Genomic DNA, 54,265 nt, shown 5'->3' with positions numbered 1-54,265 from the left:
TCGCTTCTCGCTGGTGCTGGACACCCAGGCGCTGCCCTGGCGGACGCTGTTGGCGCGGCGGCTGAAGCACGACCTGTTCGTCTCGGCCTGCGCCGGCTACCGCCTGTCGGACCGCCGTCCACCCCCCGGCTACAAGGAGCCGCGGCACGTGCTGGACCGCTTGTTCGACCTGCTGGAGGTGGCCGGCGGACGCCGCCCCCCGCTGGACATGGCCGTGCCCATCCCGGCCGAGGCTGAGGCCGAGGCGCGCGCCGTCCTGCCCGACGGGCCGGGCTATGTCGCCATCGCGCCGGGGGCGGGCAAGCGCGTGAAGTGCTGGCCGCTGGACCGCTTCGTGGAGTTGGCCCGCGCCCAGGTCGCCGATGGGCGGGTGCCGGTCTTCATCCTCGGCCCGGCGGAGCTGGACTGGCTGCCCGAGCTGCGCGCCGCGGTGCCGCAGGCGCTGTTCCCGCTCCAGGACGCCGAACTGGCGGAGCCGCGCTATTCCCCGGTCCGGACCATCGCGCTGACCCGGCGCTGCGCCGCGGCGGTCGCCAACGACAGCGGGACCAGCCACCTGTTCGGCCTCGCCGATGTGCCGCTGCTGACCCTCTACGGCCCGACCATCGCGGAGAAGCTGCGCCCCAAGGTGACGCGGGGCGCGGTGCTGACCGCCGCCGCCTTCGGCGGCCGCGAGATGGAGCGCATTCCCGCCGATGCGGCGATCCGGGAGGTCGAGGCGCTGATCCGTTCGTGAGCCGCCCTCGGCTTTCGTTCAGCCGGCCGTCCCCACTCCGCAAACCCGCCGACGGAGAATTCCAGGGCCAAAGCCCCCGCTCGCCTGTTATGGTTGCGGGAAGCCTCTCGCACCACGGGGTCCGGGCATGGAAGAAAAGCTGATTGCCTACATCGGCCGGTTGAAGGAGCAGATCGCCACCCTGCGCTCCGCCGACTTCACCACCCCGGAGGAGCGGGTGTCGTGCGAGGCCGTGGCCGACAGCCTGGAACTGGTCGTGCGCGAGTTGACGGACCTCATCGAGATCCGCTGACCCGCGCCACGCCGCGAAAAACGTCCGTGACGGCGACTCACGCCGGCTCGTAGAAGCGTGCCAGCTCGCACGCCGGAACCGGGCGCCCGATCAGATAGCCCTGGAGCTGGTTGCAGGACTCGTTCTTCAACAGGGTCCGCTGCTCCTCCGTCTCCACACCCTCCGCCGTGACCGCAATGTCCAGGCTCTTCGCGAGGGCCAGGATGGTGCGGATGATCGACAGGGACTCGCGGTTCTCCGCCATCAGCTGGACGAAGGATCGGTCGATCTTCAGCTTGTCGAAGGTGAATTTCTGAAGGTAGCTGAGGCTGGAATAGCCTGTGCCGAAATCGTCCAGGGCGATGCGCACCCCCGCGGCCTTCAGGGCGGTCAGCGCCGCCAGGGCGCGTTCGGTGTCGTCGATCATCACCCCCTCGGTCACCTCGATCTCCAGCCGGTGCGGCGGCAGCCCCTCCTCCTCCAGGATGCCGAGAATCGTGGCCGGGAGGTCGGAGTGGCGGAACTGGATCGGCGACAGGTTCACCGCCACCTTGACCGGGTCCGGCCAGTTCCGGGCGTCCCGGCAGGCGGTGCGCAGCACGAACTCGCCGAGCTGCATGACCAGCCCGCTCTCCTCGGCCAGCGGCACGAACTCCGACGGGGGGATCATGCCGCGCTCCGGATGATTCCAGCGCACCAGCGCCTCGAAGCCCAGGATGCGGTGCGTCCGGCAATCCTCCAGCGGCTGGTAATGGACGCTGAGCGCGCCGTCGCTCAGCGCCTGACGCAGGTCGCGCTCCAGGCCGCGGCGGGCCTGCAGCCGCTCGTCCATCGCCGCCTCGAAGAAGCGGAAGGTGCCCCGCCCCTCCGACTTGGCGCGGTAGAGGGCGGTGTCGGCGTGCTGGAGCAGCGCTTCCGCGCTGCTGCCGTCCTGCGGGAACAGGGCGATGCCGACGCTCGTCCCGACCACCATCCGCTGGCCGTCCAGCTCGGCCGGGGCGCCCAGCGCCTTCACCAGCCGGTCGGCCAGGGCCAGCGCCTCGCCGGGCTGGGCGATGCGGTGCAGCACGGCGAACTCGTCGCCGCTCAGCCGCGCCACGGTGTCGTGGCTGGGCACCGCCTCCAGCATGCGGCGCGCCATCTCCTGCAGCAGCCGGTCGCCCGCCGGGTGGCCCAGCAGGTCGTTCACCGCCTTGAAGCGGTCGAGATCCAGATAAAGCACCGCCACCCCGGTGCGCGCCCGCCCCGCGCTGGCCAGCGCGCCGTTCAGCCGGTCGAGGAACAGGGAGCGGTTCGGCAGGCCGGTCAGCAGGTCGTGATGGGCCATATGGCGGATGCGCTCCTCCGCCCGCTTGCGCTCGCGGATGTCGCGCACGGCGACCACGCGGGCGGGACGGCCCTCGTGCGTGATGTCCTGTCCGTGCGCCTCGACCATCACCAAGGTGCCGTCGTCGTGCAGCAGGTCCAGCTCCACCCGCTCGGAGGTCGGTTGGGCCAGCTTGCGCTCAATGTCGGAGCGGCGGTTCTGCACCACGAAGCGCAGCATGGACTGGCCGATGAACTGCGCCTGCGGCTTGCCCAGCAGCTCCGCCATGGCACGGTTGACGTCGAGAACCACGCCGTCGCGGTGGATCACGATGCCTTCCGTGGTGGCGTCAGCGAGCTGGCGGAACCGCTCCTCGCTGGCCCGCAGCCGCGCCGCCTCGTGCGCCGTCCTGGCGGCCAGCCGCTGGTCGACGATGGCCCCGGCGAGGCCCAGAGCCATCACCACCGTGGCCGTCACCGCGATGGCGACCGCCAGCAGGCCCGGCTCCATGATCTGGTCGGACATGTCGTGCAGCGGATCGGGGATCAGCGTGACGCCGGCCATGCCGGTGAAATGCAGCCCGCAGATGCCCAGCGCCAGCAGGGCCGCCCCCGCCGCCAGCCCCTTCAGCGATCCGATCCGCAGGGCGGCGGTGAAGCCCGCCCCGGCGAGCAGGACGCCCAGGCCCAGCGCCACAGCAACGTAAATCGGATCATAATGCAGGTTGGCCGGCACCTGGAGCGCCGCCATGCCGGTGAAGTGCATCGCCGTCGCCGCGGCCCCGGCGATGGCGCCGCCCAGCGGGGCGGCCAGCCGCCCGCCGCCGATGGCGTGGCGGATGCCCACCGCGGCGCCGCCGATGGCGATCAGGCTCGACAGGACCGTCAGGCCGACGTCGTAGCCCGTGGGCAGGCTCGTCTGGAACGCCAGCATGGCGATGAAATGGGTCGCCCACACGCCGCCGCCGGTCGCCGTCGCGGCACCGGCCAGCCAGCCCCGGCGCGCCCGTCCCACCGCCGCCGCGGCGCGGCGGGCAAGGTTCAGGGACACCCAGGCACCGAATCCACAGACCGCCCCCGCCAGCAGCACGAGCCACAGATCGTGCTGCTGGGTTATGCAGGCATACACACGCATCATCCGGCGTTCATCCCGTTCCGGCGGCTCGACGCCGCTTGATCCGATTACCTTAATCTTTTGGTACGTTAATAATCCTTTTTCGGATCCATCCGGAGCGCGGAATCGGCATGCGTAAGTTGCACGGTTGCTACAGTCGATAGCGCAGCGCGTCGACCAGGGCGGCCAGGGCCGGGGGGATCTGCCGGCGGCTGGGGTAGTAGAGGTAATAGCCGGGAAACGGTGTGCACCAGTCGTCCAGCACGCGGACCAGCCGTCCGGCGGCGACGTGCTCCGCCACCTCGTCCTCGAAGATGTAGGCCAGCCCCCTCCCGTCCAGAACGGCGGCCATGATGACGTCCATGTCGTTGGACACCAGCGATCCCGACACCCGGACGTTCACCGGATGGCCGTCCTCCTCGAACTCCCAGACATAGACGGCGCCGGACGTGGTGAAGCGGTAGTTGATGCAATCGTGCCCGGCCAGATCCTGCGGGGCGCAAGGCACCGGACGCTGCGCGAAGTAGGAGGGCGCCCCGACGATGGCCGCCCGGATGTCCGGGCCGATGCGCACCGCGATCATGTCCTTTTCGAGTTGCTCGCCCAGCCGGACCCCGGCGTCGAAGCGGCTGGCCACGATGTCGGTCAAGCTGCTGTCGATGGACAACTCCACCTGCACCTCCGGATAGTCGGCGAGGAAGCGCGACAGCACGGGCCACAGCACCCGGACGGCGGCGTGCTTGCCAGTGGTGATGCGCAGCGTGCCGGCGGGCTTCTCGCGCAGTTCCCCCACCGCCGCCAGCCCGGCGGCGATGTCGTCCAGCGCTGGCCGCAGCGTGCGGAGCAGCCGCAGTCCGGCTTCCGTCGTGGACACGCTGCGGGTCGTGCGGGCCAGCAGGCGCAGGCCCAGCCGGTCCTCCAGCGCCTTCATGGCGTGGCTGAGCGCGGATTGGGACATGCCCAGCCGGGCCGCCGCCCGCGTGAAGCTCCCCTCCTCCGCCACGACGGCGAAGGCCGCCAAATCGCTGAGGTCGTTCCGGTTCATTCATGCACCAAATTCATAAGCTCAAGCGGATTGTACCGGCTATTCGGCTCGCAGCGAAGCGGTTAGGATGATCGTGGTCACGTTTGCGGGCCGAACAAACGGACAGGTCGTGCGCTTCAACGGAAGACCGACTCCCACGCTGGGTTGTTTGCCGAACCCGCCGGACGCGACCACACTGCACACGGTCTTTTCGTGGCTGGGATTCACGCAGGAATTGCCCGCCGAAGGCCCGCACCATAATACCCGACAGGCAGAGTCGAGAGACAGGGATCATCCGATGATTCGTTTGAACATCAACGGGCAGGACCGGGACGTCGACGTGCCCGGCGACATGCCGCTTCTGTGGGTCCTGCGGGACGAGCTGAACCTGACCGGCACCAAGTTCGGCTGCGGCATCGCCCAGTGCGGCGCCTGCACCGTCCATATGGACGGCACGCCGATCCGCGCCTGCCAGACCCCGGCGGAATCCGCAGCCGGCACCAAGATCACCACCATCGAGGGTGTGTCCGGCACGGTCGCCCAGGCCGTCCAGGCCGCCTGGCAGAAGCTGGACGTCGTGCAGTGCGGCTACTGCCAGTCCGGCCAGATCATGAGCGCCGTGGCGCTGCTGACCGACAACCGCAACCCCACGGACGACGACATCGACGCGGCGATGGACGGCAACGTCTGCCGCTGTGCCACCTACCCGCGCATCCGCGCGGCCATCAAGGACGCCGCCAAGGCGATGGGGGCCTGAGCCATGCTGAACCAGCTCATCAAGCAGGCGGCGGCGGACGTCGCAGCACCCTCGCGCCGCGGCTTCCTGAAAGGGGCCGGCGGCGCCCTGGTTCTCGGCGCCATGCTGCCCCGGACGGGGTTCGCCAGCGAGGCCGCCGCCCCCAAGGTCGTCGGCCCGGCGGACCCGCGCCCGCAGGCCTTCATCCGCATCGCCGCCGACGACACGGTCACCGTGCTGGTCAAGCATCTGGACAAGGGCCAGGGCATCATGACCGGCCTGACCACTATCGTCGCGGAGGAGCTTGACGCCGACTGGGCGCAGATGCGCGGCGCCTTCGCCCCGGCGGACGGCGCGCTCTACGCCAACCACTTCTTCGGCATCCAGGGCACCGGCGGCTCCACCGCCGTCGCCAACAGCTGGGACGAGCTGCGCATGGCCGGCGCCGCCGCCCGCGCCATGCTGGTCGCCACCGCCGCGGCGCGCTGGTCGGTCCCGGCCTCGTCCGTCACGGTGGAACAGGGCGTCGTCCGCCACGCCGCCTCCAACCGCAGCGCCCGCTTCGGCGAGCTGGCGGAGGACGCGGCGAAGCTGCCCGTCCCGCAGAACGTCGCGCTTAAGGACGCCAAGGACTACAAACTCATCGGCAACCCGTCGCTGCACCGGCTGGACCATGTGTCCAAGACCGATGGCACGGCGATCTTCGCCATGGACATCCGCCGCCCCGGCCAGGTGACGGCGGTTCTCGCCCGCTCCCCCCGCTTCGGCGGCACGGTGAAGTCGGTGGACGCCGCCGCAGCCAAGCAGGTGCCGGGTGTCCTGGAGGTGCTGACCCTGCCGATGGGCGTCGCGGTCGTCGCCAGGAACACCTGGGCCGCCATGAAGGGCCGCGAGGCGCTGACGGTGGAGTGGGACGACGCCAAGGCGGAGATGCGCGGCACCGAGGAGATGCTCGCCGACTACCGCAAGCTGGCCGACCAGCCGGGCAACGTCGCCACCGACACCGGCGACGCGGCGAAGGCCCTGGCCGGTGCCGCCAAGGTGGTGGAGGCGGAGTTCGTCTTCCCCTACCTCGCCCACGCCCCGATGGAGCCGCTGAACGCGACCGTGGAGCTGACTCCGGACGGCGGCTGCACCATCTGGGCCGGCTCCCAGTTCCAGGGGGTGGAGCAGAAGGTCGCCGCCGGCATCCTCGGCTGCAAGCCGGAGCAGGTGGTCATCAACACCGTCTGGGCGGGCGGCAGCTTCGGCCGCCGCGCCACGCCGGACGCCGACTACATCGCGGAGGCGGTGACCATCGCCAAGGCCTATGGCGGCAAAGCGCCGGTCCATCTGGTGTGGACGCGCGAGGACGACATCCGCGGCGGCCGCTACCGCCCGCTGTTCCTGCACAAGGTGAAGGCCGGCCTGGACGCCTCCGGCACGCTGGTGGCGTGGCGGCAGAGCATCGTCGGGCAGAGCTTCATGATCGGCACCCTGTTCGAAGGCTTCATGGTCAAGAACGGCGTGGACGCGACCTCGGTCGAGGGGTCCTCGGACATGGCCTACACCGTGCCGAACCTGCACGTCGACCTGCATTCCCCGCCGTCGCCGGTGACCACCCTGTGGTGGCGCTCGGTCGGCCACACCCACACCGCCTACGCCAAGGAGGTGATGATCGACGAGCTGGCCGCGGCGGCGGGCAAGGACCCGGTGGCCTTCCGGCTGGAGATGCTGAAGGACCACCCGCGCCTCCAGGGCGTGCTGAAGCTGGCGGCCGAGAAGGCCGGCTGGGGCCAGCCGCTGCCCAAGGGCAAGGGCCGCGGCATCGCCGTGCATGAGAGCTTCAGCAGCTTCGTCGCCCACGTCGCCGAGGTTTCCGTGGACGAGCAGGGCCGCGTGACCATCGACCGCGTGGTCTGCGCGGTGGATTGCGGGCAGGTCGTGAACCCCAACATCGTCGAGGCTCAGGTCTCCGGCGGCACCGGCTGGGCCATCGGCCACGCGCTGCGCGACGAGATCACGCTGACCGGCGGGCTGGTGGATCAGAGCAACTTCGACGCCTACCAGCCGCTCCGCAACTCGGAGATGCCGCCGATCGAGGTTCACATCCTCCCCTCCACGGCCCGTCCGACCGGCGTCGGCGAACCCGGCGTGCCGACCGCGGCCCCGGCGGTCGCCAACGCCGTCTTCGCCGCCACCGGCAAGCGGCTGCATCACCTGCCCTTCACCCGCTCCGGCATGGTGTAAGGACGGCACAGGACACGGCAGGCCGGGGCGTTTCTCCCCCGGCCTGTCTGCCCTGTCCTGCCCGTATGACGTTTTTGCTGCAAATTCATGACGCCCGGCGTTAAGAGGAAACGGCAGAACCGACCGAGAGAACCGTTTCCATGCTGCTGCTGCGCGCCATCCGCTCCATGATGCCGAAGGAAGAGCGGGTCATTGAGCAATTCATCGAGCAGGCCCGGCACATCGTCGACGCCTCCGCCGCCCTGGAAGCCGTCATGCAGGCCGGTCCGGAGGAGCGCGCCGACCGCACCGCGACGCTGAAGCGGATCGAGAAGGACGCCGACCGCGTCGCCAAGGACGCCGGGCGCGGGTTGCACCGCGCCTTCATCACCCCCTTCGACCGGTCGGAGATCCAGGCGCTGATCAACGCGCTGGATGATTGCATCGACCTGATGGACGAGGTGCCGCGCCTCGCCGCGCTCTACGGCATCGAGACCTTCGACGACCGGATGATGCGCATGGCGGCGATCGGCCGCCGCCAAGCGGCCCTGCTGTCCGAGGTCATGCCGCTGCTGACCAAAATCTCCGTCCACGCCGACCGCATCCTGCACATCTGCGGCCAGATCTCCGACCTGGAGGACGAGGCCGACGAGATCCTGCGCGACGCCATGAAGTCCCTGATCGCCGAGCGTCCGGAGATGATCGACTTCCTGGGCCGCCGCGAGGTCTACGAGCTGCTGGAAGCCGTCACCGACCGCTGCGACGACGTGGGCGACCTCATCGAAGGCATCACCCTGGATCAGGCGTAAGGGCGGTTCTCGCCCACGGGCGGGGGGAGCGAAAGCCGCTCCCCCCGCACCCTGGCTCAAACCTGGGCCATGCCGCCGTCGGCGAACAGTTCCACGCCGTTGACGAAGCTGCTGTCGTCGGACGCCAGGAAGACGGCGGCCTTGGCGATTTCGTCGGGATCGCCGACGCGGCCCAGCGGCACCTGTGCCGCCAGATAATCCACCAAGCCTTCCTGCTGCGCCGCGTCCGGACCGGCCAAACCGACCAGACCCGGCGTGCGGATCGGGCCGGGGCTGAGCGTGTTGACGCGGATGCCGCGGTCCTTCAGGTCCAGGATCCAGCTGCGGGCGAAGTTGCGGACCGCCGCCTTGCTGGCGCTGTAGACGCTGAAGGCCGCCGTGCCCATGCTGCCGGCGGTGGACCCGGCGAGGATCACCGACGCGCCCCGGCCGAGCAGCGGCAGGGCCTTCTGCACGGTGAACAGCACGCCCTTCACATTGCGGTTGAACGTGTCCTCGTACTGCTCCTCGGTGATGGCGCCCAGCGGCAGCATGCCGCCGCCGCCAGCGTTGGCGTACAGCACGTCGAGACGGCCCGCCTCGCTCTCGATCCGGGCATAGAGCCGGTCGAGATCGGCCAGATTGGAGGAGTCGGCCTGCACCCCCGTCGCCGTGCCGCCGGCGTCCCGGATCGCCGTGACCGCGGCCTCCAGTTCGGATTGGCGGCGGCCGGTGAGGTAGACGGCCGCACCTTCGGCGGCGAAGCGCTTGGCCGCGGCGAGGCCGATGCCGCTGGTGGCGCCGGTGACGAGGGCGATCTTGCCGTCGAGCTTGCGTGACATCGGAAGTCTCCTTGGGACTGGGTTGTTCGCTGGAGACAAAGCTATCGACGGCAGGCACACATCGAAATAGAAACGGCTGAAAACCATCGTTGCAGGATTGGCGATGTCGAAGCTGCCGGATTTCGAAGGGCTGGCGATGTTCGCCAAGGTGGTGGAGGAGCGCTCCTTCGCCGGTGCGGCCCGCGCCATGGGGGTGTCGGTCGCCACGGTATCGCGCGCGGTCGGTCGGCTGGAGGAGCGGTTGGGCGGACGGCTGTTCAACCGCACCTCGCGCCGGCTGGCCTTGACCGATTTCGGCCATTCCCTGGCCGAGCGCGCGATGCGCCTTTACGACGAGGCGGAGGCGGTCGAGAACGCGGCGCGCGAACTGTCCAGCCGCCCGCGCGGTCTGATCCGTCTGGCGGTGCCGATGTCGTTCGGGTTGCGCTGGGTGGCGCCCCTGCTGCCGGACTTCTTCCGTCTCTATCCGGAGATTTCCATCGACCTGCATCTGAGCGACGCGACCGTCGATCTGGTGGGCGAAGGTTTCGACGCAGCGCTGCGGATCGCCGTGCTGCCGGACAGCTCGCTGGTGGCCCGGCGGCTGTGCCCCATCGCTCCCGTCGTCCTTGCCGCCCCCGCCTACATCGCCCGCCACGGCCTGCCCCGGCATCCGCGTGACCTGAAGGACCATCATTGCCTGGGCTACGCGTACCGGCGGCGCCAGGACATCTGGCACTTCACCAACGGCGCCGGCGAGGAGGAGAGCGTGACTCCGTCCGGCCCGCTGCGCGTGACCAACGCCGACGCCCTGGTGCCGATGCTGCTGGAGGGGTTGGCGATCGCCGAACTGCCGGAGTTCATGGCCGCGGAGCATGTGGCGGACGGGCGACTGACCGCCATCCTGACCGACTGGTCGCTGCCGAAAGGCGGGCTCTACTTCGTCACGCCGTCAGCCCGCACACGCCCGGCGAAGGTCGGGGTCCTGGCCGACTTCCTGGTCGAGCGCCTGTCGGAGCCGGCGTGGCGGCGGTCCGTCGGCCTGGGCGAAGACTAACACGCCCCGGTTATGGTTAACGGTACATAAACCAATTCACGGCTAATTTCGAAGCATCGCCGCTCCGATCCCGAGAGATTGCCGCCGTGAAGCTGCGCCTCGTCACCGCCGCCGCCCTTTGCGCCTTCCTCGCGATCCCGGGGGGCATGACCACCGGACGGAGCGCACAGGCCGCGGGCGACTCCACCCCCTATGGCCACAGCACGGAGGCGGAAGAGGTCGACCGCTTCCTGCGGGCGCTGCGCACCATCCGCGGCCAGTATGTCGAACCGCTGACCGACCGCGAGTTGGTGGACATCGCCATCAAGGCGATGGCCGGGCGGGACCGCTACTCCGCTTATCTCGACGACGGTGAATACCGCCAGTTGCAGGCGTCGAACGACGGCGCCTTCGCCGGGCTGGGCATCCGCTACGAGGCCCACGGCACCCGAGTCCGCATCGCCGAAACCGTTCCCGAGTCCCCCGCGGAGGCCGCCGGGCTGCGCTCCGGCGACGTGATCCTTGCGGTGGACCAGCAGCCGGTGGGCGGGGCGGAGCTGGCGACCGTCAAGCAGATGCTGAGCGGGCCGGAAGGGGCGGCGGTGTCTCTGACCGTCCTGCGCGCCGGGACGCCGGACCCCTTCGAGGTCAGCGTGGTCCGCGGCAAGCTGCGCATCCCCTCGGTCCGGCTGGCCGCCGTCGGGACGGTGGGCTACATCCGCATCACCCGCTTCGACCGCCAGACCGCCACCGGGGTCAGCACGGCCATCCGCTCACTGCGCGAGCGGATCGGGCCGGACATCGGCGGCTTCATCATCGATGTGCGCGACAATCCCGGCGGGCTGGTGCAGGCGAGCGTCCGCGTCGCCGACGCCTTCCTCGACAAGGGAACGATTCTGACCGCCCGCGGTCCCGGGCGCGGGGCGGACAAGACCTACACCGCCACCCCCGGCGACGAGACGGACGGCCTGCCGCTGGTGGTGCTGGTGAACGCGAAATCCGCCTCGGCCGCGGAGATCCTGACCGGGGCGCTCAAGGACCACCGGCGCGCCACGGTGATCGGCACGACGACCTTCGGCAAGGGGATCATCCAGAGCGTCATCCCCTTCGACAGCGGGGCGCTGAAGCTGACCACGGCGCGCTACTACACGCCGTCGGGCCAGTCCATTCACCAGATCGGCATCCAGCCCGACGAGACCATCGCGGAGCCGGCCGCGGAGGACGGGCAATCCGCCCCGCCGTCCAACGGCATCCCCAACGCGGCCAACGATCAGGCCTTCGCCCGCGCGCTGTCCATTCTCCGGTCCCGCTGAGGATCAGAAGATCACCTCGCCGGCCAGCAGGGCGAGCACGAGGAAGACCAGGAAGATGATCAGCGCGATCCCGAAGAGGATCTTCGCGACTCCCGCGGTGGCCGACGACACGTTGGTGAAGCCGAGCGCGCCAGCGACCAGAGACACCACGAAAAAGATCAACGCCCATTTCAGCATGGACCGCTCCTGCGCGTTCTGAAACCCAGCCGGCACGTCCGGCAGGGTAGGAACCTCGCGGACCGCCGCAGGTTCCAGCGCAGGCCGGTCAGGCTCCCCCTATTCGCCCGAGTCCGGAATTCCGCGGGATGGCCGTGCCGTTGCGGGTTACCACCCGGTGCCGGAGCGGTTCGGCAGGGATTGGCGCGTCATGCCCTGGTCCATGCCGGACTCGTTGGGCGACCGCGTGCGGCTTTGCGGCTCGCTCACGCCCGACCCGCCGTAAGAACCGCCGTTATAGGGGCCGGGGCTGGAACTGGTCCCGTTCGGGTTGACGTTGGGCTCGTCCACGCCCTGGCTGCCGGACGTGCCGCCGCCCGTCAGGCCGCTGCCGGGGCCGCCGCTGTTCATCCCGCTGCTGCCCGTTCCGCCGCCGTCCATGCCCGAACAGGCGGCCAGAAGCATCGCGGCCGACGCCGCGATCATCAGATTGCGCATGACGCACTCCCTACGCTGAGGTCTTGAAGGTACAGCCCTTCTCAACGGGCCCGGTCCGGGAGGGTTCCGATTTCGAAACCCCGGACACCCATGGGCGTTTCAGCGTCCGGCGGCCTGGCGGCGCAGGGCCTTCAGTTCGTCGAACCGCGCGGTGACGTCGCGCATGACCGCCGCCATCCCGAGCATCGCCCCGTCGGCGTCCTTCAGCGGCACGATGGTGAACTCGACCGAGATGCGGGTTCCGTCCTTGCGCGTCGCCGGCACAGACAGCAGGTCGCCGCTGCCGTAACGGCTCTCGCCCGTCTTCATCACCTGATCGTAGCCGTCCCAATGGCGTTGGCGTTGACGGTCCGGAATGATGATGTCCAGCGACTGGCCGAGCGCCTCGTCGGCGGTGAAGCCGAACACGCGCTCCGCCCCCGCGTTCCAAAAGCGGATGATGCCGTCCCGGTCGGAATAGGCGATGGCCTCGGCCGGGCTGTTCAGCAGCGCCAGCCCCAGCCGTTGCAGATCGTTCTCGGTCATGAGTTCCCCCCTCGTCCCTGTGTTTCGGTCAAATGTCCAGAACCAGGCGTGCGCTGCGGGCGCGCGACACGCAGATCATCATCGTCTTTCCGGCGGCGCGTTCGGCGTCGGACAGGACGCTGTCGCGATGGTCGGGCTCCCCCTCCAGCACCGCCGTCTCGCAGGTGCCGCAGATGCCCTGCTCGCACGAGGAGTCGACCGCGACGCCGGCGGCGTCGAGCGCGTCGAGCACGCTCACCCCCTCCTTCACCGCGACGGTCACGCCGGAGCGGGCGCAGACGACCTCGAAGCGATCGTCCGGCGCCGCGTCACGCCCCGCATCCGCGCGCGGCGTGAACCATTCGAAGCGCACGTCCTGCGACGGCCGCGCCGCATCCGCGACCGCGTCCATCAAGCGCTGCGGGCCGCAGCAGTAGACGAGGGCATCGTCAGGCGTCGCCGCGAGCAGGTCGGCAACCGCCAGCCGCCGGCCTTCGTCCGCGGCGTGGACCACCACCTCGCCGTTGGCCAGATCGCGAAGCTCGGCGAGGAATGGCGCCTCGGCCGCGCTGCGCACGCAGTAATGCAGGACCCAGTCCGCTCCCCGGCGCGACGCCTCGCGGATCATCGGCAGCAGAGGCGTGATGCCGATACCCCCGGCGATGAACCGGTAGCGCTGGGCGGCGTCGAAGCGGAAGTTGTTCCGGGGGGGACTGATGGTCACTGTGGTGCCGAGCCGCAATTCCCCATGGATGAAGCGCGATCCCCGCCCGCCCGGCAGATTCAAAACGGCGATCCGATAGGCGGAGCGATCCGCCGGGTCGCCGCACAATGAGTAGGAGCGCACCGCCCCGTCCGGCAGATGCACGTCGATGTGCGCGCCCGGCTCGTAGGGCGGCAGCTCCTCGCCGTCCGGGTCGCGAAGCTCCACCAGCAGCACTTGCGGTGTGACGCGCGCCATATGATGGACGCGCATCGACCGCGTCGTCGCCGCCGACCGCTGCGCATTCTCCCTTAGACCGGTTGTCGTCATTCTTTCGCCCGCCCCGGTGGTTGCTCCATCCTGCACTCCATCCTGCACTCCGGCCTGCCTTTGGACGCCCGGACTGAACGGGGCATCGCTGGCATGCCAGATACATTAAGCGTCACTCTAAAACCTCAACTTAACTTGAGGTCAAGGGCTAAGAACGTTCCACCGTTCGGGGAACCGTCCCGGCTCCGCTCGGTTGCCGATGGATCGAGCGACTTCATCACGACCGTTTGCGACGGAGACTCCCTCATGGCGAGCACGGCTTCCGACATCCTGGTGGATGTTCTGGTGGACTGGGGTGTGGACACGATCTTCGGCATGCCCGGCGACGGCATCAACGGCATCGTCGAAGCGTTGCGCCGCCGCCAGGACGAGATCCGCTTCATCCAGGTCCGTCACGAGGAGGCGGCGGCCTTTGCCGCCTGCGGCTACGCCAAGTTCACCGGGCGGCTGGGCGTGTGCATCGCCACCTCCGGCCCCGGCGGGCTGCATCTGCTGAACGGTCTCTACGACGCCAAGCTGGACCACCAGCCGGTGCTGGCGATCACCGGGCTGCAATACCACGACCTCGTCGGCACCTACACCCAGCAGGACGTGGAGCTGGACAAGGTGTTCCAGGACGTCGCGCTCTACAACCAGCGCGTCATGGGGGCGGCGCATGTCCGCAACATCGCCAATCTGGCCTGCCGCACCGCGCTCGCCCACCGCGGCGTGTCACACATCACCATCCCCGTCGATTTGCAGGAGCAGGGCATCGGCGCCGACATGCGGGCGCCGCGCAACGTGAAGGGCCACAACACCGCCCTGTTCGCCCCCCAGCTTCCCGTCCCGTCGGAGGCGCAGACCCGCCGCGCCGTGGAAATCCTCGACGCCGGCAAGCGCGTCGTCATCCTGGCCGGGCAGGGCGCGCTGAAGGCGACCGACCAGCTCGAACGGCTGGCCGACAAGCTGGGCGCGGTGATCGTCAAGGCGCTGCTGGGCAAGGCCGCGGTGCCGGACGACAGCCCCTTCACCACCGGTCAGGTCGGCCTGCTCGGCACCGCCCCCTCGCAGGAGGCGCTGGAGACCTGCGACACGCTGCTGATCGCTGGCTCGACCTTCCCCTACATCGAGTATTACCCGAAGCCGGGGCAGGCCCGCGCCATCCAGATCGACATCGACGCGGCGCGCATCGGCCTGCGCTACCCAGTGGAGGCTGGGCTGGTCGGCGATTGCGGGCTGGCGCTGGACATCCTGACCGAGCGGGTGCGGCGGCACGAGGACCGCTCCTTCCTGAAGACGGCGCAGGCGGGCAAGGCGGAGTGGATGAAGCTGATGGAGGAGCGCGGCACCCGCCCCGACCTGCCGATGAAGCCGCAGGTCGTCGCGTGGGAGCTGGGCAAGCGCCTGTCCGACACGGCCATCGTCGCCTGCGACAGCGGCACCATCGCCACCTGGTGGGCGCGGCAGATCCCGGCGCGGCGCGGCCAGATGCACTCCCTGTCCGGCAATCTCGCCACCATGGCGCCGGGCGTCCCCTACGCCATCGCGGCGCAGCTCGCCCATCCCGGACGGCAGGTGGTCGCCTATGTCGGGGACGGCGGCTTTTCCATGCTGATGGCCGACTTCGCCACGGCGGTGAAGTACAAGCTGCCGATCAAGGTCATCATCAGCAACAACAACTCGCTCGGCCAGATCAAGTGGGAGCAGATCGCCATGCTTGGCAACCCCGAGTATGTCTGCGACCTCCAGCCCATCGACTTCGCCAAGGTGGCGGAGGCCTGCGGCGGCCGGGGTTTCACCATCACCGATCCGAAGGACTGCGGCGCCACGCTGGACGCCGCGCTGGCCCATCCGGGGCCGGTGGTGGTCGACTGCCTCGTCGACACCAACGAGCCGCCGATGCCGCCGAAGGTCCAGGCCAAGCAGGCGCTGCACTTCACCGAGGCGCTGGCCCGCGGCACCCCCGACGCCCTGAAGATCGCCGCCACCGTCTTCAAGGGCCGCGCCCGCGAGGTGATCTAAGACGCGGCCCGGTGGGGGTGAGGCGCCCGCTCAGGCGGCGCGCCCCACCCCCTGCTGAGCGCCTTGCTGGGGTGCCGCGTCGGTCATCGCGTAGTTGCGCCCGAAGCGGTTGGCGATGAAGTCGGCGTAGCGCACCTCCTCCTGCTTCACGAAACCCCGCTGCGGCAGCGTGCCGTCGGCCAGCAGGTCGAGCACGGCGCACATGCCCGACGCGGTGGTGATCTGGATGCCGTTGTAGAAGGTGCCGCCGATCTCCCGCCCGTAGATCTTGTTGGCGTAGGTTTCCTGGAGCAGCCGCCCCCGCTTCGTCCCGGTCACCGTCACGAAGATCAGCACGACGTCCTGGAGCGTTGCCGGAATCGAGTGTTCCAGGATGTCCTTCAGCAGCTCCCGCCGGCTGCCCAGCCGCAGGTCATGCAGCAGCGCCTTCATCAGGTCGCGGTGCCCCGGATAGCGGACGGAGCGGTAATTCAGCGTCCGCACCTTGCCCGCCAGCGTCTCGCACAGCGTGCCCAGCCCGCCCGAGGTGTTGAACGCCTCGTACAGCACGCCGTCGAGGGAGAACTCCTCGCGCTCCTCCAGCGGCGGCACGGAGACGAGGCGGCCTTCGACGATGGCCTCGCAGGGCTCCAGATACTCGTTGATGACGCCCTCGGTGCTCCAGGTCAGGTTGTAGTTCAGGGCGTTGGACGGGTACTTCGGCAGCGCGCCGACGCGCATCCGCACCGTGTCCAGCGTGTCGAAGCGCGAGGCCACGTCGTTGGCGACGATGGAGATGAAGCCCGGCGCCAGCCCGCATTGCGGGATGAAGGCGCAGGGCGCGCCGTCGGCCAGCTCCTTGACGCGCCGCGTGCTCGCCACGTCCTCGGTCAGGTCGAGGTAGTGGGTGCCGGCGTCCCGCGCCGCCTCCGCCACGCCGACCGTCAGGTGGTAGGGCAGCGCGCTCAGCACCGCGAACTTGCCGCGCATGGCCTCGGCGAGTTCGGCCGGGTCGGCGGCGTCCACCACGCGCGTCTCCATCCGCGGGTGCGTCGGCAGCCGCTCCAGCGCCTCCGCCGAACGGTCGGCGACGGTCACCCGGTAATCGCCCGTGGCCTTCAGGAAGTCGCCGATGGTCTCGCCGATCTTGCCGCCGCCCATCAGAAGAATGTCGCGCATCGTCCCGTACCCCCTGCTTCTTTGGTTTGCGTCGTTATGGCGCAATCTTGACCGGACGGCCTGTCGATGTGCAGGGTGCAGGGTGCCGAAACGCCCGACTATGCTCGGCAGATTGACGGAAAGGCCGGCGATATGATGGACGAGCTGGATCAGCAGCTTCTCGACGCGCTTCAGGACAACGCGCGGGAGCCCACCGCCGCGCTGGCCCGCCGCCTGCGGGTGTCGCGCAGCACGGTGCAGAGCCGCATCCAGCGGCTGGAGGAGCGTGGGGTGATCGCCGGCTACACGGTGCGGCTGTCAGACGAAACGGCGCGCCGGATGATCCGCGCCCACGTCTCCCTCAACCTGTCGCCCAAGCTGACCGCCGCCGTGGTCCAGGCGCTGAAGCGGATTCCGGAGGTGCGGGCGCTCCACGCCATCAGCGGCGCGCACGACCTGATCGCTGTGGTGCGGACTGGAACCATGGAGGAGATGGACGCGCTGATCGACCGCATCGGCGCCATCGACGGCATCGAGCGCACGACCTCGTCGATCATCATGGCGACGAAGTTCGAGCGGTGAGGGGAGGTGATGGCCGCCCGAATGCCGCGGTCAGCGCTTCCCGGCGGGCGTGATTTCCCCCGCCTCTTCCAGCCGCCGCAGGCAGGCGACCAGGGCGCGCTGGAAGTTGCGGCCCTCGGAGGGCAGGTTCACCCCCTGGCCGGTCGTCCAGAACTCCACGAAGGCGCAATCGGCCGCACGGTCCGCGGTCGGCCATTCGACGGCGACGCCGAGCCCGAGTTCCGCCGTGCGGCGGCGGCTGTCGGTGACCAGGATCTTCGCTTCCCAATGCATCCCGCCGCTGCCCGCCTCGGCGCGGCGGTGGCTCCACAGGCGCAGGTAATCACGGAAGCTCTCGGACGAGCGGTCGTGCTGGACGTAGGCGCTGCGGTCCACCACCGCGGGGGCGAGGCGCAGCGTGTAGCGGGCCTGGGCGAGCGCCTGGGTCACCTCCGGGATCAGCCGGTCCATCTCGGCGAAGCTGCGCCGCACGTTGTCGGCCAGCGCGGCGGCCAGCGCCTCCCCCTTCAGCGCGCCGGAGGCGGCGCGGTCGGAGCGGTACATCTCGAACAGGTCGTCGCCGTCGCTCATTGCCGTGATGCGCCGCGGAAGGGGAGGATTCCTTTCGTCTACCGCCAAACCCGTTGAGAAGACATTAAGCGGACTTCCAATCCATCCGGCGTTCGCCCGATCAGGCCCGCCCCGTCACGCCCGTTGCGCCGGCTGCGCGGCCCCGCCGTTCTTCAGGCGCAGCACATACATCATCACCTCGGCCACCGCCTGGTAATGCTGGAGCGGGATCACCGCGTCGACCTCCGACGCGGCGTAGAGGGCGCGGGCCAGCGGCGGGTTCTCGATCACCGGGACCCCGTTCTCCTCGGCCACCGCGCGGATGCGCAGCGCCACGAGGTCGGCCCCCTTGGCGAGGCAGACCGGCGCCGGCATCTTGGCGCGGTCATACTCCAGCGCCACCGCAAAGTGGGTCGGGTTGGCAATGACCACCGTGGCGCGCGGCACGTTCGCCATCATGCGGCGCTTCGAGCGGTCGCGCCGGATCTCGCGCAGCTTCGCCTTCAGGTGCGGATCGCCCTCGGTCTGCTTGAACTCGTCCTTCAACTCCTGGAAGGTCATGCGCAGGCGGCGCCGCCATTCCAGCCGGTTCCACAGCACGTCCACGGCGGCCATCACCACCGTCGCTAGAAGGACGGCCAGCAGCAGCCGCAGGGTCAGGTCCCGCAGCAGGTCGGGAAGCGCCGCAACGTCCATGCCCACGATCCCCTCCGTCCAATCGATGTAGGGCGCCACGGCGAACCAGACGGCGCAGGCGATGATCGCCAGTTTCACGAGACTCTTCACGAATTCGACCAGCGCGTGGCGCGCGAAGATGCGCCGCCAGCCGCTGAGCGGCGACAGGTGCGACAGCTTGGGCCGGATGCGGTCGCTGGCGGCGAGCAGCGGCCCTTGCCCCACCGCCGACACCACCGCCCCGCCGACCAGCAGGCCCAGCACCGGTAGCATCGCCACCGCCACCCCGCCGATCAGCCAGCGCAGGCTGTTCATCACGTCGTAGGGACCGCCGTCGAGCCGGATGTCGTTCGGATTCTCGATCAGCGGCAGCAGCACCTCGGCGATGCGCGAGGCGGCGAGCGGCCCGCCCGCCGCGGCGATCAGCCAGGCCGCCGCCATGGTGGCGGCCAGACCGACGTCGCGGGCGCGGGGGACGTCGCCCTTCTCCATCGCCTCGCGCAGACGCTTCTCGGTCGGCTCCTCGGTTTTCTGTTCCTCGTCCTGGGTGTTGTCGGACATCGCCGCCTCCTCACCGCCCCCTTCTCATCGCCCGCCGAGCCAGCCGGCCATTGCGGCGAGCGCGGCGGTGACCATGGCCCCCGCCGTCACCAGGAAGACCAGCATCCCGCCGCCGACCATCGCCGGGGTGGCAACGAAATAGACGGGCATAGAGGGCATCACCCGGTTGACCAGAGCCAGCGCCATGTTGGCGATCATGCCGAACACCAGGAACGGCGCCGCCATCTGCACCCCCAGCCGGAAGGTGACGCCGACGAGCTGGGCGTAGCGCCCCGCCACCATGCCGGGATCGGGCAGCGTCGCCGCCGGCCAGCTTCCGTAGGAGCGCACCAGCGCATCGATCATCAGGTAATGCAGATCGAGCGCGAACAGCAGAGCCAGCCCGGCGATGACCAGCGTGCCCGACAGGATCGACCCGCTCTCGAACCCCGCCGCGTCGGTGCCGAAGGGGTTGGCGAGGCCCATCGCCTGGGCGGCGATGTTGCCGGCGACCTGGAGCGACGCCAGGAACAGCTTGGCCCCCAGCCCGAGGAAGGCGCCGGCCACCGTTTCCGCGAAGATCTGCTCCAGCATCACCGCGGCGTCGGGGGGCAGCCGGTCGGGCAGACCGGGCACGGTCGGGGTCAGCGCCAGCGCCACCGGAATCGCGATGCACAGCCGGACGCGCGGCGGCACCGCCAGCTCGCCGAAGCCGGGCAGCAGGCTGACCGCCGCCGCGACGCGGGCGAAGACCAGGAAGGCGCGGTAGACCTCCAGGCTGAGCAGGTCGGCGAGCGTGTCCATCACCGATCCCTCAAACCTGGTCGATCGTCTTGACGGACACCTTGCGGTGCAGCTCGGCGTGGCTGATGACCGGGGTCATCGGGCTGACCCGCTCCAGCAGGGAGCGCACGAAGGGCCGCACCTCCGCCCCGACCAGCAGCGCCGGCCAGACCTGCGGCGTGGCGTGCTTCTGGATGGTGATGCGCAGCGCCGTCAGGAACTCCTGCACCTGGGTCGGCGGCATGGCGAAGCGGCGATCCTCGCCCTCCGCGATGACACTCTGCTGGAGCGCCTGCTCCCAGCGCGGGGTCAGGACGATGACCGGGACGAAGCCGTCGGGTGCCGTCAGCGACTGGCAGATCTGCTGGCCGAGCCGCGCCCGCACATGCTCGGTGACCAGCGTGATGTTGCGCGTCCAGTTTACCGCCTCGGCGATGGCCTCGACGATGGCCGGCAGGTTGCGGATCGACACCCGCTCCGCCAGCAGCGCCTGGAGCACGCGCTGCACCACCACCAAGGTAATGCGCGACGGCACCATGTCGGCGATCAGCTTCTGGTACTCCCGCCCCAGCCCGTCGAGCAGCTTCTGCATGGCGGCGAAAGTCAGCAGGGTGGAGAGATGGTCCTTGATGACCTCGGTCAGGTGGGTGGTGATGACGCTTTCCGGGTCGACCACCGTGTAGCCCTTGGCGATAGCCTCCTCGTGGCGCGCCGGGTCGATCCAGCGGGCCTGAAGGTTGAAGGTCGGCTCCCGCGTCGCCTCGCCGGGCAGGTCGGGGGCCGCCCCGCCGGACGGGTCGATGGCGAGCAGCTGCTTGGGCCGCACCTCGCCGCTCGCCACCTCGACGCCCATCACACTGACCACATAGCCTTTGGGCGGCAGGAAGCTGCTGTCCTTGATGCGCACCGACGGCAGGATGAAGCCGAATTCCTTGGCGAAACGCTTGCGCAGCGTCTTCACCTTGCCGGTCAGCGGGCCGTTCTTGTTGAGGATCAGCGGGACGAGGTGGTTGCCGACCTCCACCTTCACCTCGTCCACCTTCAGCATGTCCTCCACCGCCTCCTCGGCCGGGGCGGTGGGCGCCTTGCGGCTTTCCTCCAGCCGGGCGAGTGCGGCGCGGCGCATCTTGCCGCGCATCGCGTACCAGCCCGCCGCGCCGAAGCCGCCGCCGAGCAGGACGAAGGGGGCGGCCGGCAGGCCCGGCGTCACGCCCAGCGTGCAGAGCAGCCCGCCCGCCACCATCAGCGCCTTGGGATAGCCGCCGAGCTGGGCGAGCACCGCCTGATCGGCGGAGCCGACGTTGCCGCCCTTGGTCACCAGCAGGCCAGCGGCCAGCGAGACGACCAGCGCCGGAATCTGCGTCGCCAAACCGTCGCCCACCGTCAGGATGGTGTAGACCGACGCCGCGGATTCGAAGGACATGCCCTGCTGCGCCATGCCGATGGCCATGCCGCCCAGCACGTTGATGGCGGTGATGACCAGCCCGGCCACCGCGTCGCCGCGCACGAACTTCGACGCGCCGTCCATGGCGCCGAAGAAGGTGCTCTCGTCCTCCAGTTCCTTGCGGCGGCGGCGGGCCTCGACGTCGTCGATCATGCCGGCGGACAGGTCGGCGTCGATGGCCATCTGCTTGCCGGGGATGGCGTCCAGCGTGAAGCGCGCGCCGACCTCCGCGATGCGGGTGGCGCCCTTGGTGATGACCACGAAGTTGATGACGATCAGGATGGCGAAGATCACCACGCCGATCACGAAGTTGCCGCCCATGATGAACTGGCTGAAGCCCTCGATCACATGGCCGGCGGCGGACGGGCCGGTGTGCCCGTGGCTGAGGATCAGGCGGGTGGACGCGATGTTCAGCGCCAGCCGCAGCACCGTGACGACCAGCAGCACCGTCGGGAAGGACGAGAAGTCCAGCGGCCGGGAGATCCACAGCGAGACCATCAGGATCAGCACGCTGACCGCCAGCGACAGCGCCAGCCCGAGGTCGAGGAACCAGGTCGGCACCGGCAGGAACAGCACGGCCAGCACCAGCACGATGGCCAGCGCGAACAGCACGTCGCGGTTCGCCAGCCCGGCATCGCCGAGGCTGGTCATCCGGTTCCGAAGGGTGTCCGTGAAAGCCATGCGGGAACTCCAGGGTGCGGCACCGTTGGTACGCTAGCGTCCCGCGGTAAAACCGGCTTTTACGTCGGGGTCAGTCCGCGCCCGGCAGGAGGGGTTTCACCGCCGCGTTGGCGTAGAGGCTGGACAGGAAGGACAAGCGGCCCAGCTCCGCCCGGCCCCAGGCGGGCAGCGCACCGGGGGCGGCTTGGGAAGTGGCCACTTGGGGGCCGGCGGCCAGCGTCTTCAGGTAATCCATGGCGCCGGCCACCCAGCGCCGGTTGCCGCCGACCCGCTCGCGGTAGGCCGCTCCGCGCTCCGACTGGGCGGAGTGGTAGCGGGCGATGGCGGCGTCCAGCGATCCCTGCGCGCGGTGCAGGTCGCCCAGGAAGCGCGCGGCGTAGCGGGCGTTGGCGCGCGGGTCGAAGGCGGTCTCAAGGTCGGGAAAGGCGTCGGGGTGCCATTTAAGGTTCACCTGGAGGCAGCCGACGTCGATGGAGCGCGTGCCCCGCGCCTGCGCGGCGCGCACGAAGGCGATGGCCTCCTCGCGCGTCGGAAAGTACTGGGAGGCGCCTTCGGTGTTGACGGTCCAGGGCCAGACGGTGAACAGCCGGTCGGCGGTCATCCGCCCGGCCTCGGTGAAGCCCATGGCGAGGAGCATGTGGTCGGTCACCCCCGCCTCCCGCTCCGCCGCCAGGATGGCGTCGATGCAGGCGGCCTCCGGCGGCAGGCTGCGCGCGGGCAGGACCCGCGGCGCGTAGAGAGCGGTGGACCAGGTGCCGATCTGCGCGGCCTGCGGCTTCACGTCCGCGGCGGTCGCGGTCCCGGCCAGGAGCAGCGCCGCCAGTCCGGCCAGCCGCCGCATGTCACCGCACCGAGACGATCAGGCTGCCCAGCCGGTCGGCGTAGGTGGTGAGCGCGCCGTACATGAAGGGCAGCGCCAGCACGGTGGTGACCAGGATGGCGACGATCTTCGGCACGAAGGTCAGCGTCATCTCCTGCACCTGGGTCAGCGCCTGGACGAGCGAGATCGCCACGCCCACCAGGACCGCGATGACCAGCGGCGGCGCGGCGATCAGCAGCATCGTCCAGATGCCCGTGCGCAGGACTTCCAGCACGTCGGCTTCGTTCATGGGGGTTCTCCTAGGGAGCGTGTTGCCCCCACCCTTCCCGCTTCGCGGGTCCCTTCCCTCCCCCGCTTCGCAAGGGAGGGAGGTCATCCCCTCCCCTGCGAAGCGGGGGAGGGTTAGGGAGGGGGCAATGCGTCCCAACACACGCGCTCAGATCGCCATCCGCATAACGTCCTGATAGGCCTGCACCATGCGGTCGCGGATCGACACGACCGTCTGCACGGTCATCTCGGCGGCGAGCACGGAGCGCACGACCTCGTGCGTGCCGGCCTTGCCGGCGACGGCGGCGACGGACATGCGCTCGCCCTCGTTCAGCGTCTCCACCGCCTGCGACACCTGACGGTCGAGGAAGGCGCCGAAGCTGCTCTCCGCCGACGCCGCCGTCTCGCCGGACGGCGAGGCCGCAGCCGCCGCGGCGGGCGGGGTGGCGAGCGACGCAGCGGGGGACGGCTGGGCCAGGGGCGCGCGGTGGAGGCCGTAGGCGGCGGCGGCGCGGCCGATGGGTTCGATCATGCTCTGGGTCTCCTCAGCCGCGCAGAAGGTCGATCATGCGGCTCATCATGCTGCGCGACTGCTCGATGACGTTGACGCTCGCCTCGAAGGACCGGCTGGCCTCGCGCATGTCCATCATCTCGATCAGCGGCTGGACGTTCGGGCGCTTGACGTAGCCCTTCTCGTCGGCGGCGGGGTGCGAGGGCTCGTAGACGAGCTGGAAGTCGCTGCGGTCGCGCCCGATCTGCTTGACCTTCACGATCTCCGACCCGGCGGCGCGGTCCATCGTGGTCGCGAAGGAGACGGTCTTGCGGCGGTAGGGATCGCCGCCCGCGGTCATGGCGGTGGAATCGGAGTTGGCGATGTTCTCGGCGACCACGCGCAGCCGGGTGCCCTGCGCCTGCAGGCCCGAACTGGCGATCCGCATCGTCGCGGCCAGGGGATCGGTGAGCATGGGAAGGACTCCGGAAATCGTCAACCGGCGCGCCAGGCGGCGCGCAGGATTTGCAGGTTGCGCTGGAACAGGCCGGCGGTCAGTGCGAAGGCGTCGCGCGTCTCGCTGCCCTTGGTCATCTCCTGCTCCAGCGACACGGCGTTGCCGTCCGGCGTGGTTTCCCACTGCTCGGGCTTGCGCGCTTCCTGCACCGCGCCGGACGGGTTGAAGCCCGTCAGGTGCATGGGCGAGGTGAGCGCGGGCGCCACCGTCTGCGGGCCGTCCATCAGCGCCGCGAAGGGCTTCAGGTCCTTCGGCTGGTAGCCGGGCGTGTTGGCGTTCACGACGTTGGCGGCGATCAGCTTCTGCCGCTCCGCCAAGTAATCGAGGCGCGCGCCGGTCAGCCGGAACACCGAAATATTACTAAAATCCATTGGAACGGCCCTATCGCAAAGCCGGAAAGCAAGGCAGGGCCAAGATGACGCCCGCCGTTTAAAACCGGATTTAAAATCCTCGTGGCAGGATCACCGCATTCCGACACGGCGGAGACGTCCCGGCGATGCGCGTGCTTTCCAACCTTCTGTCCGAGATCGAGCGGATGCCGACCCGATCCTGGCGCGGCGAGATTCGCAGCGCCACCGGCATGACGCTGGAGGTGGAGGGGCTGCGCCGCGTCCTGGCGGTGGGCGACAAATGCTGGGCGGAGACGGCGCGCGGCCAACGGCTGCTGTGCGAGACGATCGGCTTCCGCCAGGGCCGCACGCTGCTGATGGCCTTCGACAATCTGGACGGCGTGGCGGAGGGCTGCGCCGCCGTCACCGACGACACCGCCTTCACGCTGCGCCCCGGCCCCGGCTGGCTGGGCCGCGTCGTCAACGCGCTGGGCGAACCGATCGACGGGCGCGGCCCCTTGCGCAACGGCCACCACGCCCGCCCGTTGCGCGCCGCCCCGCCGCCGGCCTACGCGCGCCGCCGGGTGGGGGCGAAGATGGACACCGGCGTGCGCGCCATCGACGTCTTCACGCCGATCTGCCGCGGCCAGCGCATGGGCGTCTTCGCCGGGTCGGGCGTCGGCAAGTCGACGCTGCTGTCGATGGTCGCCCGCCACGCCGGGGCCGACGCCATCGTGATCGGGCTGGTCGGCGAGCGCGGGCGCGAGGTGCAGGAGTTCATCCAGGACGATCTGGGGGCGGACGGCCTCGCCCGCTCCGTCGTCATCGTCGCCACCTCGGACGAGCCGCCGCTGATGCGCCGGCAGGCAGCATATCTCTGCCTGACCGTGGCGGAGGAGCTGCGCGACCGCGGCCTGCACGTCCTCTGCCTGATCGACAGCGTGACGCGCTTCGCCATGGCCCAGCGCGAGATCGGCTTGGCCGCCGGGGAGCCGCCGACCGCCAAGAGCTACCCGCCCAGCGTCTTCGCCGAACTCCCCAAACTGATGGAGCGCGCCGGGCCGGGACAAGAGGGCCAAGGCGACATCACCGGCATCTTCACCGTGCTGGTGGACGGCGACGACCATGACGAGCCGATCGCCGACGCGGTGCGCGGCATCCTGGACGGCCATGTCGTGCTGGACCGCCGCATCGCGGAGCAGGGGCGCTACCCCGCCGTCAACGTGCTGCGCAGCGTGTCGCGCCTGCTGCCCGGCTGCCACACGGCGGAGCAGAACACCCTGCTGCGCCGCGCGCGGAGCCTCGCAGCCACCTACGACAACATGCGGGAGCTGGTGCGCATCGGCGCCTACAAGCAGGGCACCGACGCGGAGGTGGACGACGCCGTCGCGCTGAACCCGGCGCTGGAGGAGTTCCTGCGCCAGGGCAAGGACGACGCCACGCCATCCCTCGACTCCTTCCGTTTCCTCGACCGCATCCTCGCCGTTCCCGCCGGAGTTGTCCCATGACCAACGCCACCGCGCTCGCCACCCGCGCGCTTGCCCCGACGACCGCCGCACGGGACGCCGTGAAGGCCCCGACCAAACAGGAGACGGCGGATCTCAGTCTGGATTTCGGAGACCTGCTGGACGCAGTGAATCCGCTCCAACATCTGCCGGGGGTGTCGCAGGTCTACCGCCATGCCACCGGCGACGAGATCGGCCTGCCGGCGCGGCTGGCTGGCGGCTTCCTGTTCGGCGGCCCCATCGGCTTGCTGGGCAGCGCCGCGATGGCCGCCTTCGAGGCGGTGACCGGCGACGACCCGCTCGGCCACCTCGTCACGCTGGCTGAGGGCGGCGCGGAAGAGACGAAGGCCCCGGCAAAGGACGTGCCGTCCAACGCTCCACCCCTGCCCTTCCTTGCCGGCGCGGCGCAGGAGCCGCCGGCGGACCATCGCCCGTCCCCCGCCGTGCTGGCGGAAGCGCTCGCCCGCAAGACGCCGAGCACCGACGACGCCGCGGATAAGGCGGACAAGGCGGCGCCCAAGGCGGAGCAGCCCGCCCCGCAAATCCTCGCGAAGCTGTACGAGCTGCACGCCACCCAGCCGGCGGACCGCCCGGCCGTCCGCCTCTGACCCCGGTCAGCGCAGCGCCTTCGCCAGCGCGTCCATGAACAGCCGAACCTTCGGCGGCACGAAACGCGCCGAGGGATGGACGCCCCACACCGCCAGCGGCTCAAGCTCGCCATCGCAGAGGCGGAGCGCGACCAGCGCGCCGCGCGCCACCTCCTCCCGCACGTCCCACTCGGACAGGACGGCGATGCCGAGCCCGGCGAGGCAGATGTCCCGCAACCCCTCGATGGAGTTGGCGGTGAAACGGCCGCGCACCCGGATGCGCCGCTCCCGCCCGTCGCCTGCGAAGCTCCAATGGGTCGTGCCGGACAGGCACAGGCACTCGTGCTCCGCCAGATCGACGGCGGCGGCGGGTGTCCCTCGGGCCGCCAGATAGCCGGGCGTGGCGTAGAGGCCCCGCGGGTTGTCGGCCAGCCGCCGCGCGATCAGCGCGCTGTCCTTCAGATGGGCGATGCGGATGGCGAGGTCGATGCCCTGCCCGACGATGTCCACCACCGTGTCGGTCAGCAGCAGATCGACCGAGACCTGCGGGTTGTCCGTCAGGAAGTCGGCGACCACCGGCACCACCACCTTGCGCCCGAAGGCGGCCGAGGCGGTCAGCCGCAGCAGCCCCGACGCCCCGGCGGAGGACGGTCGGACGCTGGCCCGCGCCGCCGCCTCGTTCTCCAGCATCGCCTGGGCGAAGGGCAGCATCGCCTCCCCCTCCGGCGTCAGCGCGAGGGAGCGGGTGGCCCGCTGCATCAGCCGCGCGCCCATGGCCTCCTCCAGCGCGGCCAGCCGCCGGGTCGCCATCAGCGGCGAGATGCCCAGCCGCCGCGCCGCCCCGGCCAAGCTGCCGGCCTGGGCGGCTTCCACCAGAACGGCGAGTCCGGCGAGGTCCATTGCTTCATATTCCGATGTACAGGCCGTTCATTCTGCATGACTGATGCGGATTGTGAAAGTGCGATAGGGTCCGTTTCAAGGTTTTCGCACGTTGAAAACCCCTCTCCCGCCCCGGGAGAGGGAGGGGCCCGCCGCTTGCGGCGGGAGGGTGAGGGTGCCGCCAAGGATCAGCGCTTCGATCCTTGGCAGCACCCTCACCCGGCGCCTCCGGCGCCACCCTCTCCCGGGGCGGGAGAGGGATTGTCGGAAAGGACCCCCTGTCATGAGCATCACCGACACAATGCCCCACACATCGACCCACACACCGGAACAGACCCGGCTCGGGCACGGGCTGACCTTCGCCATGGCGACCGCCGCGGGGCTGGCCGTCGCGAACATCTACTACAACCAGCCCATGCTGAGCCTGATCGAGGGCGACCTGCCCGGCCCGCTGACCGGCATGATCCCGACCGCCACGCAGCTCGGCTACGCCGCCGGACTGCTCCTGCTGGTGCCGCTGGGCGATCTGGTGGAGCGTCGCCGGCTGATCGTCGGGCAGTTCCTGCTGCTCGCCGCGGCGCTGGTCGCGACGGCGCTGGCGCAGGGTCCGGCCCTGCTGGTCGCCGCCTCGCTGCTGCTCGGCGTCTCGGCGACGGTGGCGCAGCAGATCGTTCCCTTCGCCGCGCATCTCGCCTCGCCGCAGCGGCGCGGGGCGGCGGTGGGGACCGTCATGTCGGGGGTGCTGACCGGCATCCTGCTCAGCCGGACGCTGGCCGGCTTCGTCGGGACGCACGAGGGCTGGCGCGCCATGTTCTGGCTGGCCGTGCCGCTGGCGCTGGGTGCCGCCGCGCTGATGGCCGTCATGCTGCCGCGCAGCCACCCGAACGCGTCCTTGCGCTACCCGGCGCTGATGCGCTCGCTGGTCCATCTGTGGCGGGAGTTCCCGGCCCTGCGGCTGGCCGCGGTCACCCAGGGGCTGCTGTTCGCCGCCTTCACCACCTTCTGGACCATCCTGGCGCTGCGTCTGGCCGAGCCGCGCTTCGGCCTGGGCGCCGACGCGGCGGGGCTGTTCGGCATCGTCGGCGCGGTCGGCATCCTGGCCGCCCCGATGGCCGGGCGGATCGCCGACCGCAGCGGGCCGCACCGGGTGATCCTGCTGGGCACGCTGCTGACGCTCGCCTCCTGGCTGCTGTTCGGGCTGTGGACGTCGGTCGCCGGTCTGGTTGCCGGGGTGATCCTGCTCGACTTCGCGGTCCAGGCGGCGCTGGTGTCGAACCAGCACATCGTCTACGCCCTGCGCCCCGAAGCCCGCGCCCGGCTGAACACCATCTTCATGGGCGGCATGTTCCTGGGCGGCGCGCTGGGGTCGAGTGCGGCGACGCTGGCCTGGAACGCCGGGGGCTGGACCGCGGTGACCGGTCTGGGCATCGCCGTCGCCGCGGCGGCCACCGCCCTGCAGCTCGCCGCGCGGCGCCGGTAGGAGGGATGGGGGGCCTCAGCGTCCCCCGCTCCGCGCCGAGCGTTCCAGGGAGCGGATGTGCGACAGGCCCGGCAGGATTTCGGAGCGGATGAACTCCAGTCGGCGGACCGGGCCGCCGCCACTGGAGAAACGGGCCTTCCACAGGGCCATCTTCACCGCCAGCCCGCACAGCACCCCGCCGATGGTGACGTGGTGGTTGGTGATCAGGTCGCGGATGCTGCGGAAGCTCTGGGCGTTGATGTTGCGCCAGAAGTCTTTGGAGCGGTTGTCGAAGCTCTCGAACCGCCCGGTGATCGAGGCGGCGATCTCCGTCAGGTCGCGGCCCACCTCGTCGAGCATCCGGGCGTGACGGGCGTCGCGGCGGACCTCGCTGAAGCCGCGCACCGCGTCCATCCAGGCCAGGAAGGCCTGCACGTCGGGCACGATCTCGTCCAGGCACTGCTTGAAATAGGCCAGCGACAGGAAGATGTCGCCGTACTCCTCCAGGAAGGCCGGGATGTCGGCCATGGCGATGTCCAGCCGATCGGCCATCATGGTCAATCGGCGGCGCACCTCCGCCAGATCGGGTTCGGCAAACAGGCGGATCAGGTCCTCGACATTCTGCACCTGCACGTCGTCGCTGCCGTAGACGCTTTCGATCAGCGGGCGGGTGAAGACGCGCATGTAGCGGGTGAGCTGGTCCTTCCGGCGCTGCGACAGGCGGAGCGCGGCGTGCTCGTCCACCGCGATCTTCAGGCGGCGCAGCTCGATGCGCAGGGAATAGACGTCGAAGCTGGCGGCCTGGGCGATCTGCCCGATCATCAGGAGGTCGCGGTCCAGCTCGGGCGAGCGGTTGCCGAAATGCAGCGGCAACTGGCTGGGCATTACCTGCCCGCTGCCGGCGTGGACGTCGTTGAACAGCTCCACCACCGTCTGGAGCCGGACGTTCTTGATCAGCCGTGCCCGGCGCAGGCCCGGAGTCTCCAGCGGCAGGATGGTCATCGGCAGGATATGAAGGGAGTCGCGGGCGGTGTCCTCGTCCCGGTCGTCCGGGCCGGGCAGCAGGGCCACGACGTGCGGCCAAGTGCCCGGCGGCCTGGCCTGTCGGCTCGGCTGCACAGCCAATCTCCCGGAATTCGGCCTGCCGGAACGCCGCCGCTCAGAAGCGCGGGAAGTTCAGCAGCGACATGGTGATGGACGGGTCGATGGCGATGATCGAGGAGCGTCCGCGGCTGTTGATCGGCCCGATGTAGGGGAGGTTCGTGGAGGCTCCCACTGGCCCGCCGTTCTTCAGGTCGTACATGGCCGAGAAGCGGTCCAGGAACTTCCCGAGCTTGGCGGGGTCCTTGAAGTCGGCGATGTCGAAGCGCTTCTTCAGCTTGTCGACCAGCCGGTCGAGGTCGCCAAGCGCCGACTGCTCGGGAATGTCGAGCGCGGTGAAGACCACCTTTTGCAGCGCGCGGTCGGCCATCACCTGATACCAGTTGGTGATGCGCGGCGCCTTGCGGTCGAAGTAGAGCGCCAGACGGACGGCGGGGTTGCTCTCCTCGGCCTTCACCTCCAGCGACACGTCGACGTAGCGGTCGACGATGGCCTTGACGATCGCCGGCTCCTTCAGCGTGGCGCCCCCCGTCTCCTTGAAGGACAGGACGGTTGCCATCTCCTTGAACTTGGCGTCGTTCATGCGGTTGGCCAGCGCCTCCGGGTCCTTCACCCCCTGGTCCAGCACCTTGCGGATGAGGGCACGTGCGTAGGTCTGGCTTTCCAGGTCGAAGGCCACCATGACGAAGCGGTAGAGCTTGTCGTCCTTCAGCAGCTCCTCGGCGCTGGAGATCTTGCCGATGTTGGCCTCGAAATAGGCGATGTTGCGCTTCACGTCGGGCCGCGAGCGGATCATCGCGTCGTAGCGGTCCTGGTTGCGGACGATCTGGCGATAGTCCTGGAGCGTGCTCATGCCTTCACCTCCGGGGTCGCCGGCCGGCCGCTCTCCTCCGCCGCGTCCTCCGCGGGGTCGGCGTAGGAGGGCGGAATGCGCAGGATCACCTCGCCGGTGTGGGTGTCGAGCACCTCGGTGGACAGGCGGCCCGTGCCGGGGTCGAGGTTGACGCGGTAGGGCGGGATGGGGTCGGGCTGGCGGCGGTTGTCGGATTCCGCCGGCGCGCGGGCCTCCTCGACCACCTCGGTGGCCTTGGCGGCCTCGGCCTGGGCGGCGCGCAGCCGGTCGGCCTGGCGCTGGCGGGCTTCGGCGATCAGGTCGGCGCTGGCGGTGCCGCGCTCGCCGTTGACGCCGGACACGCCGCCGGTCAGTCCCTGGATGGGTGCGGGCATGGCGTCACGCCTCCACGCGAGTCTCGGGAATGCGCTCGTCCCGCGGGGCGCGCTGCGCGTTCAGCAGCCCGTCCTCGTAGGCCATCACCGGCCGCAGGCAGGCCAGCGCCTTGTAGTAGTCGCGGTCGCTGACGTTGCTCATCGCCTGCATGATGCGGTCCTGCATCTCGGGATGCATGAAGGCGGTGTAGAGCTTGGCCATCATGCCGGCGACAACGCTGCCGTACTGTTCCGCGGCCTGGGGGTCCAAGAGCATGCTCTGGATCACGAAGTAGGCGCGGCGGACGGGGGTGTCGGCCTCGTCCTCCTGCATGATGTCGCTGCCGCGGATGATCTGGGCGAAGTTGCTGACGGTCAGGGTGTAGCGGCGGTTCTCGTTCTGCACGACACAGCCGTTGATGACCACGCGCTCGCAGGGCTTGAGGCGGAGCTTAAGCGCCATAGGAGGCCTCCATCGGGGCGGGAGCCTCCGTGCGGGCCACGCCCTGCAGGCCGCGCATGACCGACCGGTTGATGTCGATCAGCGTGCCCGCGTCGGCCTCGCCGCGCAGCACCTGGGTGGTCTGGCGCGCCACCGAGAAGGACAGCGAGACCAGCCCGGCGCGCAGCGCCTCGGGCAGCGCGTTGCCGTCCTCCAGAAGGTCGGCGCGCAGCGTGTTCCAGAGTTCCAGGTTGCGCCACAGCGCGTCCTTCAGCGCCGCCGACCGCCAGCCGGCGGCGCGGTTGGCCTCCAGATCCAGGGTGATGCGGAGGAAGACCAGATATTCGATGCGGCGCGGGTCTTCGCACTCGGCCATCGTCTGCTGGTAGGCGGCGATGCTCATGGTCGCACCTTATGCAACGCGCACGGGGGCGCCGGAATGGGGCTGGGGCTGGATCGAATAAGGAAAAAGAGGCCGGCGCCCCCTCGGGAGAGGGACGCCGGCCGGACCGGGTTAGCGGAACAGCGAGAGAATGTTCTGCGGACCCTGGTTGGCGATCGACAGCGCCTGGGTGGCGAGCTGCTGCTGGACCTGGAGGGCCTGCAGGCGGCTCGATTCCTCGTTCATGTCGGCGTCCACCAGGGAGCCGATGCCCTTGTTCATCGAGTCGGTCAGCTTCGACACGAAGTCGTTCTGCACCGACACGCGGTTCTCGATGGAACCGATCACCGCGGCCTTGCCGATGGCCTTGTCGAGCAGGCCGTTGATGACCTCGAGCGACTTGGTGGCGTTGGAGGTCACGTCGATCTGCGTCAGGTCGGCCAAGCCGCCGAAGGCGTCGCTTTCCTTCGAACCGACCCACAGGCTGTCCACCTTGGCGGTGAAGTTGCCGTCGGTGTTCAGGTCCTGGTCGGTGAATTCCAGCTTGTCGCCGTTGAAGGCCACCTGGAAGTCGCCGCCGGCCGCGGTCAGGGCCGTGTTGACCGCGGTCTCGATCAGGCCCTGGGTGGTCGCCAGATCCGTGGTGTAGTCGATGCCCGACAGGTCCACCGTCACGGCGGTCTTGGTGCCCGCCTCGTTGGTCACGTTCAGGGTCAGGTTGCCCAGGCCCAGGTTCTGGCCGTCGATGAAGGTGGTGTCCGGCGCACCGATGGCGATGCCGACGCTGGCCTTCAGGTCGTTGGTGGAGTCCACCTGCTGCTCGATCGTGGCCTTGCCGACGATCGAGGTGACCTGCATGTCCTGGCGCTGGAAGCTGATGTAGCTCGGATCGACCGTGCCGGCGCTGCGGCTCAGCGACGCCAGGATGTCGACGTTCTGGTCCTTGGCCGTGCCGTCGTTGGAGTAGGTGATGCGCAGCAGGTTGTCGCCGTTGAAGGAAGCGTCGGCGGCGGCGCCCTTCACCAGCTTGACGAGCTGGTCGATGTCGTTCTGGATCAGCGACTTGTCGACGCCGTTGGTCTGGCCGGCAATGACGCGGGCCTTCAGCGTCTGCAGGTTCTCGACGATGTTCTTGGACGCCACCGACGCGGTGTTGGTCGTGCCCGAACCCAGTTCCAGCGATTCCTTCACCGCCTTGAAGCCGGCGACGTCGGCGCGCATGGTCGTGGCGATGGACCAGTAGGCGGCGTTGTCCTTGGCGTTGTTGACCTTGAGACCGGTCGAGATGCGATCCTGGGTGGTCGCCAGATCGTCGGTCACGCGGCGCAGCGTCTGCAGCGCGGTCATCGCCGAGGTGTTGGTCATGATCGAGGCCATGTGTATCTCCATTCGCGAGATGCAGAGCGCCTTTCTGACGCTGGGGCCGGGTGCGCGGGCCTTCCCACTTGGTTTTTATGGGCGCGCAACCGACCATTCGACTGTGACCGACCCCGTTTAAACCGGAGTAAAAAACCGCAGCCTTTTCAGGGTGACAAACTCATCTTTTAAAGCCGTGCGGTTTTTAAAAGTAATCGCGCATTTTACAAAAATGCGGCTGCCGCGCACGGCGGTTCAGCCGCCGTGCCCCGAAGGGCCGCGGCCATGGCGTCTTTCAAAATTTCGGGGGCAAAATGTCGGAAGCAGAAGGCAGGGCGGGACTTTGAAATTAAGGCGCCGTCACTCGGCGGCGACGAGACAGCCGGGGTGCAGGCCGGACGCGGCGAAGGGGATGGCCGGGAAGCGGCGGGCGGCGGTGGCGGGTGCGGCGGCCGAAACAGCCTCTTCGTGCTCGGGCGGGGCCTCGAACTTGTAGCCGCGGCCGTAGACGGTCTCGATGTAGCGGGCGCCGCCGGTGGCCTCGGCGATCTTCTTGCGCAGCTTGCAGATGTAGACGTCGATGACCTTGTCCAGCGGGTCGGCGCCGGACAGGCCGTAGACCTCGTCGTAGATGTGCTCCTTGGAGACGACGCGGCGGTGGTGGGCGGCCAGCACGCCGAGGATGGCGTGCTCGCGCTGGCTCAGCCGCAGCCGCTCGCCGGCGACCTCCGGGTCGCGCCCGTCGAGGAACACCGTGAGCTGGCCGACCCGCACCGCGTTGCTCAGCAACCCGCGCGAGCGCCGCCGCGCCACCTCGATGCGCGCCCGCACCTCGGCGCTGACCACCGGCTTGACCAGCACGTCGTCGGCCCCGGCGTGCAGCAGCTCCACCGTCGTCGTCACGCAGCGCCGGTCGAGCAGGCAGAGGATCGCCGCCCCGACCTGATGCGCCCGCAGCGCCGCCACACAGCGCGCCGGATCGTCGACGCTGCCCAGGACGATGGCGTCGTAGCCGAGTCCTTCCGCCCCCTGCTCCTGCAGAAGCTCCTCCAGCCCGGCCCAGTCCTGGCGGTCGTAGCGGATCTTCCCCATGCCGAGCTGACGGCCGAGCGCGTCGGCGATCAGGGGGTTCGGTTCAACCAGGACAGCGCGCATGGGATTCTCCGCAACAGGGGTTTCAACTAGAGGGCGGGAGGACAAGGCACTTAAAATTTTCCTTAATTCCGAGTGCTTTATTTTCTCACACCCTCAGGTAATAGCCTTCCTGTACCGCGAGTCAACCATCCGGCTTACCTCAAGGGATAATGTTACGGCCTGCTTTTATATGACTTTTAATATCCGTTAAGGCGTAGATTCTTGGCTGCTCTTTGCCTCGAAATTCGAAGCATTTTCCTCCCGAGTTGCCCGCAACACCGCACCTCCCCAGCCCTCCCCGCTTCGGCTTGAACCGGGCTTTAACCCGGCTGTATTTCACTGGTGGCGAGAGGATGCGAACGGGAGAGAGGAAACGATGCCGCGCAACAGACAGGCTATTGCCGGAACCGCCCTTGCGGGCGTCCTCCTGCTGGTGGGCGGCTGCGCGATGACCTCCCCGCCCCCGGACACCGCCTACCGGCAGGCGCTGGAGGCGGCGGTGGAGGCCGGGCAGTGCGAGGGGCCGACGGTGGAGGCGTTGTGGACCGCCTACGACCGTTGGTTCGCCGTGGCGGCCAGCCTCGCCTCCTATCACCGCGGGACGGAGGCTGGTGCCCTGCTGCGGCAGGGAGAAGCGTTCCGCATCCTGGGCTGCCCCGCCGCGGCCCGCGACACCTACGAGACGCTTCTCCAGCGCTTCCCCGACCCCGATTACGAGATGGAGCGCAACGCCGCCCGCCGCGGCCTGATGGATCTGCCGATCAACCCGCCGACGCCGCTGCTGCGCCCGGCGCCCGCCGTCACCTCGGCTCTGCGCGGCCCCGCCGCCATCGACCGCGGCGACGGCTGATCCACAGGGCCGCGCCATGACATCCGCAGGGTCGGCCGTATGGCTGCCATGACGCCCCGCACCATTGTTTCCAGGCATAATATATCAGTAACCTGATGGTTAACCGGGCAGAGACCCGGGCCATCCTTCCGTTTGCCGCCCTCCTGCCTGGAAACGCCCCCCGGCCATGCCTGACTGCTCCCGCCCCCCGGAAGGGGTGTCCGCTGCCCAGACCGTGCCGTCCCACGGGAGCGAGCGCCGCGACGATCCCGTGCGCGGGATTCTGATGGTCGTCGCCGCGGTCTTCTTCTTCTCCTGCTCCGACGCGACGGCGAAGTATCTGTCCCAGACGCTGCCTTCCATCGAGATCGGCTGGATGCGCTACGTCGGCTTCACGACGCTGCTGCTGCCGCTGATGATCCGCGGCGGTCCGCCGGTGATGAAGACCACCAGCCCCGGCCTCCAGGTTCTGCGCGCTCTGGGGATGCTCGGGTCGGCACTGTTCTTCATCATGGGCATGCGTTATCTGCCCCTGGCGGAGGCGGCGGCGACCAGCTACGTCTCGCCGGTCTTCGTCACGGTGCTGTCGATCCTGGTGCTGGGCGAGAAGATCGGGCCGCGCCGTTGGGCGGCGGTGCTGGTCGGGCTGATCGGCGTGTTGATCGTCATCCGGCCCGGCGGGGCGGCTTTCCAGCCGGCGGCCATCTTCCCCATCCTGTCGGCGATGAGCTGGGCGACCGGCGTGGTCATCACCCGCAAGATGACCGGGCAGGAGCACCCCACCACCACCCTGATCTGGACCGCCCTGACCGGCCTAGCCGTGCTGACCGTGCTGTTGCCCTTCAACGTCGCCATGCCGACTTGGACGGAGGTGGCGCTGGGCGCCCTGATCGGTCTGGTCTCCACCATGGGGCAATGGCTGATGGTCCAGGCCTACCGCTTCGGCGAGGCGTCGGTGCTCGCTCCCTGCTCCTATGTGCAGATCGTCTGGTCCACCCTGCTGGGCTTCCTGATCTTCGGAGCGCTGCCCGACCACTGGACCTTCCTGGGCGCCGGAATCATCATCGCCAGCGGCCTCTACACCGCCCATCGCGAACGGCTGCGCAAGAAGCAGCAGCAAAACGTCGCAGCACCCGTGCCATGACCGGCGATTGGCACGGCCAGCGCCCGAAAAGCCTTGCCTCGCGCATTGATATATTAGTATACTTGCCCTTGGGAGGCACGGGACTAAAAACCCGTGTTGTTCGAACTCTTTAGCAGGAACCGGCGGGTCGGCCCGTCGGACGGGGGATGGCGATGGGTGAGTCCGCGCGCCGGGTTGCGGCCCTTGGCGAATGCATGATCGAACTGGTGCGCCGTCCCGACGGGACCTTCACCATGGGCTTCGGCGGCGACACCCTCAACACCGCCGTCTATATGGCGCGGCTGGGCGTAGCAACCGATTACGTGACGGCGCTGGGCGACGACGGCAACAGCGACGCCATGGTCGCCACCTGGGAGGCCGAAGGGGTCGGCACCGGTCATGTGCTGCGCGTGCCCAACCGCGTCCCGGGCCTCTACATGATCGAGACGGACGACAGCGGCGAGCGGCGCTTCCTCTACTGGCGCGATTCCGCGCCGGCCCGCGACCTGTTCGTGCTGCCCGACAGCCCGGCGCTGGTCGCCGATCTGGAAGGCTACGACCTCCTCTACATGTCCGGCATCAGCCTGGCCATCTGGGGCGAGCGCGGGCGCGAGGTGCTGTTCCCCATGCTCGACCGCCTGCGCGAGCGCGGCGGCCGCGTCGCCTTCGACACCAACTGGCGCCCCCGCCTGTGGCCCGACCGCGAGACGGCGCAGCGCGCCTACGACGCGATGCTCGAACGCACCGACATCGCCCTGCCGGGCGTCGAGGACCTGCGCGGCCTCTACGGCGACGCCGATGCCGACACCGCCATGGCCCGCGTGCGCGGCGCCGGGGTGACGGAGATCGTTCTCAAGCTGGAAAAGCCGGGCTGCATCGTCTCCGCCCCCGGCGTCGAGGAGACCGTGCCGTCGGAGAAGGTCGCCAAGGTCGTGGACACCACGGCGGCGGGCGACAGCTTCAGCGCCGGCTATCTCAGCGCCCGCCTGAAGGGCCTCGGCCCCGTGGAGGCGGCGCGCTCCGCCCACCGCATCGCCGCCGTGGTCATCCAGCACCGCGGCGCCGTCATCCCGCGCGACGCCATGGCGTCCGTGCTGGACGGCTGACCCTTTGACGGAGGGACCCTCCATGCCCCCAGGCCAAGCTTCTACGGGCCTAGCCACGACCGTTCCAGCCATCGTCAAGCCGCCCCGCGCGTCGCAGCGCGGGACCACGGCGGCGGCGGCGATCTACCGCGACCTGCGGGCCGACATCGTGTCTCTGGCCCGCAAGCCGGGCGACCCGATCGTGGAGAAGCTGGTGGCCGAAGCCTTCGGCGTCAGCCGCACCCCGGTGCGCGAGGCCGTTCTGCGGCTGGCCGACGAGGGGCTGGTGGAGGTCTTTCCGCAATCGGGCACCTTCGTGGCGCGCATTCCCATCGCCGACCTGCCCGAAGCCAACCTGATCCGCAAGACGCTGGAGCAGGCGACCGTCCGCTTCGCGGCGGAATGCGCCACCCGCAGCCAAGTCGCCGCCCTCCAGGCCAATCTGGAGCGCCAGCGCGAGGTGGACGCCTCGGGCTGCGCCGACGGCTTCCATCAGGCGGACGAGGCGTTCCACGCTCTGATCGCCGACATCGCCGGCTATCCCGGTTTCTGGCCGATCACCCAGCAGGTGAAGGTGCAGATCGACCGCTGCCGCCACCTGACCCTTCCCTTTCCCGGCCGCATGGCGACCGTCATCGCCGAGCACGAGGCCATCGTCGCCGCCATCGCGGACCATGACCCCGACCGCGCGGTGAAGGCGCTCGGCGACCACATCGACGGCCTGCTGCTGACCATCGACGACATGCGGCTCGCCACCCCACTCTATTTCTCTCCTGCCGAGGCCCTGACATGACCCACCCGCGTCTTGAACCCTCCCTGTCCGGCCCGCGCATCGTCCCGGTCCTCGTCCTCGACGAGCCGGACACCGCGGTCGCCCTGGCCGAGGCACTGGTCGCCGGCGGCCTGACCACGCTGGAGGTGACGCTGCGCACCCCCGCCGCGCTGGCCTGCGCGGAGGCCATCGCCGCCCGCGTTCCGGGCGCCCTGGTCGGCCTCGGCACGCTGATCCGGCCGGAGCAGTTCGCCCAGGCCCGCGACGCCGGCGCCCGCTTCGTCGTCAGCCCCGGCCTGACCGACCGTCTGGCCGAGGCCGCCAAGACCGCCGGCCTGCCCTATCTGCCGGGCATCGCCACGGTGGCCGAGGCGCTGATCGCCATGGAGCACGGCTTCCGCGAGCTGAAGTTCTTCCCGGCGATGCTGAACGGCGGCGCCCCGGCGCTGCGCGGCATGGCGCCGCTGATGCCGGAGATCCGCTTCTGCCCGACCGGCGGCCTCAAGGCGGAGCATGTGAAGGAGATCCTGTCGCTCCCCAACGTCTTCGCGCTCGGCGGCACCTGGCTGACTCCGGCCGACGCCGTGAAGGAGCGCCGCTGGTCCGAGATCGAGCGGCTGGCCCGCGAGGCCTCCGCCCTGGCCCAGGGCTAAGGGGCATGCGGCGTCGCGTCGGCGTGATCGGGCTGGGCATGGCGGCGACGCCGCACGCCCAGAGCCTGCTGGATCTGGCGGACCGGGTGGAGGTGGCGGGCTGTTTCAGCCCGTCCGCCGAGCGGCGGGCCGCCTTCGCGGCGCGCTTCGGCCTGCCGGCGGTGGACCGGGCGGAGGCGATCCTCGACGATCCCACCGTCTCCGCCGTTCTGCTGCTGACCCCGCCGGACACCCACGCCGACCTCGTCGCCCGCTGCGCCGCCGCCGGCAAGCACGTCCTTCTGGAAAAGCCGCTGGACGCCACGCCGGCCGGCTGCCGCGCCGTGGTGGAGAGCATGGAGCGCGCCGGGCTGACGCTCGGCGTCATGCTCCAGCACCGCTTCCGCGCCGCCGCGGAACGGCTGGCGGAGCTGCTGCGCACCGGCACGCTGGGCCGCCCGCTGTCGGCCTCCGTCGTGGTGCGCTGGTGGCGCGACGACGCCTATTACGCCCAGCCGGGGCGCGGCATGAAGGCGCGCGACGGCGGCGGCGTGCTGCTGACCCAGGCCATCCACACGCTGGACCTCTATGTCAGCCTGCTCGGCCTGCCGCGGGAGGTCGCCGCCTTCGCCAACACCAGCGGCCTGCGCCCCATCGACACCGAGGACGTGGTGTGCGCCGCCCTGCGCTACGACGGCGGGCTGCTCGCCACGGTGGACGCCACCACCGCCGCCTATCCCGGCTATCCGGAGCGCATCGAGATCGCCGGGACCGCCGGCTCCGCCCTGCTGACCGGCGACCGGCTGGAGGTGCAGCTGCGCTCCGGCGGGACGGTCCAGGCCGGGGAAACGGCGGGCACGCTGGGCGGCGGGGCCGACCCCATGGCCTTCTCCAACGCCCACCACCGCGCCGTGCTGGCCGACTTCCTCGACGCGCTCGACGACGGCACCCAGCCGCGTGTGTCCGGGCGGGAGGCGCTGAAGGTCCACCGGCTGATCGAGACGATCCTCAAATCCTCGGAAAGCGGCGCCGTCACGGCGGTTCCGAAAGACTGAGACGGATACGTCAACCCCCTCTCCCGCCCCGGGAGAGGGTGCCCGCGCAAGCGGGCGGGTGAGGGTCGTGCGGGAAACGATGCGCTGATGCTTGGCGTCACCCTCACCCTCCCACCGCTTCGCGGCGGGCCCCTCCCTCTCCCGGGGCGGGAGAGGGGCTCGAAGACTCCTCACCTTTCGCTCACGAACTCGTGTCCCGCGCTTGATTTGCCGGGAGCGGCGACCAAGGCTAGATGAGGGACGGGGGGCGCTGTCGCCTCCCGGCGGCTTTCCTGTGGAGAGTGTTCATGCTCATCAAAGTCCGGAGCGCGTCGCAAGCCAGCGAGAACGAGGTGACGCCCCGCGGCCTGTTCCTGTCCCGGCGCTCCATCATCGCCGGAGGCGCTGCCGCCCTGGCGCTCGGCGGCACGGGGGTCCTGCCGGGTCCGGCGCTGGCCGCGCCTTTCCAGGCCCCGCTGACGGTCAGCCCGAAGGACCCCAAGATGGACGCCCAGACTCCCATGAAGTCGGCGACCAGCTACAACAATTTCTACGAGTTCGGGACGGACAAGACCGACCCGTCGGAGAACGCCGGCACGCTGCGCACCCGCCCGTGGGAGATCGCGGTGGACGGCGAGGCCGGCAAGCCCACCACCTTCGGCATCGAAGACCTGCTGGCCTTTCCGCTGGAGGAGCGCGTCTACCGCCTGCGCTGCGTCGAGGGCTGGTCGATGGTCATCCCCTGGATCGGCTTCCCGCTGGCCGAGCTGCTGAAGCGCGTCGACCCGACCGGCAACGCCAAATACGTCGCCTTCCAGACGCTGGCCGACCGCTCGCAGATGCCCGGCCTGAAGTATCCCGTGCTGCAATGGCCCTATGTCGAGGGGCTGCGCATGGACGAGGCCATGCACCCGCTGACCCTCCTGGCGGTCGGCATGTACGGCGAGACGCTGCCCAACCAGAACGGCGCGCCGGTGCGGCTGGTCGTGCCCTGGAAGTACGGCTTCAAGTCGATCAAGTCGGTCGTCCGCATCACCCTGACGAAGGACCAGCCGCCGACCTCCTGGAACCGCTCGCAGCCGCGCGAGTACGGCTTCTATTCGAACGTGAATCCGGAGGTCGACCACCCGCGCTGGAGCCAGGCGACGGAGCGCCGCGTCGGCGAGTTCTCCCGCCGCAAGACGCTGCCCTTCAACGGCTATGGGGAAGAGGTGGCGTCGCTCTACGCCGGCATGGATCTGCGGAAGAACTACTGAGATGGCCGCAACGTCGAAAGGCCCGGTCGCCCAGGCGTTGTCCTCGCGCTGGGCGAAGCCGGCGGTGTTCGCCCTGGGCCTCCTCCCGCTCGGCTGGATGGTCTGGCTGGGGCTGAGCGGCGGGCTGGGAGCGGAGCCGGTGGCCGAGGCGGTGCGGCAGAGCGGGCTGTGGGCGCTGCGCCTGCTGCTGGTCGCGCTCGCCGTCACGCCGCTGCGCATCCTGACGGGTCAGGCGGGGTTGGCGCGCTTCCGCCGGATGATCGGGCTGTTCGCCTTCTTCTACGCGCTGCTGCACGTCTCCGTCTATGTGGGGGTGGACCAGTTCTTCGACTGGGCGGCGGTGTGGAAGGACATCGTGAAGCGGCCCTACATCACCGTGGGCATGGGCGCCTTCGTGATCCTGACGGCGCTGGCCACGACCTCGACCAACGGCATGGTGCGGCGGCTCGGCGGGCGGCGCTGGAAGGCGCTGCACAAGGCGGTGTTCGTCGCCGGAGCGGCGGGCTGCATCCATTACGTCATGCTGGTCAAGGGCTGGCAGTACCCACCCTTCGTCTACGCGGCGATCCTCCTGGGGCTGGTCGCGCTGCGCTATACGAAGTCACCGGCGGCGGGGCGGCTCTCCCCGTCCTACCGGACCTGAGCCCGCCTCAGCCCAACCGGCAAGCACACCCGCATGCCGTCCGCCCCCACCGCCACCACCTCGACCTCCGTCCCGTAGACATCGCGCATCATGGCGGCGGTGATGACCGCCTCAGGCGTGCCGAAGCGGGCCAGCCGCCCGCCGTGCAGCAGCGCCACCCGGTCGGCGATGGCGAAGGCCTGCTCCGGATGGTGGGTGGAGAAGACCACCGTCAGCCCCTCGCCGCCCTCGCCGTCCGCCAGCCGTCGCACCTGCTCCAGCACGCGGACCTGGTTGCCGAAGTCCAGGCTGGCGGTCGGCTCGTCGAGCACCAGCACGCGCGGCGCCTGGGCAAGCGCGCGGGCGATCAGGGCCATCTGCCGCTCGCCGCCGCTGATGCGCAGCCAGTCGCGCTCGGCCAGATGCCCGATGCCCAGCCGTTCCAGCGCGGCCTCGGCGGCGGCATGGTCGGACGTGGCGGGGGCGCTGAAGGCGCCGCGGTGAGCGGTGCGGCCCATCAGCACCATCTCGCGCACGGTGAAGGGAAACTGCCCCGACCCCGCCTGCGGGACATAGCCGAAGGCCAGCGCCCGGCGGCGCGGCGACCAGCCGGCGGTGTCCTCGCCATCGACGCGCACCCGCCCGCCGCGCGGCGGCAGCAGGCCGAGCAGCGTCTTGAACAGCGTCGTCTTGCCGCCGCCGTTGGGACCGAGCAGGCACAGCACCTCCCCCGCCGCCACGGCGAAGCCGACCCCGGCACCGACCACCCGCTCGCCATAACCGAAGGCGAGATCCTCCACCGACAGCCGCGCGCTCATGACCAGCCGCGCTTTCCGAAGGCGAGCAGCCAGAGGAAGACCGGCGTGCCGATCACCGCGGTCAGCACGCCCAGCGGCAGCTCCACCGGCCCCAGGCTGCGCGCCAGCGTGTCCACCGCCAGCAGATAGGCCGCCCCCAGCAGCACCGCCGTGGGCAGCAGCCGGACGAAGGCCGGGCCGACCATCAGCCGGGCGAGGTGCGGCACCAGCAGCCCGACCCAGCCGACGATGCCGCTGACCGACACCGCGGCGGCGGTCATCAGCGTCGCCGCCACGATCACCACGATCCGCACCACCCGCACCGGCACGCCGAGCGCCGTCGCCTCCTCGTCGCCCAGCGTCATGACGTCGAGCCGCCAGCGCAGCAGCACCAGCGGCAGCAGCGCCACCGCCACCGGCGGGACCAGCGCCGCGAGGTCGCCGCGGTTGACCGCCGACAGGCTGCCGAGCAGCCAGAAGGTGATCGCCGGCAACTGGTTGTAGGGGTCGGCCAGATACTTCAGCAGAGCCACGCCGGAGCCCAGCAGCGCCCCGATCACCACGCCGCCCAGCACCAGGACCAGCACCGGGTCCCGCCCGCGGATGGCCGAGGCGACGGCCAGCACCACCCCCACCGCCAGCAGCCCGCCCGCAAAGGCCATGCCCTGGATGGCGAGGACCGGCAGCGAGGCGAAGATGCCCAGCACAGCCCCCAGCGCCGCCCCCGACGACACGCCGAGGATGTCCGGCGAGACCAGCGGGTTGCGGAACAGCCCCTGATACGCGGCTCCCGAAGCGGCCAGCCCCGCCCCGACCAGCATGGCGGTCAGCACGCGCGGGCCGCGGATGTCCCAGATCACTGTCTCCACCGCCGGAGTGACGGCGGCGCTGCCGAGCCCCAGCTTTGCCGCGAGCAGCCCGGCCAGTTCCCCCGGCGTGACGGGATAGGCGCCGGTGCTGAAGGCGACGCAAACCGCGGCGACCAGCAGCGCGGCCACCCCGCCCAGCGTCAGTGCGAAGGGGACCTCACCCCGGCGGGCGGCTGCCAGCGAGGAGGGCGTCGATCTGCTCCGCGGTGGGCTCCCGGTGGTAGAAGAGGGCATAGAAACGTCGCGTCTCCTCGCGCAGATCCTCCGGAAACAGCTCCGGATAGAGGACGGCGCCCAGCCAGCGCAGGCCGAGCAGGCGGTTGGCGGCGGGCGGGGAATCGATCCAGGTGAAGGGCAAGCCCGGCGAGAGGTAGACGCGGCGGTCGCGCACCGCCTTCACCCCCTGCCACAGCGGGTCGGTCCACACGCTCTCATAGAAGCCGCGGTCGATGGTGACGATGGCGTCCGGCTGCCAGGCCAGCACCTGCTCCATCGACACGTTGACCAGCCCGCCGTTGCCGAGATTCTCCGCCGCGACGTTGCGCACCCCGGCGACGTCCAGCGCCTCGACGTTGATGGAGCCGCGGATGCCGGTCTGGAGCCCACGCGGTCCGCGCGCCATGTAGACCTTCAGCCGCCGGTCCTCCGGCACGCCGTCGAAGCGCCGGCGCACCTCGGCCAGCGTCGTTTCGGCGTAGCGGGCCAGTTCCTCCCCCGCTCCGCCACGCCCATCAGCGCGCCGAGCGTGCGGAAGGTGCGCGCGGAATCGGCGAGATGCCCGTCGATCAGCAGGGTCGGCACCCGCGTCTGCTCCTGCACGCGGTCGGCCAGCGACACGAAGGTCGGGGCGGTGCTGCCGACATCGACGACGACGTCCGGCCTCGCGGCCACCACGGTTTCCAGGTTGACGGTGTTGCCGCGCCCGGTCAGCCGCCCCAGCTCCGGCAGATCGGCGTAGCGGTCGGGCAGGAGGGGCCGCTCCGGCGGGCTGATCGCCCGCGTCCAGCCCAGCAGTTTCTCGGGCGCCAGCATGTAGACGACGACGGAGGCCGGTGGTCCGGCGGGGAACACGCGCTCCACCCGGTCCGGCACGGTGACGCGGCGCCCGGAGGAGTCCGTGACGATCCGCTCCGCCGCCGCCGGCCCGGCCAGCAGAGCGAGCAGCAGCCCGGCGCTCACGCCCGCCATCCATCTATGCCTGCCCACGCCACCCTTCATTCGCCACCACCCCATGCGCCCGCGTTCGACGTTCCCTCTCCCCTCCGGGGAGAGGGTCAGGGTGAGGGGGTTGCGCTTGTGCCGAACATACCACACACGCGCATCCCCCTCACCGGCCCGCGGGCCACCCTCTCCCCGGAGGGGAGAGGGTTAAACGACCTTCCCTCCAAAGCATGGGGTCTGCACCCGCCACCGTCCATAGGACAAGCACGCCAAGCCGCCCGCGAAGGTCACGCTTTGACCACGGGCGGCCTCCCCATCCGAACGGATAAGGTGCCGCGGTCCGCTCACCACCCCCCGTGCCGCTCCATGACCGCATCCCCGCTCCACCGCGCCGCCCTCGCCACCGCCGCCCTGCTCGCGCTGTCCGGCTGCGCGGGGTTCGGCTCGGCGGTCACGGGGGTGACCACGGCGGGCGTGGCGGCGACGGTCGGCTCGGCCACCGGCAACCCGGTGCTGGGCATCATCGCCGGCGCCGGGGCCAGCTACGGCATCGACCAGGGCGTGAAATACGCGGAACGGCGGATCACCGACAACGTCCACAACGCCGTTGCCCGTGCCGCCGGTCCGCTCGCCGTCGGGCAGGCGGCGACCTGGACGGTGGAGGAAAAGCTGCCGCTGAGCGGCAAGACCGGCACGGTGCAGGTGGCCCGCGGCTTCGGCGAGGCGATCCCCTGCAAGGACGTGGTCTTCACACTCGACGACGATCCGGACTTCAACGTCACCACCATCTGCCGGGCCAAGGACGGCCAGTGGCGCTGGGCGCTGGCCGAACCCGCCACCCGGCGCTGGGGCAGCCTGCAATAGCGCCCGGTCCATGCGGCGTACGCATGCGTTCGGCGATGTACGCACGGCCCGTGTTGGGGTAAAGCTCCGCGGGCGTCTGCGTCACGGGAGTCCGCGCATGTTCACGGCCAAAATCCTTCTTCTCGGCTCGGGCGAACTCGGGAAGGAGTTCGTCATCGCCGCCAAGCGCCTCGGCTGCGAGGTCATCGCCTGCGACAGCTACGCCAACGCCCCGGCGATGCAGGTCGCCGACGCGGCGGAGGTGTTCTCCATGCTCGACCCGGACGCCCTGCGCGCGGCCATCGCCAAGCACACGCCCGACTTCATCGTGCCGGAGGTCGAGGCCATCCGCACCGAGGTGCTGCACGAGTTCGAGGACGCCGGCCTGACCGTCGTCCCCTCCGCCCGCGCCGCCACCATGACGATGAACCGCGACCGCATCCGCGAGGTCGCCGCGGTGGAATTGGGCCTGCGCACCTCCAAGTACCGCTACGCCGAAAGCCTGGAGGAGGTGATCGCCGGGACGGAGCACACCGGCCTGCCCTGCGTCATCAAGCCGGTCATGTCCTCTTCCGGCAAGGGGCAGAGCACCGTCCGCACCGCCGAGGAACTGGAGGCCGCCTGGACCTACGCCGTCGCCAACATGCGCGGCGACCGCCGGAAGGTCATCGTCGAGGAGTTCGTGCCCTTCGAGTACGAGATCACCCTGCTGACCGTCCGCACCCGCGAAGGCATCCTGTTCTGCGAGCCGATCGGCCACCGGCAGGAGCGCGGCGACTACCAGGAATCCTGGCAGCCGGTGCCGATGCCCACGGCGCTGCTCGACGACGCCAAGGACATGGCGGCGAAGGTCGTGGACAATCTCGGCGGCTACGGCATCTTCGGCGTCGAGTTCTTCGTCACCAAGGACGAGGTCGTCTTCTCCGAGCTTTCGCCGCGCCCGCACGACACCGGCATGGTGACCCTGCTGTCGCAGAACCTGTCGGAGTTCGACCTGCACGCCCGCGCCATCCTCGGCCTGCCGATCCCGGCGATCCACGTCCGCGGCCCGGCCGCCTCCGCCGTCATCCTGGCCGACCGTGAGGCCGAGCGATTTGCCATCGAGGGTTTGGCCGACGCCATGCGCGTGGGAAGCGCGGAGCATGACGTGGACGTCCGCCTGTTCGGCAAGCCGACGACCCGCAAGAACCGCCGCATGGGCGTGGCGCTCGCCGCCGGCACCGACACCGATGACGCGCGCGAACGGGCGCTGAAGGCGGCCTCGGCGATCAGCATCCGCTACGAGTGAGGTTGGGGAGCCGGGCGCGACCGTCGATTTCCGACGGCGCGGCCCGGCTGCGAACCACCTCTCAGCTCAGCGCAGAGCCGCGCCGATCATCGGACAGAGAACGTAGATCCCGAAGAGCGCCACCCCCAGCAGGGTGAGCAGGACCCGGAACCCCGCCCGCCAGCCGCCGTCGGCGCGGTGAAGGTCCAGGTAGCGGGTGAGAATCCGGTCGGCCTTGACGGTGGCCGCGGCGAGGACGAGTCCGACCCCGAGCGGGCCGAGACCGCCGGTGCCGTGCCCCGCCCACATCGAAACGGCGGTGAGCAGCATCAGCACCACCCAGGTGCGCGTCAGGATGGCCATCGCCTCACCTCAGCAGATAGACGATGGGGTAGAGCAGCACCCAGATCAGGTCCACCATGTGCCAGAAGGCGGCACCGGTCTCCAGGTTCTCCAGACTGTCCCACCAAGTGACGATGCCCAGGATGACGATCCCCGCGGCGACGTGCATCGCGTGGAAACCGGTCAGCAAGTAATAGAGCTGGAAGAAGCTGTTGGTCTCCAGCGTCAGGCCCCGGCCGATCTTGTCGCCGTACTCGACCGCCTTGATGGCGAGGAACCCCCCGCCGAGGGCCATCGCGCCGAGCATCGCCACCCGGTGGGAGCGGCCCGAGGCCCGGCGCCGCACGGCGACCGCGACCAGCCAGCCACTCGTCACCAGGACCATGGTGTTCACGCCGCCGAGCAGACGGTCCAGCTGAGCCTGCGAGGCGTCGAAGGTCGCCGGGTCCAGCGCGCGCGCCACCGCGAAGCCGATGAACATCGCCCCGAAGACCGCCAGCTCCCCCAGGATGAGAATCCACATCATGGGGTTGCCGGGCAGGCTGGAGAGAGGCCCCCAATCGGCGGCCTCGCCGTCCGCAGCGACCACCGTCGTCGGCGCGGCAGTTTCCGTCATATCCGCTGTCCTTCCGGAAGTGATGACCGGAAGGGACCATGACGCGGGAGACGGACGCCGTCTTTGCCCGGGGGCAAACTCGCGGCGGGTTGCCGATCAGCTGGCGCTGATCATTTGGCGCCGGTCACTGATAGCCGCCCTTGTCCGCACGCTCCCGCGCGGCGTCCTCCTGGGCCTTGGTCATCTCGTCCTTGGTCGCCGCCGGCTGGTCGTCGGGCTTGCCGGTCGCGCGGTCGTTCTCGGCTTGCGGTTGGGAGTCGGTGTTGCGGTTGTCGCCCATCGCGTCATCCTCCGGCATGAGGCGGGTCGATGCGGCCCGCCGTAAGCCTCACCAACACGCCCGCGCGCCGGTCGTCTCGCCCCGCTCACATGGTCAGGCGACGATGCCGGCGTCGTGCAGGCGGCCGATCTCGGCGGACGGCAGGCCGAGCAGGTCGGCCAGCACCGCGTCGGTGTCCTGCCCCAGGACGGGCGCCGGCCGGTGGTCGGTGCGCTCGCCCAGGCCGGGAAAGCCGAGGGGCGAGCCGGGAACCAGCAGCGGCCCGACCTCCGGCTGCTCGATCTCGCGGAACAGCGGGTTGGCGGTGGAGCAGCGCGCGTCCTCGGCCACAAGCTGGCCGAAATCCCGGTACGGCCCCCACAGCACGCCCGCCCCGGCGAAGGCGCTTTCCACCTCGGACAGGGTGCGGGCGGCGAACCAGGGGGCGAGCACGGCGGAGATGGCGTCACGCGCCACGAAACGCCCGCCCTCGTCGTTCATGTCCACGTCCATCAGCGGACCGATCATCGCCAGCCGCTCGGTCAGCCCGGTCGCCTTGCCCAGCGCCTTCCACTGGCGGTTGGAGATGGCGACGACCATCGCCCGCCGCCCGTCGGCGGTGGCGAAGTCGCGCCCATAGGCGCCGTAGAGGTCGTTGCCCATCGGCGGCCGCACGGCGCCGTTGACCCGGACGTCGGCGAGGTAGCCGAGATTGCCGACGGTCGCCAGCATCACGTCGGCCAGCGCCACCGTCACCTCCTGCCCGCGCCCGGTGCGGCGGCGGTGTCGCTCCGCCGCCAGCAGGCCGGTGGCGAGATAGAGGCCGGCGGCGACGTCCCAGGCCGGCAGCACATGGTTCACCGGCTCACCGCCGCGGCCGGTCGCCATCGGGAAGCCGCTGGCGCAGTTGACGGTGTAGTCCACCGCCGCCGACCCGTCCGGGTTGCCGGTCAGCCGCAGCATGATCAGGTCGTCGCGCTTGGCCGACAGCGCCTCGTAGCCCATCCAGCCGCTGGCCGGCAGGTTGGTCAGCAGGAATCCCGCGTTCTCGCCCGAGGCGGTGATGATCGCCTGGGCGATCTCCCGCCCCTCCGGCCGGTCGAGCGCCAGCGTCACCGACCGCTTCGCCTTGTTCAGCGCGGTCCAGTAGAGGCTGGTGCCGTTCGGCGCCACCGGCCAGCGCCGGTAGTCGATGTTGCCGCCGATGGGGTCGATGCGGATCACCTCGGCGCCCAGCTGGGCCAGCGTCATGCCGCCCAGCGGCGCGGCGATGAAGGCCGACACCTCGACGACGCGCAGATCGGAGAGAAGCGAGGACATGGGAGTCTCGATCCAGATGGAAACAACGTGGTGAACGGATGCCCCCACCCTAACCCTCCCCCGCTTCGCAGGGGAGGGGACCATTCTCCCTCCCCTGCGAGAGCGGGGAGGGTCGGGGTGGGGGCTAACGGCCGACGCGCTTTACACGCAGCGCCCGCCGTCGATCTCCAGCACCACGCCGGTCAGGAAGGCCGCCTCGTCCGACGCGAGATAGAGGGCGGCGTTGGCGACGTCGGTCGGCTGGCCCAGGCGGCCGAGCGGCACGATGCCCATCATGCGCGCGCGCTTCTCCGGGGTGTCGCCGCCCATGAAGGTGGCGAGCAGCGGCGTCTCGGTGGCGACCGGGGCGAGTGCGCAGACGCGGATGTTGTCGGGCGCCAGCTCCAGCGCCAGCGACTTGGTGATGTTGTGCACGGCGCCCTTGGTCGCGTTGTACCAGACCAGGCCCGGACGCGGCCGCAGGCCGGCGGTGGAGCCGAGATTCAGGATCACGCCGGACTTCTGCGCCCGCATGGTCGCGACGACCGCCTTGGAATAGAGGTAGATCGACTTGACGTTCAGCGCGAAGACGCGGTCGAACTCCTCCTCGGTCACGTTCTCGAACGGGCCGTTGGCGTGGGTGGAGCCGGCGTTGTTGACCAGGATGTCCAGCCGCCCGAACTTTTCGACGGTGGCGGCGATGGTCATCTCGACATCCGCCATCCTGGTGACGTTGGCGGCGATGCCGATGGCGGACTCGCCCAGACGCTCCGCGACCGCCTTGGCGGCGTCGCCGTTGATGTCCACGACCGCGACGCGGCCACCCTCGCGCACGAAGGTCTCGGCCATCGCGAGGCCCAGCCCCTGCGCCGCACCGGTGATCAGGGCGACCTTGCCGTCCAGACGCTTCGTCATTCTTGTTTCCTCCCCAAGGGATTATGTGGTGATGGGGAGGCTATCCGCGCCGCACCGGCCGTGCTATGGACCATCCGTCATAGCTGCTATCAGCCCGCACAGCCGGTCATGACCATCGCGTCAGGGCGCGCTGTTCTCCCCGGCGCTGCCCGGGGCGACGACCTTGCCCTTGAGCACGCCGTTGGCGACGCATTTCGCCACCTCGGCGTGGATCAGCCGCAGCAGGGCGCGCGTCGCCTTCGACACCGGCTGGTGTAGGGGCGTCGCGGTGACGAGCATGGCGTGCATGTCCTTGGAGCTGATTTCGCGGGCGATCAATCGGCCCTGGCGCACCTCGCGATGGACGGCGCCGAAAGGCAGGATGGTCGAACCCATGCCCTCCTCCACCAGCTGCTTGATGGCGGTGACGGAATCGATCTCCATGTCGACCTGGAGGTCGATGTCGGCCCTCCGCACCGCGGCGTCGACCACCCGGCGCAGGCCGTTCTCCAACCCCGGCAGCACGAAGCGCAGGCCGCCCAGAGTCTCCACCTCGACCGGCCCGTCGTCACCGGCCACCGCGTCCTTGGCGGGCTGGACGAGCAGAAGATTCTCCACGAGCAGCGGCGAGGACAGCATGCTGCGCCCGCGCCGGGCGTCGTAGAGCACGGCGAGGTCGAGCCGCCCGCCCTCGACCCATTCCAGCAGCGTGCCGCTGAACACCTCGTGGATGCGCAGCGTGGCGTCGGGGTAGTTCTCGTGGAAGCGGCGGGCCAGCGGCGCCCCCAGCGTGGCGCAGATCGACGGAGGGAGACCCAGAGTGACCGACCCGGTGAGCCGTTCCGACTGGTCCTGGATCTCCTCCTTGATCTCCGACAGCGCGCCCAGCAGATGGCGCACCACGTCGTAGAGCTTGCGCCCCTGTTGGGTCAGCGAGACGCCGCGGCCATGGCGGTAGAACAGGCTGGTGCGCAGCTCGTGCTCCAGCTTCTGGACCTGCCGGCTGAGCGCCGGCTGGGTGATGCCAAGCTTGACCGACGCCTTGGAAAAGCTGCCAAGGTCGGCCACCTGAACAAAGTAGCGCAGTTCCAGAAGTTCCATCGCGGGACAGGTCTCGTCGTTCGGTCTCCGGGTCGGATAGCGAATACGCCGGTATGACACAAGCGGAGTCCTGGCAGGTCAGTCCTGCCCGGCCCTCCGCCGTGTCTCGCGATCAATTGCGCCGGGTGAGCAGGCCGCGCGCCACAACCTGGGCCTGGATTTCCGCTGCCCCTTCGAAAATATTCAGAATACGGGCGTCGCACAGCACACGGCTGATCGGATACTCGACCGCGTAGCCGTTGCCGCCGTGAATCTGCACCGCGTTGTCGGCGTTCGACCAGGCGACGCGCGCGGCCAGCAGCTTGGCCATGCCGGCCTCGATGTCGCAGCGGCGATCGCTGTCCTTCTCGCGCGCGGCGAAATAGGTGAGCTGGCGGGCGATCATCGTCTCCACGGCCATCCAGGCGATCTTGCCGGCGACGCGCGGGAAGGCGGCGAGCGGGCGTCCGAACTGGACGCGCTCCTGGGCGTAGCGCAGGCCAAGCTCCATCGCGTTCTGCGCCACGCCGACGGCGCGGGCGGCGGTCTGCACGCGGGCCGATTCGAAGGTCGCCATCAGCTGCTTGAAGCCTTGGCCCTCGACCCCGCCCAGCAGGTTTTCGCGCGGCACCGCGAAGCCGTCGAAGCCGATCTCGTACTCTTTCATGCCGCGATAGCCGAGAACCGGAATCTCGCCGCCGCTCATGCCCTCGGCCGGGAAGGGGGCCGCCTCGGTGCCGCGCGGCTTCTCGGCCAGCAGCATCGACAGGCCGCGGTAGCCGGGGGCGTCCGGATCGGTGCGCACCAGCAGGGTCATCAGGTCCGACCGGCTGCCGTGGGTGATCCAGGTCTTCGCCCCGGTGACACGGTAGGTATCGCCGTCCAGCACCGCGCGGGTGCGCAGGCTGCCCAGGTCGGAGCCGGTGTTGGGCTCGGTGAAGACGGCGGTCGGCAGGATCTCGCCGGACGCGAGGCGCGGCAGCCAGCGCGCCCGCTGCTCGGCGGTGCCGCCCAGCCGGATCAGCTCGGCGGCGATCTCCGCGCGGGTGCCCAGCGAGCCGACGCCGATGTAGCCGCGCGACAGCTCCTCCGTCACCACGCACATGGCGAGCTTGCCCATGCCGAGCCCGCCGTCCTCCTCCGGCACGGTCAGGCCGAAGACACCCATCTCGGCCATCTGCTCGACGACCGGCATCGGGATCAGCTCGTCCTTCAGATGCCACTCGTGGGCGTGCGGCTCCACCACGTCGGCGACGAAGCGGCGGAACTGCTCGCGCACCATGTCGAGCGCCTCGTCCTCCAGAGCCGCCTCGCCGAAGCCGCCGCCGTGCAGCGCGTCGGCCAGCAGCTCGGCGATGCGCAGCCGCAGGGCGGAGGCGTTGCCGACGGCGATCAGCCGGCGCACCGCCTCGGTGCGGAAGGCGGCCCGCTCCGCGTCGTCCAGCCCGAAATCGGCGGGACGGACGATCTCGCCCTGGCTCATCGCCAGACCGCCGTCGAGCTGGGCCAGATACTCGCCGAAGGCGGCCTGGAGCATGCACGCCTCCAACTCGCCCAGCCGGCCGGCGCAGTCCAGCCGCTCCGCCCAGCCCTGCATCTGGCGCAGCGCCTCGGCGTAGGTCGCCACCCAGGCGAAGCCGTGCGCCGCCACCTGATGGCGGTCGAGCGCCGCCGCGTCGACGCGCCCGCCCGGCGCCACCAGCGCGGCGACACCGCGCTCGGCGGCCTCGGCCAGCCGCGCCACCGCGTCGAGCGCCGCCGCCGTGGTGGACAGCAGGTCGGGCAGCGGAAGCGGGCCGTTGGAGGTTGGTGTGGACGACATGGCGCGGTTCCTCGGTGCGTGTTGTTTTGGTGTTGTTCTTGCTCAGTCCGCCGCGATCGTCTCGCGGGGCGGGAGGGACGCGGCGATCCCGGCGAAGGCCTGCTCCACCAGCCGGCGCTGGTCGGCCTCGTGGTCGCCGTGGAAGCTGCCGGCGGGCGACGCCGCCTCGTCGCGGGCCACGCAGGCGACACGCGGCTCGACACAGCCGGCGGCCGCGCGCAACGCCTCCAGACGGCGGTCCAGATAGGTCCAGGCACCCAGGTTGCACGGCTCCTCCTGCACCCAGGCGCAGGACGCGCCCGGCCAGCGACGGAACAGCGCCGACAGGACGGCGTCGGGCAGAGGGTACAGCATTTCCAGCCGGACCACCGCCACACCGTCCGCCCCACGCTCGGCCCGTTCGCGCTCCAGCTCATAGGCCAGCTTGCCGCTGCACAGCAGGATGCGCTCGACCCGCGCCCCGGCGGTGGCGATCACCGGGTGGAAGGCGGTGCCCGGCGCGCAGTCGGCCAGCGTCGACACGGCGGCGGGCAGGCGCAGCAGCGTCTTCGGGCTCAGCACCACCAGGGGCTTGCGGTCGCGGCGCAGCATCTGCCGGCGCAGCAGATGGAAGTAGTTGGCCGGGGTGGAGGGGTGGGCGACGCGGATGTTGTCGCGCGCCGCCATCTGGAGGAAGCGCTCCGGCCGGGCGGAGGAGTGTTCCGGCCCCTGCCCCTCCAGCCCGTGCGGCAGCAGGATAACGAGGCCGGAGGGCTGGCGCCATTTGTCCTCGGCGCTGACGATGAACTGGTCGATCATGATCTGCGCGCCGTTGGCGAAATCGCCGAACTGCGCCTCCCAGATCACCAGCGCGTCGGGCCGCTCCAGGCTGTAGCCGTACTCGAAGCCGAGGACGGCGTATTCCGACAGCGGGCTGTTGACCACGTCGAACCGCGCCTGCTCCACACCCAGGTGATTCAGGCTGACGTGGCGGCGCCCGGTGACGGTGTCGGTCAGCGCGAAATGGCGGTGCGAGAAGGCGCCGCGCACCACGTCCTGGCCGGTCAGCCGCACCGGCGTCCCTTCGGCGAGCAGCGTGGCGAAGGCCAGCGCCTCGCCGGTCGCCCAGTCCAGCGGCTCCTCGGCGCGGCGGCGGATGACGCGCTCCACCTTGCGGTCCACGGCCAGCCCGTCGGGAATGACCGCCAGCGCCGCCAGCAGCCCACGCAGCCGGTCGTCGGCGATGCCAGTGTCCGGTTCGGCGGGAGACACGCC

General features: G+C 70.1%; 57 protein-coding genes and 1 pseudogene (2 of these 58 running past the window's edge). 22 read left to right on the top strand and 36 right to left on the bottom strand.

Going from position 1 to position 54,265, the window contains the following annotated elements; genetic code table 11:
- Positions 1-736, top strand: partial view of a glycosyltransferase family 9 protein gene (locus Sp245p_RS33125; RefSeq protein ID WP_014199677.1) — the 3' portion only. The gene continues 266 nt to the left of window position 1, outside the view; the window shows 736 of its 1,002 coding nt (coding positions 267-1,002); its start codon lies beyond the left edge, outside the window; the stop codon is at positions 734-736.
- 127 nt (positions 737-863) lie between these two features.
- Entirely contained in the window at positions 864-1,028 is a 165-nt protein-coding gene (locus tag Sp245p_RS35355) for a hypothetical protein (protein WP_014199676.1), read from the top strand.
- A 37-nt stretch (positions 1,029-1,065) separates the two neighbouring features.
- Here Sp245p_RS35355 and Sp245p_RS33120 read toward each other — a convergent pair whose 3' ends face one another.
- Both Sp245p_RS33120 and Sp245p_RS33115 read right to left on the bottom strand, forming a co-directional pair.
- Positions 1,066-3,450 (bottom strand): bifunctional diguanylate cyclase/phosphodiesterase, encoded by a 2,385-nt coding sequence (locus tag Sp245p_RS33120; RefSeq protein ID WP_014199675.1) that lies wholly within the window; start codon positions 3,448-3,450, stop codon positions 1,066-1,068.
- 127 nt (positions 3,451-3,577) lie between these two features.
- Positions 3,578-4,471, bottom strand: a complete 894-nt coding sequence (locus Sp245p_RS33115; RefSeq protein WP_014199674.1) for a LysR family transcriptional regulator — start codon at positions 4,469-4,471, stop codon at positions 3,578-3,580.
- 277 nt (positions 4,472-4,748) lie between these two features.
- Between Sp245p_RS33115 and Sp245p_RS33110 the strand changes: the two genes are divergently transcribed.
- The 3 genes from Sp245p_RS33110 (at position 4,749) to Sp245p_RS33100 (ending at position 8,203) form a co-directional block, all read left to right on the top strand.
- On the top strand, positions 4,749-5,207 hold the full coding sequence (locus tag Sp245p_RS33110) for a (2Fe-2S)-binding protein (RefSeq protein ID WP_014199673.1): 459 nt from the start codon (positions 4,749-4,751) through the stop codon (positions 5,205-5,207).
- A 3-nt stretch (positions 5,208-5,210) separates the two neighbouring features.
- A complete protein-coding gene (locus Sp245p_RS33105; protein WP_109139294.1) occupies positions 5,211-7,415 on the top strand; it encodes a xanthine dehydrogenase family protein molybdopterin-binding subunit in 2,205 nt (734 codons plus the stop codon).
- Between the two features lie 140 nt (positions 7,416-7,555).
- On the top strand, positions 7,556-8,203 hold the full coding sequence (locus Sp245p_RS33100) for a DUF47 domain-containing protein (RefSeq protein WP_014199671.1): 648 nt from the start codon (positions 7,556-7,558) through the stop codon (positions 8,201-8,203).
- 56 nt (positions 8,204-8,259) lie between these two features.
- Here Sp245p_RS33100 and Sp245p_RS33095 read toward each other — a convergent pair whose 3' ends face one another.
- A complete protein-coding gene (locus Sp245p_RS33095; RefSeq protein ID WP_014199670.1) occupies positions 8,260-9,024 on the bottom strand; it encodes an SDR family NAD(P)-dependent oxidoreductase in 765 nt (254 codons plus the stop codon).
- A 103-nt stretch (positions 9,025-9,127) separates the two neighbouring features.
- On the opposite strand from Sp245p_RS33095, the gene Sp245p_RS33090 reads away from it, so the two are divergent.
- Both Sp245p_RS33090 and Sp245p_RS33085 read left to right on the top strand, forming a co-directional pair.
- Complete coding sequence (locus tag Sp245p_RS33090) at positions 9,128-10,060, top strand: LysR family transcriptional regulator (protein ID WP_014199669.1); 933 nt, start codon at positions 9,128-9,130, stop codon at positions 10,058-10,060.
- Between the two features lie 86 nt (positions 10,061-10,146).
- Complete coding sequence (locus Sp245p_RS33085) at positions 10,147-11,352, top strand: S41 family peptidase (RefSeq protein ID WP_014199668.1); 1,206 nt, start codon at positions 10,147-10,149, stop codon at positions 11,350-11,352.
- Positions 11,353-11,355: 3 nt separating this feature from the next.
- Here Sp245p_RS33085 and Sp245p_RS33080 read toward each other — a convergent pair whose 3' ends face one another.
- From Sp245p_RS33080 to Sp245p_RS33065, 4 genes are all read right to left on the bottom strand, one after another.
- Positions 11,356-11,529, bottom strand: a complete 174-nt coding sequence (locus Sp245p_RS33080) for a DUF1328 domain-containing protein (protein ID WP_014199667.1) — start codon at positions 11,527-11,529, stop codon at positions 11,356-11,358.
- Between the two features lie 147 nt (positions 11,530-11,676).
- The gene (locus tag Sp245p_RS33075) at positions 11,677-12,006 is read right to left on the bottom strand and encodes a hypothetical protein (protein ID WP_014199666.1); all 330 of its coding nucleotides are present in this window, start codon (positions 12,004-12,006) and stop codon (positions 11,677-11,679) included.
- Between the two features lie 99 nt (positions 12,007-12,105).
- Positions 12,106-12,531, bottom strand: coding sequence for a PAS domain-containing protein (locus Sp245p_RS33070; protein WP_014199665.1), 426 nt, complete (start codon positions 12,529-12,531; stop codon positions 12,106-12,108).
- A 28-nt stretch (positions 12,532-12,559) separates the two neighbouring features.
- Positions 12,560-13,486: a PDR/VanB family oxidoreductase gene (locus Sp245p_RS33065; RefSeq protein ID WP_014199664.1), complete on the bottom strand. Its 927-nt coding sequence runs from the start codon at positions 13,484-13,486 to the stop codon at positions 12,560-12,562.
- Positions 13,487-13,789: 303 nt separating this feature from the next.
- Here Sp245p_RS33065 and Sp245p_RS33060 point away from each other — a divergent pair, with 303 nt between their 5' ends.
- Positions 13,790-15,544 (top strand): thiamine pyrophosphate-dependent enzyme, encoded by a 1,755-nt coding sequence (locus Sp245p_RS33060; protein WP_014199663.1) that lies wholly within the window; start codon positions 13,790-13,792, stop codon positions 15,542-15,544.
- A gap of 30 nt (positions 15,545-15,574) precedes the next feature.
- Here Sp245p_RS33060 and Sp245p_RS33055 read toward each other — a convergent pair whose 3' ends face one another.
- Positions 15,575-16,702, bottom strand: a complete 1,128-nt coding sequence (locus Sp245p_RS33055; protein WP_014199662.1) for a saccharopine dehydrogenase family protein — start codon at positions 16,700-16,702, stop codon at positions 15,575-15,577.
- A gap of 132 nt (positions 16,703-16,834) precedes the next feature.
- Between Sp245p_RS33055 and Sp245p_RS33050 the strand changes: the two genes are divergently transcribed.
- A complete protein-coding gene (locus Sp245p_RS33050) occupies positions 16,835-17,263 on the top strand; it encodes an Lrp/AsnC family transcriptional regulator (RefSeq protein ID WP_014199661.1) in 429 nt (142 codons plus the stop codon).
- 30 nt (positions 17,264-17,293) lie between these two features.
- Here the strand turns inward: Sp245p_RS33050 and Sp245p_RS33045 are convergent, their stop codons facing one another.
- The 9 genes from Sp245p_RS33045 to Sp245p_RS33005 all read right to left on the bottom strand — a co-directional run bounded on the left by Sp245p_RS33045 (position 17,294) and on the right by Sp245p_RS33005 (position 24,400).
- A complete protein-coding gene (locus Sp245p_RS33045; protein WP_014199660.1) occupies positions 17,294-17,833 on the bottom strand; it encodes a hypothetical protein in 540 nt (179 codons plus the stop codon).
- Between the two features lie 114 nt (positions 17,834-17,947).
- A complete protein-coding gene (gene flhB, locus Sp245p_RS33040) occupies positions 17,948-19,048 on the bottom strand; it encodes a flagellar biosynthesis protein FlhB (RefSeq protein WP_014199659.1) in 1,101 nt (366 codons plus the stop codon).
- 24 nt (positions 19,049-19,072) lie between these two features.
- Positions 19,073-19,831, bottom strand: coding sequence for a flagellar biosynthetic protein FliR (locus Sp245p_RS33035; protein WP_014199658.1), 759 nt, complete (start codon positions 19,829-19,831; stop codon positions 19,073-19,075).
- A gap of 10 nt (positions 19,832-19,841) precedes the next feature.
- The gene (gene flhA, locus Sp245p_RS33030; RefSeq protein WP_014199657.1) at positions 19,842-21,935 is read right to left on the bottom strand and encodes a flagellar biosynthesis protein FlhA; all 2,094 of its coding nucleotides are present in this window, start codon (positions 21,933-21,935) and stop codon (positions 19,842-19,844) included.
- A gap of 70 nt (positions 21,936-22,005) precedes the next feature.
- A complete protein-coding gene (locus Sp245p_RS33025) occupies positions 22,006-22,776 on the bottom strand; it encodes a lysozyme family protein (RefSeq protein WP_014199656.1) in 771 nt (256 codons plus the stop codon).
- Position 22,777: 1 nt separating this feature from the next.
- Positions 22,778-23,044: a flagellar biosynthesis protein FliQ gene (gene fliQ / locus Sp245p_RS33020; protein ID WP_014199655.1), complete on the bottom strand. Its 267-nt coding sequence runs from the start codon at positions 23,042-23,044 to the stop codon at positions 22,778-22,780.
- Positions 23,045-23,191: 147 nt separating this feature from the next.
- Positions 23,192-23,554, bottom strand: a complete 363-nt coding sequence (gene fliE, locus Sp245p_RS33015) for a flagellar hook-basal body complex protein FliE (RefSeq protein ID WP_014199654.1) — start codon at positions 23,552-23,554, stop codon at positions 23,192-23,194.
- A 13-nt stretch (positions 23,555-23,567) separates the two neighbouring features.
- Positions 23,568-23,987 carry a flagellar basal body rod protein FlgC gene (gene flgC, locus Sp245p_RS33010; RefSeq protein ID WP_041814269.1) on the bottom strand — a complete coding sequence of 140 codons (420 nt, stop codon included), beginning with the start codon at positions 23,985-23,987 and terminating at the stop codon, positions 23,568-23,570.
- Positions 23,988-24,007: 20 nt separating this feature from the next.
- Entirely contained in the window at positions 24,008-24,400 is a 393-nt protein-coding gene (locus Sp245p_RS33005; protein WP_041814267.1) for a flagellar basal body rod protein FlgB, read from the bottom strand.
- A gap of 125 nt (positions 24,401-24,525) precedes the next feature.
- On the opposite strand from Sp245p_RS33005, the gene fliI reads away from it, so the two are divergent.
- Both fliI and Sp245p_RS32995 read left to right on the top strand, forming a co-directional pair.
- The gene (gene fliI / locus Sp245p_RS33000; protein WP_014199651.1) at positions 24,526-25,866 is read left to right on the top strand and encodes a flagellar protein export ATPase FliI; all 1,341 of its coding nucleotides are present in this window, start codon (positions 24,526-24,528) and stop codon (positions 25,864-25,866) included.
- A complete protein-coding gene (locus tag Sp245p_RS32995; RefSeq protein WP_014199650.1) occupies positions 25,863-26,471 on the top strand; it encodes a hypothetical protein in 609 nt (202 codons plus the stop codon). Before fliI ends, Sp245p_RS32995 begins: the two co-directional genes overlap by 4 nt.
- A gap of 6 nt (positions 26,472-26,477) precedes the next feature.
- Here Sp245p_RS32995 and Sp245p_RS32990 read toward each other — a convergent pair whose 3' ends face one another.
- Entirely contained in the window at positions 26,478-27,350 is an 873-nt protein-coding gene (locus Sp245p_RS32990) for a LysR family transcriptional regulator (RefSeq protein WP_014199649.1), read from the bottom strand.
- A gap of 262 nt (positions 27,351-27,612) precedes the next feature.
- Between Sp245p_RS32990 and Sp245p_RS32985 the strand changes: the two genes are divergently transcribed.
- A complete protein-coding gene (locus tag Sp245p_RS32985) occupies positions 27,613-28,809 on the top strand; it encodes an MFS transporter (RefSeq protein WP_014199648.1) in 1,197 nt (398 codons plus the stop codon).
- Between the two features lie 15 nt (positions 28,810-28,824).
- Here Sp245p_RS32985 and Sp245p_RS32980 read toward each other — a convergent pair whose 3' ends face one another.
- The 7 genes from Sp245p_RS32980 to Sp245p_RS32950 all read right to left on the bottom strand — a co-directional run bounded on the left by Sp245p_RS32980 (position 28,825) and on the right by Sp245p_RS32950 (position 34,430).
- A complete protein-coding gene (locus Sp245p_RS32980; protein WP_014199647.1) occupies positions 28,825-29,859 on the bottom strand; it encodes a hypothetical protein in 1,035 nt (344 codons plus the stop codon).
- Positions 29,860-29,947: 88 nt separating this feature from the next.
- Positions 29,948-30,742, bottom strand: coding sequence for a DUF1217 domain-containing protein (locus Sp245p_RS32975; RefSeq protein WP_014199646.1), 795 nt, complete (start codon positions 30,740-30,742; stop codon positions 29,948-29,950).
- Positions 30,739-31,116: a FlaG family protein gene (locus Sp245p_RS32970; protein WP_014199645.1), complete on the bottom strand. Its 378-nt coding sequence runs from the start codon at positions 31,114-31,116 to the stop codon at positions 30,739-30,741. The genes Sp245p_RS32975 and Sp245p_RS32970 overlap by 4 nt, the downstream gene beginning before the upstream one ends.
- A 4-nt stretch (positions 31,117-31,120) precedes the next feature.
- Positions 31,121-31,558: a flagellar biosynthesis repressor FlbT gene (locus tag Sp245p_RS32965; RefSeq protein ID WP_014199644.1), complete on the bottom strand. Its 438-nt coding sequence runs from the start codon at positions 31,556-31,558 to the stop codon at positions 31,121-31,123.
- Positions 31,548-31,940: a flagellar biosynthesis regulator FlaF gene (gene flaF / locus Sp245p_RS32960; protein ID WP_014199643.1), complete on the bottom strand. Its 393-nt coding sequence runs from the start codon at positions 31,938-31,940 to the stop codon at positions 31,548-31,550. Before flaF ends, Sp245p_RS32965 begins: the two co-directional genes overlap by 11 nt.
- 111 nt (positions 31,941-32,051) lie before the next feature.
- On the bottom strand, positions 32,052-33,296 hold the full coding sequence (locus tag Sp245p_RS36400) for a flagellin N-terminal helical domain-containing protein (RefSeq protein ID WP_014199642.1): 1,245 nt from the start codon (positions 33,294-33,296) through the stop codon (positions 32,052-32,054).
- Between the two features lie 339 nt (positions 33,297-33,635).
- Complete coding sequence (locus Sp245p_RS32950; RefSeq protein WP_014199641.1) at positions 33,636-34,430, bottom strand: response regulator transcription factor; 795 nt, start codon at positions 34,428-34,430, stop codon at positions 33,636-33,638.
- A 355-nt stretch (positions 34,431-34,785) separates the two neighbouring features.
- Here Sp245p_RS32950 and Sp245p_RS32945 point away from each other — a divergent pair, with 355 nt between their 5' ends.
- From Sp245p_RS32945 to Sp245p_RS32910, 8 genes are all read left to right on the top strand, one after another.
- Complete coding sequence (locus Sp245p_RS32945; RefSeq protein WP_014199639.1) at positions 34,786-35,259, top strand: hypothetical protein; 474 nt, start codon at positions 34,786-34,788, stop codon at positions 35,257-35,259.
- A gap of 166 nt (positions 35,260-35,425) precedes the next feature.
- Entirely contained in the window at positions 35,426-36,382 is a 957-nt protein-coding gene (locus Sp245p_RS32940; RefSeq protein WP_014199638.1) for a DMT family transporter, read from the top strand.
- A 152-nt stretch (positions 36,383-36,534) separates the two neighbouring features.
- Positions 36,535-37,467, top strand: coding sequence for a sugar kinase (locus tag Sp245p_RS32935; RefSeq protein WP_014199637.1), 933 nt, complete (start codon positions 36,535-36,537; stop codon positions 37,465-37,467).
- Positions 37,468-37,489: 22 nt separating this feature from the next.
- A complete protein-coding gene (locus Sp245p_RS32930; RefSeq protein ID WP_014199636.1) occupies positions 37,490-38,239 on the top strand; it encodes a GntR family transcriptional regulator in 750 nt (249 codons plus the stop codon).
- Positions 38,236-38,871, top strand: coding sequence for a bifunctional 4-hydroxy-2-oxoglutarate aldolase/2-dehydro-3-deoxy-phosphogluconate aldolase (gene eda, locus Sp245p_RS32925; RefSeq protein ID WP_014199635.1), 636 nt, complete (start codon positions 38,236-38,238; stop codon positions 38,869-38,871). Before Sp245p_RS32930 ends, eda begins: the two co-directional genes overlap by 4 nt.
- A 5-nt stretch (positions 38,872-38,876) precedes the next feature.
- Entirely contained in the window at positions 38,877-39,905 is a 1,029-nt protein-coding gene (locus tag Sp245p_RS32920) for a Gfo/Idh/MocA family protein (RefSeq protein WP_014199634.1), read from the top strand.
- Positions 39,906-40,192: 287 nt separating this feature from the next.
- Positions 40,193-41,140: a protein-methionine-sulfoxide reductase catalytic subunit MsrP gene (gene msrP, locus Sp245p_RS32915; protein WP_014199633.1), complete on the top strand. Its 948-nt coding sequence runs from the start codon at positions 40,193-40,195 to the stop codon at positions 41,138-41,140.
- 1 nt (position 41,141) lies between these two features.
- On the top strand, positions 41,142-41,783 hold the full coding sequence (locus Sp245p_RS32910) for a protein-methionine-sulfoxide reductase heme-binding subunit MsrQ (RefSeq protein ID WP_014199632.1): 642 nt from the start codon (positions 41,142-41,144) through the stop codon (positions 41,781-41,783).
- On the opposite strand, the gene Sp245p_RS32905 is transcribed toward Sp245p_RS32910, so the two are convergent.
- From Sp245p_RS32905 to Sp245p_RS36635, 3 genes and pseudogenes are all read right to left on the bottom strand, one after another.
- Positions 41,771-42,580 (bottom strand): ABC transporter ATP-binding protein, encoded by an 810-nt coding sequence (locus Sp245p_RS32905; protein WP_109139293.1) that lies wholly within the window; start codon positions 42,578-42,580, stop codon positions 41,771-41,773. The two genes, Sp245p_RS32910 and Sp245p_RS32905, sit on opposite strands and share 13 nt — an antisense overlap.
- Positions 42,577-43,557 carry a FecCD family ABC transporter permease gene (locus tag Sp245p_RS32900; protein ID WP_014199629.1) on the bottom strand — a complete coding sequence of 327 codons (981 nt, stop codon included), beginning with the start codon at positions 43,555-43,557 and terminating at the stop codon, positions 42,577-42,579. Before Sp245p_RS32900 ends, Sp245p_RS32905 begins: the two co-directional genes overlap by 4 nt.
- A 28-nt stretch (positions 43,558-43,585) precedes the next feature.
- A pseudogene (locus tag Sp245p_RS36635) lies at positions 43,586-44,616 on the bottom strand (iron ABC transporter substrate-binding protein).
- 339 nt (positions 44,617-44,955) lie between these two features.
- Here Sp245p_RS36635 and Sp245p_RS32890 point away from each other — a divergent pair.
- The gene (locus Sp245p_RS32890; protein WP_014199627.1) at positions 44,956-45,453 is read left to right on the top strand and encodes a hypothetical protein; all 498 of its coding nucleotides are present in this window, start codon (positions 44,956-44,958) and stop codon (positions 45,451-45,453) included.
- A gap of 97 nt (positions 45,454-45,550) precedes the next feature.
- Positions 45,551-46,720 carry a formate-dependent phosphoribosylglycinamide formyltransferase gene (purT, locus tag Sp245p_RS32885; RefSeq protein ID WP_014199626.1) on the top strand — a complete coding sequence of 390 codons (1,170 nt, stop codon included), beginning with the start codon at positions 45,551-45,553 and terminating at the stop codon, positions 46,718-46,720.
- A gap of 66 nt (positions 46,721-46,786) precedes the next feature.
- On the opposite strand, the gene Sp245p_RS32880 is transcribed toward purT, so the two are convergent.
- The 8 genes from Sp245p_RS32880 to Sp245p_RS32850 all read right to left on the bottom strand — a co-directional run.
- Entirely contained in the window at positions 46,787-47,062 is a 276-nt protein-coding gene (locus Sp245p_RS32880; protein ID WP_014199625.1) for a cytochrome C oxidase subunit IV family protein, read from the bottom strand.
- A gap of 4 nt (positions 47,063-47,066) precedes the next feature.
- The gene (locus tag Sp245p_RS32875) at positions 47,067-47,657 is read right to left on the bottom strand and encodes a cytochrome c oxidase subunit 3 family protein (RefSeq protein ID WP_014199624.1); all 591 of its coding nucleotides are present in this window, start codon (positions 47,655-47,657) and stop codon (positions 47,067-47,069) included.
- Between the two features lie 124 nt (positions 47,658-47,781).
- Positions 47,782-47,955, bottom strand: coding sequence for a hypothetical protein (locus Sp245p_RS35350; protein WP_211114930.1), 174 nt, complete (start codon positions 47,953-47,955; stop codon positions 47,782-47,784).
- 75 nt (positions 47,956-48,030) lie between these two features.
- Positions 48,031-49,236, bottom strand: a complete 1,206-nt coding sequence (locus tag Sp245p_RS32870) for a CoA transferase (RefSeq protein ID WP_014199622.1) — start codon at positions 49,234-49,236, stop codon at positions 48,031-48,033.
- Between the two features lie 141 nt (positions 49,237-49,377).
- The gene (locus tag Sp245p_RS32865; protein ID WP_014199621.1) at positions 49,378-50,130 is read right to left on the bottom strand and encodes a glucose 1-dehydrogenase; all 753 of its coding nucleotides are present in this window, start codon (positions 50,128-50,130) and stop codon (positions 49,378-49,380) included.
- A gap of 120 nt (positions 50,131-50,250) precedes the next feature.
- A complete protein-coding gene (locus Sp245p_RS32860; protein ID WP_014199620.1) occupies positions 50,251-51,210 on the bottom strand; it encodes a LysR family transcriptional regulator in 960 nt (319 codons plus the stop codon).
- 112 nt (positions 51,211-51,322) lie between these two features.
- Positions 51,323-53,011, bottom strand: a complete 1,689-nt coding sequence (locus Sp245p_RS32855; RefSeq protein WP_014199619.1) for an acyl-CoA dehydrogenase family protein — start codon at positions 53,009-53,011, stop codon at positions 51,323-51,325.
- 42 nt (positions 53,012-53,053) lie between these two features.
- Positions 53,054-54,265 carry the end of a 2-oxoglutarate dehydrogenase E1 component gene (locus Sp245p_RS32850; protein ID WP_109139292.1) on the bottom strand. It continues 1,458 nt past the right edge of the window, so 1,212 of the gene's 2,670 nt are visible here — the last part of the coding sequence; its start codon lies beyond the right edge, outside the window — the gene reads right to left on this strand; it ends in the stop codon at positions 53,054-53,056.

Origin of the sequence: Azospirillum baldaniorum, assembly GCF_003119195.2 — a bacterium.
Classification (GTDB): Bacteria; Pseudomonadota; Alphaproteobacteria; order Azospirillales; family Azospirillaceae; genus Azospirillum; species Azospirillum baldaniorum.
This window is presented reverse-complemented; position numbering and strand designations above follow the sequence as displayed.

Bases quoted from the DNA above. Each gene is read 5' to 3' on its own strand.
- Sp245p_RS35355 (WP_014199676.1), top strand. From the start codon at position 864: ATGGAAGAAAAGCTGATTGCCTACATCGGCCGGTTGAAGGAGCAGATC.
- Sp245p_RS33120 (WP_014199675.1), bottom strand. From the start codon at position 3,450: ATGATGCGTGTGTATGCCTGCATAACCCAGCAGCACGATCTGTGGCTC.
- Sp245p_RS33115 (WP_014199674.1), bottom strand. From the start codon at position 4,471: ATGAACCGGAACGACCTCAGCGATTTGGCGGCCTTCGCCGTCGTGGCG.
- Sp245p_RS33110 (WP_014199673.1), top strand. From the start codon at position 4,749: ATGATTCGTTTGAACATCAACGGGCAGGACCGGGACGTCGACGTGCCC.
- Sp245p_RS33105 (WP_109139294.1), top strand. From the start codon at position 5,211: ATGCTGAACCAGCTCATCAAGCAGGCGGCGGCGGACGTCGCAGCACCC.
- Sp245p_RS33100 (WP_014199671.1), top strand. From the start codon at position 7,556: ATGCTGCTGCTGCGCGCCATCCGCTCCATGATGCCGAAGGAAGAGCGG.
- Sp245p_RS33095 (WP_014199670.1), bottom strand. From the start codon at position 9,024: ATGTCACGCAAGCTCGACGGCAAGATCGCCCTCGTCACCGGCGCCACC.
- Sp245p_RS33090 (WP_014199669.1), top strand. From the start codon at position 9,128: ATGTCGAAGCTGCCGGATTTCGAAGGGCTGGCGATGTTCGCCAAGGTG.
- Sp245p_RS33080 (WP_014199667.1), bottom strand. From the start codon at position 11,529: ATGCTGAAATGGGCGTTGATCTTTTTCGTGGTGTCTCTGGTCGCTGGC.
- Sp245p_RS33075 (WP_014199666.1), bottom strand. From the start codon at position 12,006: ATGCGCAATCTGATGATCGCGGCGTCGGCCGCGATGCTTCTGGCCGCC.
- Sp245p_RS33070 (WP_014199665.1), bottom strand. From the start codon at position 12,531: ATGACCGAGAACGATCTGCAACGGCTGGGGCTGGCGCTGCTGAACAGC.
- Sp245p_RS33065 (WP_014199664.1), bottom strand. From the start codon at position 13,486: ATGCGCGTCCATCATATGGCGCGCGTCACACCGCAAGTGCTGCTGGTG.
- Sp245p_RS33060 (WP_014199663.1), top strand. From the start codon at position 13,790: ATGGCGAGCACGGCTTCCGACATCCTGGTGGATGTTCTGGTGGACTGG.
- Sp245p_RS33055 (WP_014199662.1), bottom strand. From the start codon at position 16,702: ATGCGCGACATTCTTCTGATGGGCGGCGGCAAGATCGGCGAGACCATC.
- Sp245p_RS33050 (WP_014199661.1), top strand. From the start codon at position 16,835: ATGATGGACGAGCTGGATCAGCAGCTTCTCGACGCGCTTCAGGACAAC.
- Sp245p_RS33045 (WP_014199660.1), bottom strand. From the start codon at position 17,833: ATGAGCGACGGCGACGACCTGTTCGAGATGTACCGCTCCGACCGCGCC.
- flhB (WP_014199659.1), bottom strand. From the start codon at position 19,048: ATGTCCGACAACACCCAGGACGAGGAACAGAAAACCGAGGAGCCGACC.
- Sp245p_RS33035 (WP_014199658.1), bottom strand. From the start codon at position 19,831: ATGGACACGCTCGCCGACCTGCTCAGCCTGGAGGTCTACCGCGCCTTC.
- flhA (WP_014199657.1), bottom strand. From the start codon at position 21,935: ATGGCTTTCACGGACACCCTTCGGAACCGGATGACCAGCCTCGGCGAT.
- Sp245p_RS33025 (WP_014199656.1), bottom strand. From the start codon at position 22,776: ATGCGGCGGCTGGCCGGACTGGCGGCGCTGCTCCTGGCCGGGACCGCG.
- fliQ (WP_014199655.1), bottom strand. From the start codon at position 23,044: ATGAACGAAGCCGACGTGCTGGAAGTCCTGCGCACGGGCATCTGGACG.
- fliE (WP_014199654.1), bottom strand. From the start codon at position 23,554: ATGATCGAACCCATCGGCCGCGCCGCCGCCGCCTACGGCCTCCACCGC.
- flgC (WP_041814269.1), bottom strand. From the start codon at position 23,987: ATGCTCACCGATCCCCTGGCCGCGACGATGCGGATCGCCAGTTCGGGC.
- Sp245p_RS33005 (WP_041814267.1), bottom strand. From the start codon at position 24,400: ATGGATTTTAGTAATATTTCGGTGTTCCGGCTGACCGGCGCGCGCCTC.
- fliI (WP_014199651.1), top strand. From the start codon at position 24,526: ATGCGCGTGCTTTCCAACCTTCTGTCCGAGATCGAGCGGATGCCGACC.
- Sp245p_RS32995 (WP_014199650.1), top strand. From the start codon at position 25,863: ATGACCAACGCCACCGCGCTCGCCACCCGCGCGCTTGCCCCGACGACC.
- Sp245p_RS32990 (WP_014199649.1), bottom strand. From the start codon at position 27,350: ATGGACCTCGCCGGACTCGCCGTTCTGGTGGAAGCCGCCCAGGCCGGC.
- Sp245p_RS32985 (WP_014199648.1), top strand. From the start codon at position 27,613: ATGAGCATCACCGACACAATGCCCCACACATCGACCCACACACCGGAA.
- Sp245p_RS32975 (WP_014199646.1), bottom strand. From the start codon at position 30,742: ATGAGCACGCTCCAGGACTATCGCCAGATCGTCCGCAACCAGGACCGC.
- Sp245p_RS32970 (WP_014199645.1), bottom strand. From the start codon at position 31,116: ATGCCCGCACCCATCCAGGGACTGACCGGCGGCGTGTCCGGCGTCAAC.
- Sp245p_RS32965 (WP_014199644.1), bottom strand. From the start codon at position 31,558: ATGGCGCTTAAGCTCCGCCTCAAGCCCTGCGAGCGCGTGGTCATCAAC.
- flaF (WP_014199643.1), bottom strand. From the start codon at position 31,940: ATGAGCATCGCCGCCTACCAGCAGACGATGGCCGAGTGCGAAGACCCG.
- Sp245p_RS36400 (WP_014199642.1), bottom strand. From the start codon at position 33,296: ATGGCCTCGATCATGACCAACACCTCGGCGATGACCGCGCTGCAGACG.
- Sp245p_RS32950 (WP_014199641.1), bottom strand. From the start codon at position 34,430: ATGCGCGCTGTCCTGGTTGAACCGAACCCCCTGATCGCCGACGCGCTC.
- Sp245p_RS32945 (WP_014199639.1), top strand. From the start codon at position 34,786: ATGCCGCGCAACAGACAGGCTATTGCCGGAACCGCCCTTGCGGGCGTC.
- Sp245p_RS32940 (WP_014199638.1), top strand. From the start codon at position 35,426: ATGCCTGACTGCTCCCGCCCCCCGGAAGGGGTGTCCGCTGCCCAGACC.
- Sp245p_RS32935 (WP_014199637.1), top strand. From the start codon at position 36,535: ATGGGTGAGTCCGCGCGCCGGGTTGCGGCCCTTGGCGAATGCATGATC.
- Sp245p_RS32930 (WP_014199636.1), top strand. From the start codon at position 37,490: ATGCCCCCAGGCCAAGCTTCTACGGGCCTAGCCACGACCGTTCCAGCC.
- eda (WP_014199635.1), top strand. From the start codon at position 38,236: ATGACCCACCCGCGTCTTGAACCCTCCCTGTCCGGCCCGCGCATCGTC.
- Sp245p_RS32920 (WP_014199634.1), top strand. From the start codon at position 38,877: ATGCGGCGTCGCGTCGGCGTGATCGGGCTGGGCATGGCGGCGACGCCG.
- msrP (WP_014199633.1), top strand. From the start codon at position 40,193: ATGCTCATCAAAGTCCGGAGCGCGTCGCAAGCCAGCGAGAACGAGGTG.
- Sp245p_RS32910 (WP_014199632.1), top strand. From the start codon at position 41,142: ATGGCCGCAACGTCGAAAGGCCCGGTCGCCCAGGCGTTGTCCTCGCGC.
- Sp245p_RS32905 (WP_109139293.1), bottom strand. From the start codon at position 42,580: ATGAGCGCGCGGCTGTCGGTGGAGGATCTCGCCTTCGGTTATGGCGAG.
- Sp245p_RS32890 (WP_014199627.1), top strand. From the start codon at position 44,956: ATGACCGCATCCCCGCTCCACCGCGCCGCCCTCGCCACCGCCGCCCTG.
- purT (WP_014199626.1), top strand. From the start codon at position 45,551: ATGTTCACGGCCAAAATCCTTCTTCTCGGCTCGGGCGAACTCGGGAAG.
- Sp245p_RS32880 (WP_014199625.1), bottom strand. From the start codon at position 47,062: ATGGCCATCCTGACGCGCACCTGGGTGGTGCTGATGCTGCTCACCGCC.
- Sp245p_RS32875 (WP_014199624.1), bottom strand. From the start codon at position 47,657: ATGACGGAAACTGCCGCGCCGACGACGGTGGTCGCTGCGGACGGCGAG.
- Sp245p_RS35350 (WP_211114930.1), bottom strand. From the start codon at position 47,955: ATGCCGGAGGATGACGCGATGGGCGACAACCGCAACACCGACTCCCAA.
- Sp245p_RS32870 (WP_014199622.1), bottom strand. From the start codon at position 49,236: ATGTCCTCGCTTCTCTCCGATCTGCGCGTCGTCGAGGTGTCGGCCTTC.
- Sp245p_RS32865 (WP_014199621.1), bottom strand. From the start codon at position 50,130: ATGACGAAGCGTCTGGACGGCAAGGTCGCCCTGATCACCGGTGCGGCG.
- Sp245p_RS32860 (WP_014199620.1), bottom strand. From the start codon at position 51,210: ATGGAACTTCTGGAACTGCGCTACTTTGTTCAGGTGGCCGACCTTGGC.
- Sp245p_RS32855 (WP_014199619.1), bottom strand. From the start codon at position 53,011: ATGTCGTCCACACCAACCTCCAACGGCCCGCTTCCGCTGCCCGACCTG.